Origin of the sequence: Pseudoalteromonas sp. MMG022, from assembly GCF_021654245.1 — a bacterium.
GTDB classification, from domain to species: domain Bacteria; phylum Pseudomonadota; class Gammaproteobacteria; order Enterobacterales; family Alteromonadaceae; genus Pseudoalteromonas; species Pseudoalteromonas amylolytica.
In genome coordinates this window covers 1-44,393 of the sequence record NZ_JAKFZQ010000029.1, presented here as the reverse complement: position 1 = coordinate 44,393, position 44,393 = coordinate 1, and the positions used below count along the sequence as shown (strand labels likewise).

The 44,393-nt window shown below is 44.7% G+C and carries 33 protein-coding genes; 5 read left to right on the top strand and 28 right to left on the bottom strand.

What is annotated here, in order from left to right:
• Window positions 1-948 precede the first annotated feature (948 nt).
• From L1070_RS18960 to L1070_RS18940, 5 genes are all read left to right on the top strand, one after another.
• Window positions 949-2,916, top strand: a complete 1,968-nt coding sequence (locus L1070_RS18960) for an FAD-dependent L-amino acid oxidase (protein ID WP_237126725.1) — start codon at window positions 949-951, stop codon at window positions 2,914-2,916.
• A 59-nt stretch (window positions 2,917-2,975) separates the two neighbouring features.
• Window positions 2,976-4,778: a thiamine pyrophosphate-binding protein gene (locus tag L1070_RS18955; protein ID WP_237126724.1), complete on the top strand. Its 1,803-nt coding sequence runs from the start codon at window positions 2,976-2,978 to the stop codon at window positions 4,776-4,778.
• Window positions 4,779-5,013: 235 nt separating this feature from the next.
• The gene (locus L1070_RS18950) at window positions 5,014-5,313 is read left to right on the top strand and encodes a YciI family protein (RefSeq protein WP_237126723.1); all 300 of its coding nucleotides are present in this window, start codon (window positions 5,014-5,016) and stop codon (window positions 5,311-5,313) included.
• Between the two features lie 80 nt (window positions 5,314-5,393).
• Window positions 5,394-6,539 (top strand): alpha/beta hydrolase-fold protein, encoded by a 1,146-nt coding sequence (locus L1070_RS18945; protein ID WP_237126722.1) that lies wholly within the window; start codon window positions 5,394-5,396, stop codon window positions 6,537-6,539.
• 457 nt (window positions 6,540-6,996) lie between these two features.
• Window positions 6,997-7,620 carry a hypothetical protein gene (locus L1070_RS18940; protein WP_237126721.1) on the top strand — a complete coding sequence of 208 codons (624 nt, stop codon included), beginning with the start codon at window positions 6,997-6,999 and terminating at the stop codon, window positions 7,618-7,620.
• A 62-nt stretch (window positions 7,621-7,682) separates the two neighbouring features.
• Here L1070_RS18940 and L1070_RS18935 read toward each other — a convergent pair whose 3' ends face one another.
• From L1070_RS18935 to L1070_RS18800, 28 genes are all read right to left on the bottom strand, one after another.
• The gene (locus L1070_RS18935; RefSeq protein ID WP_237126720.1) at window positions 7,683-7,838 is read right to left on the bottom strand and encodes a hypothetical protein; all 156 of its coding nucleotides are present in this window, start codon (window positions 7,836-7,838) and stop codon (window positions 7,683-7,685) included.
• 329 nt (window positions 7,839-8,167) lie between these two features.
• Complete coding sequence (gene fos, locus L1070_RS18930; protein WP_237126719.1) at window positions 8,168-8,566, bottom strand: fosfomycin resistance glutathione transferase; 399 nt, start codon at window positions 8,564-8,566, stop codon at window positions 8,168-8,170.
• Between the two features lie 151 nt (window positions 8,567-8,717).
• Window positions 8,718-9,665, bottom strand: coding sequence for a heme-binding protein (locus tag L1070_RS18925; RefSeq protein WP_237126718.1), 948 nt, complete (start codon window positions 9,663-9,665; stop codon window positions 8,718-8,720).
• A gap of 99 nt (window positions 9,666-9,764) precedes the next feature.
• Complete coding sequence (locus L1070_RS18920) at window positions 9,765-11,051, bottom strand: M24 family metallopeptidase (protein WP_237126727.1); 1,287 nt, start codon at window positions 11,049-11,051, stop codon at window positions 9,765-9,767.
• Between the two features lie 324 nt (window positions 11,052-11,375).
• On the bottom strand, window positions 11,376-11,765 hold the full coding sequence (locus tag L1070_RS18915) for an STAS/SEC14 domain-containing protein (RefSeq protein ID WP_237126717.1): 390 nt from the start codon (window positions 11,763-11,765) through the stop codon (window positions 11,376-11,378).
• Window positions 11,766-11,886: 121 nt separating this feature from the next.
• The gene (locus L1070_RS18910; RefSeq protein WP_237126716.1) at window positions 11,887-13,155 is read right to left on the bottom strand and encodes a DUF4157 domain-containing protein; all 1,269 of its coding nucleotides are present in this window, start codon (window positions 13,153-13,155) and stop codon (window positions 11,887-11,889) included.
• 83 nt (window positions 13,156-13,238) lie between these two features.
• Window positions 13,239-14,615, bottom strand: coding sequence for an ATP-binding protein (locus L1070_RS18905; RefSeq protein ID WP_237126715.1), 1,377 nt, complete (start codon window positions 14,613-14,615; stop codon window positions 13,239-13,241).
• Between the two features lie 11 nt (window positions 14,616-14,626).
• Window positions 14,627-15,472, bottom strand: a complete 846-nt coding sequence (locus L1070_RS18900; RefSeq protein ID WP_237126714.1) for a hypothetical protein — start codon at window positions 15,470-15,472, stop codon at window positions 14,627-14,629.
• 76 nt (window positions 15,473-15,548) lie between these two features.
• The gene (locus L1070_RS18895) at window positions 15,549-16,367 is read right to left on the bottom strand and encodes a hypothetical protein (protein WP_237126713.1); all 819 of its coding nucleotides are present in this window, start codon (window positions 16,365-16,367) and stop codon (window positions 15,549-15,551) included.
• Between the two features lie 16 nt (window positions 16,368-16,383).
• On the bottom strand, window positions 16,384-18,144 hold the full coding sequence (locus L1070_RS18890) for a hypothetical protein (protein WP_237126712.1): 1,761 nt from the start codon (window positions 18,142-18,144) through the stop codon (window positions 16,384-16,386).
• A 65-nt stretch (window positions 18,145-18,209) separates the two neighbouring features.
• The gene (locus tag L1070_RS18885; protein ID WP_237126711.1) at window positions 18,210-23,159 is read right to left on the bottom strand and encodes a contractile injection system tape measure protein; all 4,950 of its coding nucleotides are present in this window, start codon (window positions 23,157-23,159) and stop codon (window positions 18,210-18,212) included.
• Window positions 23,146-26,025, bottom strand: coding sequence for a hypothetical protein (locus L1070_RS18880; RefSeq protein ID WP_237126710.1), 2,880 nt, complete (start codon window positions 26,023-26,025; stop codon window positions 23,146-23,148). Before L1070_RS18880 ends, L1070_RS18885 begins: the two co-directional genes overlap by 14 nt.
• A complete protein-coding gene (locus tag L1070_RS18875; RefSeq protein WP_237126709.1) occupies window positions 26,022-30,062 on the bottom strand; it encodes a hypothetical protein in 4,041 nt (1,346 codons plus the stop codon). Before L1070_RS18875 ends, L1070_RS18880 begins: the two co-directional genes overlap by 4 nt.
• A 1-nt stretch (window position 30,063) precedes the next feature.
• Window positions 30,064-30,504 carry a GPW/gp25 family protein gene (locus L1070_RS18870; RefSeq protein ID WP_237126708.1) on the bottom strand — a complete coding sequence of 147 codons (441 nt, stop codon included), beginning with the start codon at window positions 30,502-30,504 and terminating at the stop codon, window positions 30,064-30,066.
• Window positions 30,505-30,507: 3 nt separating this feature from the next.
• Window positions 30,508-30,807 carry a PAAR domain-containing protein gene (locus L1070_RS18865; RefSeq protein WP_237126707.1) on the bottom strand — a complete coding sequence of 100 codons (300 nt, stop codon included), beginning with the start codon at window positions 30,805-30,807 and terminating at the stop codon, window positions 30,508-30,510.
• 12 nt (window positions 30,808-30,819) lie between these two features.
• Complete coding sequence (gene vgrG / locus L1070_RS18860) at window positions 30,820-32,604, bottom strand: type VI secretion system tip protein VgrG (protein ID WP_237126706.1); 1,785 nt, start codon at window positions 32,602-32,604, stop codon at window positions 30,820-30,822.
• The gene (locus tag L1070_RS18855; RefSeq protein ID WP_237126705.1) at window positions 32,601-33,278 is read right to left on the bottom strand and encodes a hypothetical protein; all 678 of its coding nucleotides are present in this window, start codon (window positions 33,276-33,278) and stop codon (window positions 32,601-32,603) included. The genes vgrG and L1070_RS18855 overlap by 4 nt, the downstream gene beginning before the upstream one ends.
• A gap of 28 nt (window positions 33,279-33,306) precedes the next feature.
• On the bottom strand, window positions 33,307-33,477 hold the full coding sequence (locus L1070_RS18850) for a DUF5908 family protein (RefSeq protein ID WP_170829154.1): 171 nt from the start codon (window positions 33,475-33,477) through the stop codon (window positions 33,307-33,309).
• Between the two features lie 37 nt (window positions 33,478-33,514).
• Window positions 33,515-33,991: a phage tail protein gene (locus L1070_RS18845; RefSeq protein ID WP_237126704.1), complete on the bottom strand. Its 477-nt coding sequence runs from the start codon at window positions 33,989-33,991 to the stop codon at window positions 33,515-33,517.
• Window positions 33,981-34,445 (bottom strand): phage tail protein, encoded by a 465-nt coding sequence (locus tag L1070_RS18840; RefSeq protein WP_070986053.1) that lies wholly within the window; start codon window positions 34,443-34,445, stop codon window positions 33,981-33,983. The genes L1070_RS18845 and L1070_RS18840 overlap by 11 nt, the downstream gene beginning before the upstream one ends.
• A gap of 60 nt (window positions 34,446-34,505) precedes the next feature.
• Window positions 34,506-36,083: a phage tail sheath C-terminal domain-containing protein gene (locus L1070_RS18835; protein WP_070986052.1), complete on the bottom strand. Its 1,578-nt coding sequence runs from the start codon at window positions 36,081-36,083 to the stop codon at window positions 34,506-34,508.
• Between the two features lie 227 nt (window positions 36,084-36,310).
• Complete coding sequence (locus L1070_RS18830; protein WP_237126703.1) at window positions 36,311-37,150, bottom strand: hypothetical protein; 840 nt, start codon at window positions 37,148-37,150, stop codon at window positions 36,311-36,313.
• Entirely contained in the window at window positions 37,150-37,719 is a 570-nt protein-coding gene (locus L1070_RS18825) for a Pvc16 family protein (RefSeq protein ID WP_237126702.1), read from the bottom strand. Before L1070_RS18825 ends, L1070_RS18830 begins: the two co-directional genes overlap by 1 nt.
• A 459-nt stretch (window positions 37,720-38,178) precedes the next feature.
• Window positions 38,179-38,730: a GNAT family N-acetyltransferase gene (locus L1070_RS18820; protein WP_237126701.1), complete on the bottom strand. Its 552-nt coding sequence runs from the start codon at window positions 38,728-38,730 to the stop codon at window positions 38,179-38,181.
• Between the two features lie 69 nt (window positions 38,731-38,799).
• Window positions 38,800-40,260 carry a dipeptidase gene (locus L1070_RS18815; RefSeq protein WP_237126726.1) on the bottom strand — a complete coding sequence of 487 codons (1,461 nt, stop codon included), beginning with the start codon at window positions 40,258-40,260 and terminating at the stop codon, window positions 38,800-38,802.
• Window positions 40,261-40,363: 103 nt separating this feature from the next.
• Entirely contained in the window at window positions 40,364-42,247 is a 1,884-nt protein-coding gene (locus L1070_RS18810) for a DUF885 domain-containing protein (protein ID WP_237126700.1), read from the bottom strand.
• 211 nt (window positions 42,248-42,458) lie between these two features.
• On the bottom strand, window positions 42,459-43,112 hold the full coding sequence (locus L1070_RS18805; protein WP_237126699.1) for a beta-propeller fold lactonase family protein: 654 nt from the start codon (window positions 43,110-43,112) through the stop codon (window positions 42,459-42,461).
• On the bottom strand, window positions 43,079-43,648 hold the full coding sequence (locus tag L1070_RS18800; protein ID WP_237126698.1) for a hypothetical protein: 570 nt from the start codon (window positions 43,646-43,648) through the stop codon (window positions 43,079-43,081). The genes L1070_RS18805 and L1070_RS18800 overlap by 34 nt, the downstream gene beginning before the upstream one ends.
• Window positions 43,649-44,393: the final 745 nt, after the last annotated feature.

The window sequence follows — 44,393 nt, the reverse complement described above, 5'->3', positions numbered from 1 at the left end:
ACACAATGATAATACCGCGTATCCGACAAACTGATTTGTCGCTTCCTTGCTAATCCCATCGTTCACTCCTTGAACTTTGAATTTGATCTGAATTTTGAAGAAACTAAAGCTTAGACAAACCACCCCAACATTCCAAGTTGGGGTGGGTGTCCACGTTAATTTAGGTGTTCCAAGTTGGGGTGGGTGTCCACGTTAATTTAGGTGTCCACGTTAATTTTGAAGAAACTAAAGCTTAGACAAACCACCTCAACATTCCAAGTTGGGGTGGGTGTCCACGTTAATTCGCACGTTAATTCGAGATAATTCGAGACACCTGTAAGCTAGAGTTTTCTAATTTTGCTCGGCAAGCTGCGAGTGACAGATCACGGGAAAAATTTTTCACGGACACCCATTTTAAAAAAACCTTCTCAAAACCCAATTAGACAACCCACTAACCTCACTTCGCTTATATTATCAAACCGCATACCTTCGCTATCGATTTCCTGATGTTCGTTTGGAGTGCTGAGACGTTTTGCCTGTGATTTGGCCATGACTCTTTCTGCCCCAAAAATACGCGAATATCGACTTTTAATACCCTATCAATGGGAGTAACAAAGTGGCTGACTTTGCCCTATTGTTACCTCTGTCACTTAAGCACTCATAAAATTTCTTGCTAAGAAACCTCTTTTTTATCAACCAAAAAGCGCGTTTTCATTGGAAAAAATCGATTTGTAATCGGCTGTAACATACATTTATTTACATACCTGCTACATTTATTTAGGTCTACAAGGATTGATGTACTGACGTTGTCGCGTGAAGGACCATGCGTGCTATACATGCTCAGTTTAAATCCATTAACAAGCAAAACGATTTATATCGCTAATCATGCAAGGAAGGCATCTGTTGTTGCCAATGCTTTGTCGCTTACCTGCTTGATTTGTGACGCACAAACATTATCAAGGAACTATCATGACCCATTACAAGTTTGGCAGTGAGATTAAGAACAAATCGATACCTAAAAACGTAAAAGTCGCCATAGTTGGTGCTGGTATGTCAGGCCTTTACAGCGCTTGGCGATTAGAAAATGAAAGTAACATCAACGATTTTGCTATATTTGAGCGCTCAGATCGCACCGGTGGCCGCCTAGATTCAGACCTTATCAACTTCAAAAACCAAAAGTCAGGCCCAAATCAACCAAGCACTATCACGGTAAAAGAAGAACAAGGCGGAATGCGCTTTCTATTCGATGGCATGGACGATTTAATGGCGCTGTTCTTAAAGCTAGATTTGCAAGACCAGATTGTGCCATTCCCAATGAACAGCGGCGGCAATAACCGCCTGTATTTCCGTGGTGCAGGGTTTTCGGTCAGCGAAGCGGCAGACGATGAATATGCGATTTGGTCAGCTCTTTACAATCTAGACCCAGCCGAGCGTGGCATGAACCCAACCGAGATTGTGAATGTCGTGTTCAACCGTATCCTACAAGTCAACCCACACTTTAGCGAACGCCCAAAAGTGAAAGGGCCAGAATTTTGGCAGAAATTCCGCTTAGACTGTCAATGGAATGGTAAACCTTTAAATGAATGGACGCTTTGGGATCTGTACTCTGACATGGGTTATTCTCAAGAGTGTATCACCATGTTGTATCGCGCACTGGGGTTCAACGGTACATTCTTATCAAAAATGAACGCGGGTGTTGCTTATCAACTCTTGGAAGACTTTCCAGCGGATGCGAAATTCCGTACTTTCAAAGATGGTTTTAGCACTTTGCCCAATGCGTTGGTAGATAAAGTCGGCACTGAGCGCATTCACCTACAAACCGAAATCGAAGCCATCGATTATGACGAAGAGTGTAAAGAGTATATTCTACGCTACACCCATATCGATGAACATGACCAAGAGCACCGCGGTCACATCCGAGCTGAAAAAGTCATTTTAGGCCTACCAAGGCTTGCTTTAGAGCGCTTATTTATTGGCTCGAACGCATTTCACCGCTTGCCAAAGCCAGAGTCACAGAAAATCTGGAACACCTTGCAAACAGCCACCAATCAGCCTTTGCTAAAAATCAATTTATATTACGATACGGCTTGGTGGGCAACAGGGATTACAGGTCGTCCTTCGGTTGAATTTGGCCCCAACTTTGCGGATTTACCAACAGGGTCTGTCTATCCATTTTATGCAGTCAATGACACCCTTGCAGCCGCATTGATGTACGAAGAACGTCGTACCAACCCAAGTAAAGAAACCCAAGCTAAACTGGATGAAATCAACGCTGAGAAATACGAGCGTCCAGCGGCATTGACCATCTATTGCGATTATTTGAATATAAACTTTTGGAGCGCGTTGCAAGACAAGGGCGAGCTGTTCCACAATCCAAATCAAGATCGCTACGTGCAAAGCGTACCATCAGACATTTACCCAGCATCTGTGGCTGTGGTTGAACAAGCCACCGCGTTTTTCAAGAAAATCTTCGACACACACTATGTGCCAGAGCCCGTGCTTACCAGCGCTCGCATTTGGGAAGGTAGTGTGGATTTCGATTTACCGCAGAGCCAGCAATTTGGCTATGGTGTGCATCAATGGGCCGTGGGTGCCGATGACCGAGCAGTAATGAAAGAACTGACCGAGCCACTACCTAACCTATTTACCTGTGGTGAAGCATTCTCTGACTATCAGGGCTGGGTTGAAGGTGCGCTACGTTCAACCGACCTTGTACTACAAAAAGGTTTTGGCCTTGCACCACTTAGCGAAGTGTATGAGCAACAAACTGGCGTTCCTCCTTCAATAGCAATCACCGCTGTATACGAAGAAAACGCCTCGAAACTTATCCATGAGTATATTGACCCACAACTGAGTCTCAGTGATGCACCGATTGATCATACCTGCGATAAACGCAGCGTATTGGGTGTAAACCTGACTTACTTCGACAAGATTTAAGAGCGCTCGTAGGAGGTGGCACACACCTCCTACTCAACACACAATCACAGAGAAATATTATGAACAATGTAATCAACGACTACTGTGTTGCTGACTATCTAAAAGCACGTCTGGAAGAAATTGGTGTCGAGCAAATGTTTGGCGTTGCAGGCAATTACACCGCCGCCCTACTTGATACCATACTGGCGGATGATAACTCCCCCATTAACATATCAGGTAACGCCAATGAGATTTGTGCGGGTTTTGCGGCCGATGCGTATGCTAGATTAAAAGGGGTCAGTGCGCTTTACGTTACCTATAGCGTGGGTGCATTTAGCTTGCTCAACACCATCGCGGGCTCATTTGTAGAGCAGGTTCCTGTTATTTTGATCAACGGTGCGCCTACCAATAAAGAAGATCAAATATCTAAACAAGCAGGGCTGCTGTACTCTCACACTACCGGCTATGACTTTGTGGATATTCATATGTTCAAGCCCATCACGGTAGCGGCTGAGCGCATCACCAATGCGCAACAAGCACCGTATCAAATTGATTCAGCCATCACCGCCATGCTGACGCAAAAGCGGCCAATCTATTTTGAAGTGGCCGAAGATGTTTGGCGTACTCCTTGCGCTAAACCTACCGGCAAACTTAGCTCTGGCGCAAAGGCAACCATTACGGTGAGCGAAGCAAGTAATGCAGCGCAAGCCACGGTTGAGCTAATGTTAAGTAAGCCAAACAGTATCTTTTGGGCGGGTATTGAGCTGCAGCGGTATGGCCTGCAGGATAAGTTTTTGACCCTGCTAGATATCCTTAACCGCTCGCATACCTTACCAAATCAGCATATCCACTTTGTTACCACCGCCTTGAGCAAGTCAGTTATTGAAGAGACTCACCCATGGTTTGAAGGCTGTGTAACACTTAAAAATGAAGAAATTGCCGATCTAGTAGGTGAAGACGGTGCCCTAATCGGTATTGGTGCGTGGACAACCGGCAAAGACACCGGCAATGAAGACATTCGCAGTGATAAAACCGTACTTGCTGCACATGGCGGTGTGTTTGTTGGTGCCAACTTCTATCCATCTGTTCAACTGGATCAGTACCTTGATGCGCTGATTGACAAGTTCACAGAGCTTGCCAAAGCCGAACCCGCTAAACTAGCTGGGCTTCGATTAACCAAACAATTAATGAAAACCGCAAGCCTAGCGCCAAACAGTGATAGTACGCTGGGCTATGACAATTTCTTTCACGCTATGAGCCAGTGGATCAGCGAAGATGACGTCATGGTAGTCGATGCGGGATTTCCCCTGATTGGTGCACAAGGGGTTAAGATCCCAAGCCGAAATGGCTTTGTAGCACAAGCCGCTTGGTTGTCTATCGGCTACTCTGTACCTGCAGGTACAGGCGTAAAATGTGCGTTTCCCGATAAACGCTCAATCGTTGTAGTGGGTGACGGTGCTTTTCACGAGACCTGCCAAGCCGTGGCAGACCAACATGCCTACGGGCAAAACACCGTGGTATTTGTTATAGCTAATGGCATTTACGGTATAGAACAGTATTTAGTAAACCCCAACCCATTTAGAACGCCGCCAGTTGATTATGACGACAAGCTACTAGACGATGTTTACGCTTACAACGAGTTACCTAGCTGGAACATTTCTAAATTGACCGACGCTTTTGGTGGAGTTGGCAGAAAAGTGAGTCATATGGGTGAGTTAATGGCGGTGATGGAAGAAATTCGCTGTAACCCAGAGAGTAACTTCTTGGTAGAAGTGGTGATCCCAAAAGAAAACGTGCCACTTTCTATTGCCCAAGAGGCTAGCAGTGCGGTAGGTGAAGATGAAATTGAAAACCCAAATTGGCCACCTGCTGGTAAATTCTAATCTCTCATAGCAATTGCTTTTAGAAGCCCTGTCACATATGTGCGGGCTTCATTTCTCTCCCTAGCGATTGTGCTCCTTTTTACACCCACCTTAACGCAGCCCCTACACCCAAATAGCCTCAGCTTTTAATCATTCTTCATTTGATATACATTATTACCTGTTTTAGAAAACACACTTTAAATCAATTATTTCTAAACTCATTTACTTTGGTCTCGCATTTATATAAGGAAGCACAATGCAATTCATCGTCACAGCCTATGACCACACCGATAGCGACGCACTTAACCGCCGTTTAGCCTGTAGAGAAGCCCACCTTGAAGGCATCAAACGCATGATCAAACAGGGGATTTTTTTAAGTGGTGGTGCCATGTTAGATGATCAGGGAAAAATGATAGGTTCATCCGTTCATTTACAGTTTCCAACCCGAGCCGCGCTTGATGAGTGGCTGGCCCAAGACCCCTATGTGAGTGAAAAAGTATGGGACCGTATTGAAGTTTGCGAGGCTCGCTTAGTACCGCTCGAGCAGTTTAAATAGCGACAAGTTAGCTATTTTCATAGCCAAGCCCTTTGATTTGACTGTGGAAATACTCGCAGTACCCCAATGTAGGAAAGAACATGAAAACATTCATCGCTTTGTTAGCGTTTGTTACCAACATTTGCCAAGCTAATGTAGAGCGCTTTTCAATCACCTCTAAAATCATTGATGAAACCACTACCGTGCGCGTTTCACTCCCCGATACCTATACCCACTCCAGCTCATTTAGTTACCCACTATTGATTGTGCTCGATGGCGCGACCCAGTTTCCACACGTTGCAGCAAGTACACAGTTTTTAAGCACCTATGCAATTTTGCCAGAAATGGTCGTGGTGGGCGTAAGCACCCACAAACGTCTACAATATTTCACCCCAACTGAGCATGAGGAATTTGTAGGGCGCTCTGGCCAAGCTAGCGCATTTAAGGCATACCTGCACAAAGAACTACTCCCAAGCCTAAAATCTAAATATCGGATAGCGCCGTATTATGTGGTCTCAGGACATTCTATGGGCGGACTATTCACCAGCTATTTGGCACTGCAAAACGAGAGTGAGTTTAACGCGCACATCGCAATTAGTCCCAGTCTCTGGTGGGATGAAAAAACACTGATGGATACTTATTTGTCAACCGAGCAACTTACCCAGCCAAAGCGCTGGTTTTTGAGTATGGCCAACGAACCTGGTGAAATGAACGACTCATACGTTGCCATGCTTGATGCCTTAAAGAAGAAGCCAGTCAAAAATTTGTACTGGTTTAGCCAACGCTTTGCTGAAGAAACCCACGACAGCACGCCATTGATTGGCAATGCTCAAGCACTCAAGTCACTATTTCATAATTGGAATGCAGTACCAGAGGTTGACGTGATGTCACTGCAGCAACTACAGGTTTTTTATCAACACATAAGCGGCGAGTACGGTTACAACTTCCCGTTATCAGCACATCAATATAATGTGTATGGCCTCAAAGCGGCCTACGAAGGAAAAACCGCTTGGGGTGTTGAGATTTTAGAACAAGGCGTAAAACACTTTGCTCAATCGGAAATCTTATGGGATAGCTTAGCGACGGCTTACAATCTTGATAGCAAGCCTGTTAAAGCGTTATCAGCCTCAAAGCAAGCGCTGCAACTGGCCAAAACAAATGACTCTATTTACCTTCATGAGATCACAAGCCAGAATAACCAACTGATGTCTAAGGTAGAATCGTTGAATGGCGTAGAATCACTGTAACAATACCAATAGAACAAAGCCTAAGTAACCGATGGTTTACCTATCAGTTTGGGTAAACCACCTACTACTTTTTGCCACAATTTGATAAAAAATTCATCAAATCTAGCTATCTGATCCATGCTTTGTCTAACAGGCTCAGTGGCTACTCATGAAAATTCTGTACTTTCAACTGACTGCCTCTAATTAAAGTGGCAGCAATTATTTCTACTTAACCTGATGATATCGATTTGCCGGTCTATGGCGCTCAAAAGAGTAAACTTAATAAGCCATTTTGCGTGATTACCTCGAACAGTACACTCTCTGTATCCCACCAACTTAAGTTTGTTTGACCATACTTAGCGCGACGCTTTGTGTACAACTCCTCTGTTCGAGCACAACACCTTACAGTGGCAAGTACACGGCGCCGAAAAGGACTCCGTCAAGGAGATTCGTTAACCGGAATAAGGAAAGAGCCGTAATGAAACGCTTATTAGCATGTTGCTTGGCTGCGTGCGCAATATCGAGCACAGCAGTACAAGCACAACTTTACAAACCAACGTTAACTCAAGAAGGTAATCAGTGGATGATCACATTCCACGATGACCGTTCTTCTATTCATGCTCGCTGGGCCACACAAGGCCTATGCTTTTATTTTGTGGGTGTGAGTGGTACACATGAAGTCTATCGTTGGGTTTCAAACACTTACCCCAACTGGAATGGCGTAGCCGAAAAAGAAGGTGATCAGGTCTTTATGTATGGTGACTTCTGGAACGAACGCGGCCATGATGGCATGGAGTGGGAATTAGTTACTCAAGTCAAAGACTCGCGCCCCGAAATCGGTGCTGGCCACTGGCATGAATGGGTGGAAAACTCCGCGTTTGGTAGCCTCTGGTTCTTTGGCAACGCGCATTTTGAACGAAAAGGATATTGCAGTATCAGTCGCCAAGGCGTAACAACGAAAAGTACCAGTGGCGAATCTTATGATGACGATGTAGGGTTACAGTTATCAGAACAAGCGATGGAAAGATATAACACGCTAGAGCCACCAAGAGATGAAAAAGGCAGGTTGCTCTCACCTATGGGGCAAACTGAGCAGCAATAGCGAGTGCAATAAGATAAGCAAACGAGGCAGCCTGTTGGCTGCCTTTTTGGTTATATGTCTGATCAACAGACACCCGGTGATGTATAACATACTGGATAGCTATGTTGGCACATCCAAGGGGCAGTATACCCCCCACCCACCTGCTGAGTTTGTTGATCATTGAGTTGTTTTTTGGTGTTTAAGTCTTTGATAGATTTTTTATTCAGTTTTATTTTCATTGTTTTCTCCTTTGTTGACTAAAAATCAGCCTAATAAATTAAGAAAACATCATAAAGTGAATAAAATTCAAACCGCACCAACCTTAAATAAAATGCCTTTATAGACTTAAATATTATTAATATTCAGAGTCTAAACCACGATATAAAAAACAAAGTAAAACCGAAAAAAGCAAAGCATTATTAATTTTTATACAAAGCTCTGATAAAAATTAAGGCACCAATTAAAACCCATCATGGTGCATTTGCACTAATTCAAGAATCAAAATTGTTTACTCGCCAATTAGAGATGTTAAATATTTGCCAAAATGAAACTTATTCCATTTCTCTCATTACAACCACGTAAGGCCATCATAGGGCTTTTGCTTTAATGTATGAAGGCGGCTTTCTAAATTACCTACATGCAATTCAAGCTTGTGCCCGTCAGGGTCTAAGATATAGAGAGAGTGTCCATCACTTTGATTTTGCTTCCATTGCTTTACATCAGAAGATAAGACGCGACAACTAAAACTTTCAAAATCTGAAGGCGACACAGCAAACGCAATATGAGTGTAATCGTCCCTTGCGCAAGGTTCATCACAACTCAGGCACAGCCAAAGTTCCCCAATAGACAAGTAAGCACCGCCGTGCCATTTAACATGGGCCTTAAACCCCAATACATCCGTATAAAATGCTAATGAACGTGTCAGGCAGCTCACTGCAAGCGTGATATGGTTTAATCCTTGAATCATATTATTTGTATGTTGTAGCGACTGAATTAAAGCGCCATATTGACTAACAGTATTTTTTCAACGGTTCATTGAGGAAAATCATCCAACCAAACATAAATAGAGCTTATTCACTATCAACATACAATTGATAACCAATAAACTCTATTTAGGATCATTTACTTGGTTGCTTTTCTAATGTGTTAATACTCACATGAGGCCATTTGATAAGACCTGGGCCTATTGGGCTATCAAAAAATTCTAACAAAACCGTTTGTGTGTATTGCAGCAGCATTTTTGGTTCACCGTTTGGATGCTTTTCTTTAAGCTCATAAATCCAAAAGATAGAACTCACTTCTGTTGCATTTGCTTGTCGGGTGATAAACGGAATGTTGTTCACGCCGCCACTGGCCAGTGCTGAGTCAACTTTCAACTGCGTCACACTTGCTACTTTGTCTTGCTGGAAGAAAGGTAAAATCGCTTGATTAAGCAACTCGTTGGGCTTTGTTGGGTCAAACACACCTTGGAATAGATGCTCATGGAAGTGCAAATACGGATGCAGGTATGGATTGTCCAAGTCCTGATTGACGCCGATTGGTAACCCACTAATGCTAGGAATGTCGAAGCCGGTATGGTTTTTTTGGCTTTTTCCCAGTGCCATCACAGCATCGCCATGCGGAATGCTAGACAGACGGGCTATATCTAAGTCCCCTGTTGTGTGATCTTTCATGTGCAGCCATAAACCCGGTTCATGGTGGATAGCAAGCCCAGGCTCCCCCGCCAAACCCGATTCTGGAAAATCAGCTGCTGCAATTTGCTCGATTGCTTGGACATAATCCACGGTAAATACTTCTTGATCGCCTCTCATGCCACGATTAGGCACATTTTTGTCGACCAGTTGGAAAGTGAGTGTTTCGTTGTATTGGTTATTGAGTAAACGGTAATCATGATTACCCGATGGAAAAGGTACTGCGATCATGTTCCAACCATGCCCATGAAACTGCCCCGAGTTTTTCCACACGCCAGGTAACTGGCTCAGTGGCCCTAACGCGGGCTCTGGGGTGCATGTGCTCGTAAGTGAACGTTTTGAAACTTTTTGCTCTGTGTGACCTGAATTAGACATATTCCCTCCTACTTTTCAGCTCCGTTGCTACAATTAGCCACTTATGTGTAGTTCAAATAAGTCTGAATTGCTATTACATCTCCTTACAAATAAGGCGCTTTAGCGCGCCTTTATGATATGTAATTGTTTTTGCCTGCCATTTAGATATTTGACACCATCAGCATTAAAAAATGCATCTTCTTCTAGCATGATGCGAATTTGCTTTTGCCACGCTTCTAGATAAACATCATTGCTCAATTCTATTGAGTAGGCCGTATTTAAGTGTAACGGATAGTCCCCGTCACCAGGCTTAACTTGTTGCGCATCCCACATGCCAATTGTGGTGCCTGCCGCATGACCATGCAGACCAAGAGGATGTGTATATATGGTTGGTTTCAGCCCTCTTTCGATTGCTGCTTCGCGTGCCATTTTCAGTACTTCGTTACCTGTTCTTCCTGCCTTAAATTGTTCAACTAACGCGTCCTGAACTTGATTGCCCGAGTGTAACGCTGCTTGAAGATATTCAGGTGGTGACGTTTCGCCTGCTTTTAATACATAAGCGTGCTGCTGTGTATCAGTGTGTAATCTCAGATAAACAATACCAAAATCAACATGCAATAAGTCGCCCGGTTGAATGACATTGTCTCCATCCACGTTGGTAAAACTGGACTCATGGTCAAATTGACGTTTATCAGCGCGCTGAATCGACACGCTAGGGTGAAACCAAGTCTGTAGCTTTAATTCTCTAACGCGTTCGCGCAGCCACCAAACCAAATCATCGGTGGTGGTTTGCCCAGGCTCAATCACCTCGTTAGAAAAGCCTTGCGCAATAATTGCCTGCGCAATGGCAACGGCTTGTTTAAAATAAGGGATTTCTTCATCGATGCGCTGCTCAAGCCAACCAACCGCCAAACGTTCGGCCGAGGTTAGACGCTGCTGATATTTAGCTGGTAATTTGGCCAATAGTTTTTTCTGGTCGCTCACCACCAAGCCATCTGCGTGAGCCCAGTGCTTCGAGGTATTCACACCGATACGCTTAGGCTGGTACTTGTCTATCAAGTCCACCAGTGCCTGCCACTGATCGGGTTGCGTATGTTTATCCCACGCACTTTTGAATACATTACCAATTTTATAAGGGGCAACTGCATAGGCATTGACCTGCCCTTGCTTATCAAGAGCAAAAACCAAAATTGTGGTGCGCCGTGCTGACAGCCACGTGGCTGGCAGCATGGTTTTTAGAACTGGGTCTTCGTTGTATTCACGGCTAATCAAAACCCACATATCCAGATTGGTTTGCTTCATTAGTTTTGGCAGCAAAGTGCTGACCCGCTTGGCGGTCAACTCATCAATCACAGCAGCACGCTCTTTCATAGGCAAGATGCTAGAAAATAGCGCGTCACTTGCCATGCTAAAGCCACTAAAAACAATTAATGTCAGAAACTTGAACGGCAATAATGTGCGATATAAGGATGAAAAAGGTCTACTGCTGGGCATATTCTCACTCCAATTATGAAACATGTACAATTATCAGCCTATGCAAACTACTGACCTGCCACAATCACAATGAGATGAAGCCCCCATATTTACAGTTAGTTGAATTTTTTGGTTTTTTTAGGTACGAAGGTAGACTAGCTAAAAAGCGCTGAGCACATTAAGAGGCGCTGCGTATATCCAACTACTTAATGAAGATAACGCTACGCCTTAATCAATTACACAGTGTGAAAAGCCGTTTTAAGTTCTTTCATTTTCAAATAACCAAGCTTTAGCCTGTGAATACTCACTAAATTGCTCAACTTTTGCACCAATAAACCAACCTGCGATTTTAGCCAACGCGTCCTGCCAAGGTTGTGCGCCAATTAAAGCGACCTTTTCAAAATGAGATCCATATTTTAGTGCCAATTTAAAATCATCCCACGCAGCGTGCAATTCCCACCCTTCTAGGTGGGTCATATCTGCCAACACTTTCACGTGTGGGTGCTTTACCTGTTGAAAGGCGCCTTCAAGCATCGGAGTAATGGTTTTATAGTCTTCATGAGTAAGCGTACCAAATGCCTTCATGTGAATTACAAATTCGTCATTCATGCGACCAATGCCAATCGAAAATCCGTGTTGCTGTGACATACTTAATCTCCAGAGTATCAGTCAGTCCCATAATGAATTTAGCTGTACTTTGTAGACTCTACAAGCCGCAATACAAGCAGCTTTGATCGAACGCATTGTTTAAGGGGATTTTTCATATCACCTACCTGTTATTGTTCCCCGCTGCATCATTCACTTGATCAATTGCACGTGCCTTTTTAGGCAGATTACTCGCCAACGTGGCCCCCCCTAAAATCGTGGAGCTCGTCTTGCCCGAGTTGAGTCCTGTGATTCCTGCCCCCGTGGCAGCAACCAGTTCCAGCACATGTAAACCTGAATTTAACCATTTTAGCGCTTTCATACGTTTTGGATGTTTATGGTTACCCTGTTCATCCTTCACGTTCTGCAGGTAATCTGCATACGCTGTAGTTGCGCTTCGAAACGCTTTGATTGCACCAAACACAATACCAAAGACATTACCAGAGAACGCACCACCGACAATTGCCGAAATGGACTCTAAGGCGCGACATGCATCCATGATTGCCACTGCTGATTTCGATGGTTTGCCTTGACTTGTGTACGTTAAAATACCACGCAATATTTTTGAACCACCCACAATAATGGCTGCAATCGCAGGCACCGACAGAGCAAAATGGCTAGCAATTAAAACCGCCACCCCTGCAGCAAGTGTTAATCCACCCTCAGCAATTAACAGTCCTCCTTTGACCTTATGACCTAGGCCTGCAAGTTGTTTTGTGCCAAGTTCCTTGTCCTGAAATTGCGTAACAATGATGTTTTGTCCATGCTCGCATTTGCCATGTAACTGAGCCGTGGCCTGCTCTGAATGTTGCCACCTTTGATAAGTTTTGCGGCTCATGACGGCGTAGCCAATACCTTCAAGGCCAACGCTATCCATTGATTTAAATTGTGCAAACTCGCTGGTCTTCAAACGCTGCTGTTGTAAGGAAAAATTGGCTCCCGCGTATCTGTCATGGCTTGCACGCTGCAACGCTTTATTGCCCATTACTGTGGCTTCATGCTCAAGCGCAGCATTGTCGTTAACGTTCACGCCGTTAACTTGAGTTGTTGGTTTAACACGCCCTTGCGCCTGTTGGACCACATGTCCCAATTCATGTGGTAAATGATGCGATTGCCCCGGAGCCAGATGAATGTCACTGCCTTGTGCATAAGCATGCGCTTGCACCATAGCGGGCTTACTAGAGTTATAGTGCACTTTTACATGATCCAAGCTCATGCCAGATAACGATTCCATCCCTGACTTTAAATTATCAGGCAGCCCTGTGGTATTGCGCTTTTGTCGCTGCACTGATGCCGGCCGATTATCAGCCAATACGTTTGCTCCTTGCAGCTGAGCCGCTTGTTGGGTGCTCGCTTTTTGTTTTCGTTGGTACTGCCGCTTGTTATCACTCATGTCACTATCCTTACTCTAAAACCAGTGGTTTATATCCGGCCCTGCTATTGCCTTGCGATCATTAGTTGATGCCTACGTCTTATTCAACGTAATGCCTCCATACCAGAGATATTGATTGTCTTATTATCCTTTTGAAACTCTTGACGAATACTCTCTAGTAAGTCGGCCTGATAGACCACACGTTCATCTCTGCGAATGGCCTGTAGAGCACATTGGCGTAAAACATTAATGATTTGTCCCCCAGCCAGCTCAAAGTCCTGAGCAATCCGCTCAAGGTTAACGTCTTCGGCCAGATCACAAACTTGATCAAAGGCGTTTTGCCACAGCTTTAACCGCTCTTGTGGTCCTGGGATGGTAAACTGCACCATATTTTGGAAGCGTCGGGTAAACGCATCATCCATATTGGCACGTAAGTTGGTGGCCAAAATGACCGTCCCCGGAAAATCTTCAATCCGCTGCAATAAATACCCTGTGAGCTGATTGGCGTGGCGATCATTGGATGAGCTCGTTGCGGTCCGTTTGCCAAACAACGAGTCCGCCTCATCAAAGAATAAAATCCAATCTTTGTAGCTGGCGACATCAAATACACGTGACAAGTTTTTCTCGGTTTCACCGATGTACTTTGACACTATCATTGATAGGTCAACACGGTAGATTTCCCGCTCTGTCACTTTTCCAAGCAATGCCGCAGTCATGGTTTTCCCGGTTCCCGGTGGTCCAAAGAATACCGCGCGATAGCCCGGTTTTACTTTTCTGCCAAGCTGCCAGTCCGTCATCAATACATGACCGTATGACAACCATGCTCGAATTTCATCGACTCGTTTCATTACCGCGTAATCAAGCACCAAATCGTGCCACTGATGAGGGCTTTCTAAGGCATGCGCTGGAAAACTGGTACTGAGCTCAGGTTGTACATGATTACCCGTGAGTAAGAAGTTTAACCAGTGTTCAGTGATTTTATACACCCCAGCCCAGTGCGGTAGCGCGGCATCGGCGCTCATCAGCTCAGTCACTTGTTCCGCCATAAAGCGGTGACGGCTCGACAACAGCCTGTCAACGTATACGCGCCATGGCGGATCGTTGCCTGCAATCAAAAAGTTTAGTGTTTGCCCTGTGGGTAAAAAGCCACCAAATGCTTTGTCACTCACCCCACCAAACTCACTAAATCCCCTGTCAATGAGCTGATTGACACCAAACAGAATATCTAACACCTCAGGCTTGATGGCAGGCGCCATAGCCAAAGCCAAAGCTAACCGCTCAAAACTGTCTAGCTCCCATTCGAGCACGAGGTCTTCATATGCGCTCTGTTTCTGTTCAACGGTAGGTGGGGCTAATTCAAACCAATGGTTTTCATGCCCTTCCTGTTTTAGGTAATTACAGATCACTTGATTGACGACAGAATGTAACCAGTCCATTTCTCGATACAGTGCAGCCAAATTCTGTTCCAGTGGATAGCTCATGGTGCAACCTCCTATCGCTGGGTTTGTGTTAACAGCAAAACATCATCCAACGTGGCATCTTGCCATTGGAAAAAGTCCTGACAGGTGTTGATGTTTAATTGCTCGGTTGTCGCCAGACTTAATAAATTTGCATGTAACCAATTGTCGATAGGTAACTGAGGTTTAAAGGTGCCTCTTTTGTACAAATCATATAAATATTCATCAAATTTACGGTCACTAATGGTGAGCTTTTTCGCTTTAAAAAAGTAAATGGGTCGCTCATTATTGTGCTCAAAAAACGCCAACCCACTGCTGTTGGTGATGTTACAGTGTTGCTGCTCAAACAGGCAGCGACTGTGTTCACGCTCTCCTTCCAGCATAAGCTCTGCCCCATCCGTTGCCGCCACAGCCAAGCCCCACTGGTACATCCGAGCCACCGCTGTAACCACATAAGCTTGACGAAAAGTATATTTACTTTGTGTTAGCTTCACGATTAACTCAGGCGCAAGTTGTGACCAATTACGCATGTATGTGGCCGAGGGATCATCTCCATAGAACAGGTAACCGCCCGAGGCACTAAAGCGAAAGGTCTGCTGACGCTTGATAAGCTGCTCTTCTAACTGCTGCTCTACAACGAGACTGTCATCAACCTTTAAACACGCCCGAGCATGACGCCAGTCATCTTGTCTGAGCGCAAAAGGTTCATTGGCGTGAATATGGTTCACTAAATCAAGATCACACCCTGCATTGAGTAGAGTAAGCATGCGCCCTTGATGAATTTGAAACACATCGCCCAGCTCTGCTTGCGTGCCAAACGGATGCACTGGGATCCAGCCACTGTCGTTGTAGCTGTCGAAGAAGAAATCTTTGTATATCATTGCTGACTCCTTGCCAAACCTAGGCTTGGAACTTGTTGTACATCTTACTCAACAAGCCCCTGCCCAGTGCCCATCTTTAAGCTGCAAATGCTGCGGCTTTAGCGGCTTCTAAGCCCGCATTAAGCGATGCTAAGGTAGCTTTTGCTTCAGCCAGTTGTGCTTGTGCATCTTCTAGCTGCGTGTTCGCCATATTACTGGCTGACAGTGCTTGCTTGTAACTGTCTGTTGATGCTTCATATAAATCTTGCAACAAGTTCTGCAAATGAGTCACTTGCTCAGACAAATTATGCGCCTGAGTAGATTGCACTGTGGAAACTTCTGAGGTTTCTGCCACCGGTGTAACGCTGGCATAGCAGCTTTGTAATGCAGTGAGTGTCAACGATACTGCATTATTCGATTCTGCCACCGCATTATTTAAAAATGTGATGAGGTCATCTGGTATCACCTGATTAACTGCCTTTCTTCGATTCACAAAATCAGACAGTTTTTCAATCACATCTACTGAGAAAATCAGCTTGTTGATCAGTTTTGACATGTATTCAGCAGTCTCTGACAGCTTTTGACTTAAAGATCCCGTCATAGTTGGGTCGGCACCAATTTGAGTCGCCACAATGTCTACATACCTGAGCGTTTCAGTAACATCAGAGCTAAGCGTTTTGGCTTGATTGTAATGACTAAGCGATGTTGCTTGTTTGCTACTTGCTAAAGCCAGCAAATTGGCAAAATAGGCTTGCTTATCTGTCAGCGATGCAACCACATTAGATAATTCATTGACCGTAAACTGAGCCTGTGTGACTTGATCCGTTAAAGATTGGATGTCTGAGTTTTTTGATTGGGCAACGCCATAGCTTAACTGGTATCCATGGCCTGCCGAATTAGTTGTATTTTGAGGCATAATGAATTCTCCTTAATTACTCTTGGTCTGTTTCGGCTGATTCGTTGTCACCCGATGCCTTTTTGCTCGCAGTTTTTTTCGCTGAGCTTGATTTTGTTGAGCTTGATTTTGCTAATGCTGAACTTACTGGAGGTGACACAGTATGGTGAGTCCCTGACGGATAAGTTGTGCCATCCAAGGTTAAGTGTGGTATGTAGCTCGTTTGATCTGCCGCATCCGCCGGTAAGCACAGTACAGCCACGTAATAAGTTGTTTCGCCACTCTTATCTAGCGGGTCGCCAAAGTTATCCGTTGTGTCACTGGTAATATCCGCAGTGACAGTGCTACCGTTTACGTCACCTTTAATATAGTTCGCACTCGACACTTGCTGAGCTATCGCTGTATTAAAATAAAATGGCACTGCGCCGTAGCCAGGACAATTTAAAAGCCCACTCTCGTCGGGCTTGTTTTCAGGTAGAAGCATTACTCGACAGTCAAGGTGCACCTCACCCGCATCATGGCAACTTGGCTGATTTAGAGTCACTTCAATGCTATCTGTGTCTACATGAACATGAGATACAGAAGGTAAATTTAAAGTCGGTGAGAATGAGGCTGAAGGACTGCTGATCACATTATTGTACACGCCAATGTAGCGCTGGTAATCTAAATTCAACACAACGTATACATAAGCAATATATTGCTGACCCAACGCAATAGGGTGCCCATCAATATCTACCAAGTTACTATTGTTGCTACCCGCATAGTGTTCGGTTATAGATAGATGCTGCTGACCATCACTCGTTGCCATCAAGTAAAAGCGATTAGCTGGCGTTGTTTGATCAGCATTCCCCCCAGCCCTATAGTATTCACCAAATAAGGTTTCAATCTGCTCAAGTGTTATGCTCGACTGAGTGCTTGCTTTGGCAAAAAATACGAATTGTTGGCTAGTTGCTGATGGAATAGCAGGTAAGTTGGCTGGGTTAGGATTAAATGGCGCTAGATACTCAGCACTACTCACTTCTATTGCCCCATCTTCGGGGGTTAACGTGCAAGTGAGCTCTAAGTTTAGCTTATTATTGGCTGTCGCAATTGAATCTTCGACCCCCAGTAGTTCACTTTTGGCATCTTTGAGTACGCCTTCAGCTTTGCGCTCTGCTTTTTTATCATCGTTTTCTGTCAGCTGATCACTTTCGTATTGTGTGGTCAACTTGGCAACCTCATCGTTCAATTCAGTTAACAAAGCTTCGAGTGCATTTTTTGAAGTCGTCACATTCGCGACCACATCCGAGCTCATTAATTCAGAACTTTTACTAGATGCTTCCATTGCCAGCTGTGAAGTGTACTCAGCTTCGTTTGCTGTCTCTGAAATGAAATGGTTTGCCTGTTGCGTCTTTTTGTAGATATCCGTGTTATAACAAGACGCCAAAGCGATATTTAGCGCACTTCCCACATTGGCTGCTATTTTCGAAATAGAATTTGACGCCGCTTTGATATTGGCTGCCGCCGTTGCCACATTGCTGATTGCAGTTGTGGTATTAGACTGTTGCTCTGTCGCGGTTTCCGCCAAATTAATCACGATATTGTCGCACAGTACCGCTTGTTCATTGACCATTCTGGCCGCTGTTAACTGCTCATGAGTGTGCGCCTTGTGATCTCCACAGCTGATCAGTGCACCTTGGGCATAATATAAGTTATATTCTGCACTGCGCTGGTCAGACTGAATTTTTTGTTCCTCTGCATATAAACCGCCAAGCGTTGAGCTGACCGTTTTCTGCAGGTTTTCGGAGTATGTGTTCATACCTTTCACCTTATCCTTCTTTCATATCAATCAATGTGAATTACATCCTTGGGTTACATCACCAACTAGGTTGGCCAAGTTACGTAAATCGGTTTTTCCATCCAAGGTAACTTGACTATCGAATACGACAACGGTGAACGGCTGATCAAAATGTCATACACGCGCTTTTCGACTATCAAATCCCAATGATCTTGTGCTTCGGTTAGGGTGCCATTGCGCACTAACCAGTTTCCTCTAAATCCGTCTACTGACGTTTTGCCAATTGCTGGCCAATAGTTACACACCGCTTCTATCAAGCTGTGTATAGTGTCTATGTCGCTTTGGCTTAACGATATTCCCGCTTCAACAGGCTGCGTGACGCCATAGCCACACATCAGCTTGTTTAAAATTAAATGATGCTCTTCTGTTGCGCTTTGCCCTGTGGCCAAAAACTGTAAATAATGCACAGCGGCACGCTGTTTTTGCTCACTGACAAACTTGTCGTCACTGACCAAACCTAAACGTTCAAATAAATGAGGTATAAAGCTTTGAATCAGTACCAGTCCAGCGTTGGGCACGCTCATCGGAAATTCGGTGGGCTGCTCAGGTGCGTTATTTTCCTTTTCACATAACACACGCGCTAGCGCCTCATGATGTAATGGGCTGTCAGAATGCCTTTTTGTGCTTTGCTGATAACCAACCAACTGTTTGCGCAGTTCACTCAACGCATTCATTACATGGGGTAAATGTGGTATTGCATTTTGGTCGAGCACCCGAGCTAATTCGTTTGCGCTGCACACTTGGTGCTGTACTAGTTGCCAGCATATTGTTTGTATCAGTGACTCGGCGCTAAGTTCTGCTAACTCATTGTTTGCTATCGCCCGCAATACGCATATCAATATATATTGCTCACGCTCTTGTTCGCTCAGCGCAATTCCTAAACTTGCAAACGCTTTAAGTACTTGGTGTACCTCGTTGAACATAGTGAGTTGTAGCGAAGTCAACTTACCCGCTCGGGTAAGGGTATCAAGCAATGTAAAAAGGTTGATGTGGTTGGCAACACGAGCACGAACATTATCGTCACCAAGCAAGGGAGCAAGCGTATCGCACCAAAGCTTAGGCTTATGCAGTTGTATATCACCTAGCAACTTTGCCCCACTGAACGAGGCGTGTTGGTCGATAAAATGAGGCCGAATACCATGGCAAAGCCAATACTCAAAAATGGCTTTGATGTTACTGCGATTGAGGTATACACCATCAAAATCTTGCCGCCAATCACAGTGGTCTGTGCCATCAAAATGCTGTCGCTTCGACTCACGACTTAACCCATCACCTTTGTGCAAATCAGCTTGCTTTACTCTACTTGCTTGAGCAGACACAACGCTTGTACCATCCGTTAAGCGCTTCGCTGTGTGCTCAGCAGCAGAGCTTTTAGCCGATAAATTTTGTGCAATATCTGTAAAGCTGCCTTGGTTGGTCACACGTTTGAGCTTATTGACAATATTTGTCCATGATGACTGAGGCAGCACAAAGCCTAGTCCCTTGCTTTGCGAATACCGCTCAAGCTGTGCAACACTGAGCGCTAAGTTCAATGAATGTGCCTGAGTCCATCTTAAGATCAATATTGCAATTAACTGAGTTGCTAGCTCTTTGGTGAACATTGCACTGTGCAAAGAACGAGTAGCAGCGTGAAGACAACTATTAAAATGCTGTGTCAACAGTTGCCAAAATAGACTTTTAGCAAGCTTGGCATCATTTTTTTGAAGCATGTGTTGTGTTTTGAAAAGCTGTAGATTGCTCTCATCACCCGCAGCTATCGCATTGCTCAACCATGTATGTATTTGTTGGCACCATTTGTCACATGCAGCCACACCTTGCCATATGTCAGGCAACACGGGGCGCAGCCAAGAACGTAATAAAGGACTTTGCAACAATGACTTAAGTTGTCCGTTAGGAGCGCTCATCACTGCAACTTTTTGCACTATCATGACACCTAAATGCTGTTGCTCATCACGAAGCTGCTTAACCACCATAGCAAACAATTCATCGAAATTAAGCGGCTTTTCAGACGTACTCACTGAACCTTTTTTGCCTGACTCTGAGGCCAAATACAGTCGATACAACCAGCACGCTTTAGTCGCTGTATCAAAAGGGTTTAACAACCAGTTAAGTAGGTCTTTATGATCTGCGACCTTTGTCAGTTCATAAATAAATACATGCTTTGAACCTCGCATATTCAGCAAGCACGTCAACAGTTCAGACACCGATTGGCGGCTCAGCTTGAGGGCATGCTTATAAGCTTGCTGACTAAGCCGTATCCTATTGTTTAGTAAGTTTTCTTGTGCTTGTAGGACAACTACGGTGTTAGTGGGTTTGCTGGTAGATGACAAAGGCGCGATAGATTTGATTTCTGCGGCCTTGGTCGCCACCGAACTGGGTGCCGTCTCACCAACAGAACCACTATTTTTTTCAGTGTACGTATGTGCCTGTCGGCGCGCTTCCATTTGCAAAACTGTTTGACTGATTTGCTTAATCGCAATACGTGACGTTTTGGGTTTTACAAGCGTGGTCATTTTGCCAACCATGGCATCTGTCGCTGACGCATCAGCAGAAACACCCTGCATTTTTTGCATTGAGCGGCGTATTGATGTTGTTCGAGCAAATTGTACAACTAAATAACGACGTAGCGTTGTTGCCGGCAGCAAGAAGTGAGTCGCAAGATGGTTTAAAAAAGATGTGACTTTTTGACCAGGCAACTCGGCAAAGCTTTTTATCTCTTTGTGTAAGCCCCCTTTACAGGCAAATTCAGCGCAAAGCTTTAATACCATCTCCGTAGGTAAATTAAAGCGTAATGCTAATGCTTTAAACGTCTTGATCAGGCTATAACTTAATGGCGCATAGATCACATGCTCTGGTACTCTGTCGTAAGTTGAGGGTAGCGCTAGTAAGTCTGCATTCAAGGCGCCTTTTAAGCTCTGTACCAATGACTTTTCTAATACTTCATGAGGCTGACTTTCCAACTGCATGTTTGACCATATTTGCTGTAGCACAGCACTGTGAGACAAAGAGAACCGTTGCGCTATATGGCCTGTTGTGCGTATAAACCATTGCTCAACACTGTTAACTTCTGGCTGATTCAGCAAACTAAAAGCGATGCTTTCAATTAGCTGCGTTAACGACCAATGCTGAGTAACCTGAGGCATGAGTCCTTGTTGCTGCCAGTTGTGTAGGGCGCTGATAAGCTGTATCGATTCAGATGCATAATTGGGCGATAAAGCGTGTATTAATTGCTTAACGTCACTCCACAGTAGCAGTCCAGATGACGTCATTGCCGCCACCAGCTTTTGCGCAAGCTGATAACGCTGCGAGACACCCAAGTGATGGCGCTTTAGTAGACTATACAAGGAGCGAGGGCTGCCTACGGGGCGCACCATGATCATCCCTCGCAGTGCATGCTGCCAACTTAAAGTGTTTAACTGCCCGAACATAAGGGAGGGATAGTCAGAGCTGTGTTGCACTTGCTTATCAATCAGCGCCCCGTACTGTTTCAACCAAAACGTATCATTGTGCTGCACTTGCTTGGCTTGGCGTTGTTGTAAGTCTGCCAAGATGGTGAATAATTCGTATTGTTGGCCTGCTTTACTGGGCAGACTATTAGTTTGCTGTAGTAACAACAAAACTAAGTGGTAATCTACACCAAAGTGCTGGCTGACTTGCGAGAGGGTAGTATGCACAAACTGTCTGCGATTGAAATAGCTGCCCCTATTCACAAATAGATAAGCAAGCAATACACGCCAAATTACTTCAGGGTCTAAATGCTGCGCTTTAAGCAAGGTTTGCGTATGTGACACATGTGCCAAAATAAATGACGTATCGTGGGGTGCAACCACATCCACTATATGCGCCAGTTGTTGTTCATTAAATTGCTTAACGATGTGTACTCGAACCGCTTCGGCTTGGCCTTCTTGCTTCAGTGCAAGTGCCATCTTACTCGGCTCAATCTGCGCCAATCGAGTAAACAACTCCGTCAAATGGTAGGTATGACCATATTCTTGAATACTTGTTTGTTTGTCATGTAGTAGCCCTGAGAATATTGACCATAAATCGGTTTGTACATCGACTTTGGAAGCATCTTTGAGTTGCTGTTGTTCACTTCGTTGAATATCTATCAGCACCTGCAAAAATTGCGGCGCGACCAGCCCTGTCTCCTGCATGCGTTTTGCCACCTCACTCATCTGCTCAAGCAGGTCATGAAATGAGAGTTGATAGTGCTGTGCCATTTGCCAAAGCGTGGCACGCACAAATTGCGAAGTGTTAAACAGAGTACCTCGGTCTACCAGCAAATGGGTTAAAACCCAGTACCAAAGATGCGTTTGCAGGTTGCTGTCTTTGGGGATACGGCTCTGTGGCTGTTGCTGTGCTAACAAAATGTTGTCTGCATAACTACAAATAAACTGTGCATTCCATGGTTCAAGAATTTGTACCGTTTTACGAGTTCTCGCTTCTCCCCATTGCCAAACAATGCGCCGTCGCACCGCATCTCTGTGGCCAACATCACGAATAAGCGAGGCTAGCGCATTGGGCTGTTGGCTCATTTGTGCGTCAACAACATGCAACGGGCTATTGTTGCCCACCACCCACCACGGCGATACGCCATAGAGCAAAAACCAGCGCAATAAAGCCAACTCAGACTCATCTTGCCCCACGATGGTCATCTTATTGCCGCTGCCACTTTGTGAGTCAGCCCCATAGCGCTGTAACATTTTCAGTAGCGCTTGTTCGAGTGCTGCCGCCACTTTTATGGGTAATTGAGTATCTAGCTCACTGAGTGCCAACGTGCCCAAATCAATATGTAGCTGCTCAATGCGCCATGTTTGGGCGGCTGGGCAATAGCGCTCAAACACACTATTGAGCACACTTGGCAATATTTGGTTACTCCACTGGCTTAGCGCATCTTGTAACTGGGTAACGTTAGTTTGATCATCAAAACTGGTCTGCCACTGGCACTGGCCAATCATATGTTTAGACATCATCATCGACGACCTCCTGCAATTGCTGGAGTTTATCTTTTAGCCCATCTGATAATGCTTGTTGTGCCCCTTGTGAGCTCTGAATAGGATGGCGCTCAATAAGGCGTTGCTGGTTAAACCATTGGCAATAATTACTGACCAACTCACTGAACTGGCTGACATTGGCCGTTAATAACGTCAGTGTAACGTGGCTTGGCCAATGCAACTGTTGAATCGCTCGAATGCAATAAATAAATTTCGGCTGATGGACCAAACTCACATAATCTGGCAATACGAGTGACGACGCTAGATAGTACCAATCATCACTATCCGCTGTTTGTAATGCGACTTGAACCGCAGCGCTTTGCAACAGCGTATGCTCAATCAGCAGCATGCCTTTGCGGTATCCACTCAACCAAGCTAGCTGATCAATATATTGCTGTATGTTTGTGACCTGCCAAGACGACTCGGGATTCACAAGTGCCATAACCTGCTGACCACTGATACTGATGTTCAAAGCATCAACATCACGTGTGGCAACGATATCATCAATGTTAAAAGATGTAGGTTGCGTACTGTCACTGTCTGTAACCGTCGTCACTTGTTCCAACCAAGCAACAAAGTCGGGGTCGTTGATAAGCGTTACTAAAGCCGCAGCCAAGGTACGTAAATGCGCAGCAAATCCCATGAGTAAATCTAACTTGAGCTCAAATACCGAAAAGTTGGCAAAGTCTTGGCTTGTCAGCTTGCCATACGCATCAAGCGCCTGTGCATCATACTGACCATCTAACATTAAGCGTTGTTGAACGTTTTCAAGCAGCTGTTGGTTACCATCTATCAGAGGAATGGAAGAGGCCAGCGCACGGCTTTGTTTTACCACTTTACTGGTATCGATTTTACCGTCTTTGCCCTTACTTTTTGCGTGCTTCGCTAATTGCTTCATTAACAAGGAGGCGATGGCGCGAGCCAGCTGACCTTTATCGGGGAAAGCTTGTTGGTAAACGCCACTGATGATTTTACCAAAGCCAGGACTCTTACTGGCTATGAGCTGCTTGTACTGATTAAAGCTCAAGCGGTAGCGCCCAGGGGGTGGCAACACCTGCGCCAACGCAAATTGTAATGCCTGCACGCGACGGTAGCTCAGTTGCTGTAAGTTTTGTAACCAGATAGATTTAACAATAATACGCGTTTGTAGCTTGCTGCCATACCACTGAGATGCATCAATAATATCGTTGTATAAATCAGCAGGCTCTCCTTGTCGCGCAAGCAAATGACTCAGCATGCTATCACGACGCTGCTGTGCCTCTTGTTGATTTTCTACTATCTGGCTCAAGCCATGATTGTATTGATTAAATGGGTCGTCTTTGAAGCGCTGCCAAGCCAGCTCATTTCTTTGCGCGGTGTCACTTGGGTCATCGGGATAGAAAAATTGATATTGTTGCTGGCCTTTGAGTAACGCTTGTACATCGGGCACCTCATACAAAGGCTGATAAAAGTAGCTTCGAATAAAGCTTTGACTAGGAATAGCAGGCGTTTGAGATGATTTATCTCCATGACTTTGTAGATAGAACGGCTGCTGGGAGGTCGGAACAATATCAAAACCAAAGGTAAACAAGTTACTTAAATTGGCCAATTGCGAGAATTGATTTGCCAGCACTTGATCAAACAGCAACAGGTAGCCTTTTAACTGTCGTGATTGAGCAACCCGGTGCTCGCTGGCATCTGACTCCAGTGAATTAACCCCTACCGCGTAAATGTCGGGAAAGGTGTTTTGGATTGAGTAGTAGCTTTCAATGTCACGATAGCGTCCAGTTGGCTTTTTCGGCGTTAAATCAACCTGCGCTGCAATACTTTGATTTTGGCAATGCAACTCAATTTGCGACAGTAAATTGGTCTGCTGCCAAGGCTGCATGTTCAGTGGTGCTTGATGTTGTATCAAGGTAAAGCCCGCGCCTAGTTCCAGCAGCGCTATGCTATCTGGTGCTATTGTCACCGAGTTCACGTCAGTTTGGCCATTTAATGTGAACGACTCAACAGCTGTTACCCCACTGACTTGGCTTATCAAGGTGATTAACTCAACCTTTTGAACAACGCTTCGTTTACTTCCCAATGGGTTACTGCCTAGCATCCAGCCATTTTGCAATTTTGGTCCATCAAAAATTTGATCTGCCGACTCTCCCGAAGTGCACGCCTGTTGATAGCCAACCCGCTTCACTTGTGGGCTAACATAATCGGCCAGCGCTTGTGCGATATCCACATACACCTGCTCGGGGTTGGCATCTTGTGTCAGCAACACTTCACCACTGAGGGTGATGCTTTGTTGATGTAACACTTGTGGCATTAAAAAGTATTCACCCACATTACGGTTTTTGTTCAACAGCTGATACACCGCAGTGCATAGCGCTTGTTGCGCCACAGTTGCACCTTCTTGTAGGGTGAATAATTGGTGAGCATAAAGCCAAACTTGATATAAACCTGTGAGCTGCCCATCCACTCTCAGCGGCTGCAAATATACATTGTCAATGTCATCTAGGGTATCAACCACCAGCTTTCTGTAATCGCTTGCGCTCACAGGGCCGGTAGTTAAAATCTCATCAATGGCATAAAACTGCTGCTGATAGTCAATACTGCCATCAGGTTGGGTTAATACATCAGCGATATCAAAGGTATTCACATAACCCAGTTCGGTTAATGCAAACACAATTTGTTCTAAAATCGTAACGCCAGGGTCGCTGTCGTTGTAATTACTCCACTGTGAGCCAGATAATGCTTTAAGGGTGTTAATGCCTGTGTTCTTTAAAAGCGTAAACTGTAAGGCTTCGGGTAAAGGTCCCTTACTAATACTATTTTTCTGAACTAAGGTGTCTAGCGACATGGCTGCGGACTCACTCATACTCCCGCCTCCAATAACGTATTTACTGGCAATGAAACTGCTTGCGCTGAACTATTATCTCCTTCAGGAATCTGCTCACTGCCCGCTCTTAAAAACGTAAAGTTATGGTCGCTTGCTGGCACAAAAATAGCGTTATCACCACTTGGTGTCATGGTGTCAACTTGGCCGCTAGAGTGTTCATTTGCGGGTTTGTTCTGTGCACTCAACGGTGGTGTGAATGAGATTGGCGCAGGTGACACTGCCAACTGTTGAATTGCTTCTACTTGTTTAAAACTGGCAATATATGCTGCCAGGCCCGCCTTGCTCAAGCCACTGTTTAGGCAGTACTGGGGCTGTTCCGCCTTTATCCAAGGTGCTAAATAAACATTCACTCCCAAGGTTAAGGCTAAGTTCAAATCGTTAATATTGGTATCTTTGCTGACCACTAACTCAGCACTAACGACGATGATTTCATGCGCTAAGTTACATACCTCGACTTGGGTCATCGCCGAGACTCGACTCGACAAATAATCGCTGATTTGTAACTGATATGCTTTGGGCATAACTGGCACAAACGCATTGGCTTGCGCGGGCGAAGTGTACTGCTGCACAACTCCAAGCCTTACCGTGCCTGCATGTGTACAAGTCAGCCGCTTCACGTAGAAAACCCCACTGTAGGCCTGTTTTGCCAGCAAGCAGTAATCCCAGTCGCTGCTAGCGCGATTTTTTGTTTTCAACCGCTGACTGACCCGCTGCTCAAACTGGCTAGTGTTCTGTGCGGCGCGCCCTACCATAGACGCAAAAGGCTGAACGAGCTTACTGATTGCGGGCGTTTTCAAAGCGGGCGCTTTAACTTGTTCAGCCGCTAGGCTGGGCACTGTTCCCAATGGTAATGAGATGGGTGCACAACGCTGAACTTTCACCGCTTGAGTGTTGCAATACACACATTGTACTTGGCGTGGCTTTTCCTGTGTCAGCATCAACCAAGCAGTATTAACTTCTTTACCCTGAGGTTTTGGCCAAATCGGCGAGTCCAGCGCAACATCTTGCGCTAAATCCAACTCAATAATACCAGAACGAGTCAATGCACGAGTTTCATCCGCCAGAATGTTAACCGCCTGCCAGCCACTGTTACTCCAATAAAATATGTCGACGAGATTTGTGTGGTGATCGCCACTGATGTCCTGCGCCAGCTCTACAAAAATACTCAGTCGGCACGGTGGACTAACCTGCTCAAGCTGCATATATAAACTCAATGCAGGCTTGCTAACCCCTTGATATAGCGCCAAGCCAATATTTTCTTTGGGCTGCGCAGCAGATTGCATCATGGGAGCTGCAGGAGCAATGGGTTGCAACTGTAAGTGACGTTCATCCACACTGGGGACCTGCTGACCTGCTTGCTGATAAAAATACAGATAATTTTGCCATGGGCCGATGTGTTGTAGCGCAAACCCTTGGTGCAATGTTGCCATGGGTGAAGTAAATTGAATCGTTTGCTCCGCTTCATAGCTCATAGCAACGCGCTTGGCTTGCAACTGTAACGGGGCGTTAGGCATCGGTTTGAGCTTACCTTTGTCCGAGCCAAACAACTGTGCGGTTTTGTTGACCACTTTAGTTAAAATGGCGAACAACCCCGAACCCGCAATCAGCGTTTGCGCATTTTGCAAACTGACATTATTCACAACAGCGCCATAGAGTTGCTCTCCAAAGCCTTGTGAGGGTGCGGTCAGTGTCATACGTATACTTGGGTTTTTGTTACTTGCCGTGTCGGTTGCTTTAACGTTTGCGCATTGCAATGCGCTGGGGAGCGTAAAAACAAACTCACTCGACTTAGCATTAATGTTTTGCCCCGACGCATCTTTGTGCTGTGCGAATAACCCATTGTTTATTTGTTTTATTGGGGTGTCAGTGTTGTTATGAGTATCACCGCCGCTATCAGACGTAGTCGAAGTGCTATCGGTGGTTGACAGTGCCTCGGACTCACTTGCAAACGAGGCGTTGCTATCTTCAGAGCTAACGCCCAAAGTAGGCTCAATGCGGTTGCTTAAGTCCGCCAGTTCACTGACGTCGCGGTCTTTGAAGTCATGCTGGGAGCCTGCCTGTGATGCCTTTAGCTCAGCCGGCAGCGTCAGCGCTACTTGTGCATCTTGCCACCCTGATGGCTGTACAACGCTCCACGCCACTGTAAACACATCATTGCTGTAGGCAATCGCATCGCCTACTTGTGCTTTGTTATCACCAATATAGTCATTGTAGGCGTCATAATAGACACTGAAATCCTCGGGTACATTATCCCAGTCTACTCGAACTTTAAGCGACGTCACTGGTTTGGCGAAGGCTTCTGGATAACTCAGATAGAAATGACTATCAACCTGAGGACGCGTACCAAGCAAGTACATGGCCTTGTTGTTGGTTAGCAAGCCGTTGTCATTGCTTAGCGCCACTAACTCGCTATCCTCAACCAACACATGCAACTTAACGCTCAATAAACGAGGCTGGGATTGCAAGTTAACCGAATTGGGTAACATCACTTTGCAATAAGGCATTTGCAACGGAAAGTCTGCATTGGGTTTTGAAAATGTCGTGATCGCCTCAAAGCTGCTGGAAAACTTCAAGGTCAGTTGTAGCTGTTTAGTATTTGAAGCAGACCATACAGCTGAGCTGACAGGTTTAGGTCCAGAACCGACAGCCTTTGGCAAAATATCTACCCAGCCCTTTGCGCACGACACTGCAACCTGCGCATTTTGATAATGGGTAACTTCCATGTCGTGCGAAAAAGTAAGCGTCAAGGTAACAGTGCGATTGCCTGCATTTAAAAACAGCATATCACTTGCCAGTGCAAAGCCTTGTTGTACTTGCTCTCCTTGATTGCTGGCAAACCAATCACTAGAAAGCACCCGTCCCGTTTGGCTTTTCCTGACCTTGGTACTATCAGCAAATGTTTGCAAATACTGTTGCATATCATTACCGGCATCAGAGCTTGGCACGTAGCTCACACCGTACATACGTACAAACGATGCGTGATTAAGCTCTGTTTGCTCAGTGCTTGCAAATAACACGGGAGATTTGTCAGGGTAAGCGCCCGCCGTAAATTGGGTGCCTTGTGGCATTTCATAGCTTGATACTGACTTGTTCAAGGTTAAACACAGATACGTATAGTCTGGCTGTGCTGAGGCTGGTGTTTGCTTTAATAACGTCTTGTAGTAAAAATCCAAGTGCTTTTGCGAGTATTGATTAAATTGCTGCTGTGAATATGTAAGCAACTGGTTTGCAACAATAATAAGACTGGTATCAGGAAAGTCATTCTGCTGTACCACCATATCATAAAAGGCAGGTTTGGCGCTTTGGATCACCTGTACAAAAAAGCGATAAACCTGCTGATAAATGTTCTCCAACCCTTGAAGTGCATCGAATGCATTCTCTACATGGGTATTATTTTTAGTGCGTTTATTAGTAAACCAGTTTGGATTAAAGTCACTAAAACGTGCCTCACTCGGCTTGGGTACGCACTCGCTTAGCTGGCCCGATAAATAGTCTTGTAATGCCAAACGTTGCCAAAGCTGTTTACCAATCGATCCGGTGATCTGCTGTAAAATATAATCCCGTAGGTCAAAGTCTACGGTACTTAGTTCTAGATTTTCTACCCAGCTATTGATGGTTTCAAATAGCTGATCAAGTAACAGCAGTAGCTGGGAGATACAATGATTATTCAGGCTAGGAGGTAGCACCAGTGCTTGTGCATCTTGCGGCTCCTTCTGTTGGCTCAACCAATGTTTTATATGCGCTAACGGTCCTGTTATTTGATTAAACCTAAAGTACATGCTCTGATAAGCAGTTTTGCTTATCACCGCCAGCAAGATCACTGGATCTTTGAGCACCACACCGCGCCAATCTCCAGCGATTTGGTTTTGTTCATCATAAAATAGGATCAGCTCTGACAAAGATGCAACAAATGCAAGGCGATCACGAATATCACGTCCATCCAACGCAATAGAGTTCGTATCTAAGCGAGCATTTAGCTGCGCCTGCATGGTTACAAAGTCGAGCCTGTTATGCACCTTATGCCCTCACTGCCAAGTTGGTGCCTTCCAAAATTGAGAAAGGGAATACGTGGTTATGGCGGGTGTTAGTTTGTTTGATGGTGTATACAATACTGATCACCACTTTTGAGTCTGTGCCTGTGGTATAACTGACAACCACATCCTCTACTGAGATCCGAGGTTCATCATTGAGCAAGGTATAACGCACCGACTTTGCAATTTCTTCCTTGAGGGTGGCATCTTGAGCACGAAACAAGAAACTGCTGAGCTGACTGCCGTAATACGGCAACAGGCTGCGCTCCCCACGCCGGGTTTGCAAAATTAAGTCTATCGACTGATTGATGTTTATTTCACCTTCGTTCATCGCAACCTGATTAGAGACACTGGAAAAGGTTGGTGGAAACTGCCAGCCACGCCCTAAAAACTGACTCTGCTGTGCGGATGTCGATTTCTCTGCCATAAATTACCCGCCTATCATCACGGTAAAATCACCCAGTACAATCGAGCCACCATGCGCGGTGTTATCGCCAATGCGCGCCGCTGGCATACCGCCAATCAATACGGTTGCCGAACCTTTGATAATGCTATCTGGTGGGCCCACGCACACCAACATGTCTCCGACTCTGGCTGCTGGTAGCTTACCAATCAGCACGGTTGGACACCCAGGCCCCGTGATTGGCCCACCCACATGAGGCACAGGTGGTACACCCGGCGTAACCATCGGACATTCATGAAAATCTGTTAGTCTGGCTGCTGGAGGCATAATGTTTTCCTATTAATTAATCATCACTATGGCGCCTTTGAGTGTAAGCTCTGCGCCCCCTTCGACTTGCGCTGACGCTGATCCTTTGGCACTGAGCTGTACGTCCGCTTCAGCGTTTACATTAAGCCCAGATACTTTCACATCACCAGACTCAGCCTGCACATTTACCCCCATCGCACCTTTGATATTGACCGACTGGTCGGCCTGAATATTGATGCTTTTTGGGCTTTTCATATCAATGCCGGATTCGCTCATTAGGATGCTGTTTTCGCTCTGATCGGATATCTTGATCTGTTTATTTTTGTCATCCAGTACAATAGTATTGTTGGCATCTGTGGTGATGGTGAGAATGCTTTCTTTATCATCAAAAATGATCCGCAAGTTGCTTTTGGTCACGATGGCTTTTTTGCTGTTGTCAGAGTCGGGGGTCAACTCACTGTATGGTTTGCGATTTTCACTGTAGACACTACCAACAATAATGGGAAAACGTGGGTCCTGATTGAGAAAACCCACAATTACTTCATCGCCAATTTCAGGCAAAAAGAATGCACCGCAGCCACTGCTGGAATAAAAGTTGGTTAGTCTGGCCCATACGCCTTTGCCTTCATCGTTATAAAGCGGTAAGTCGACTAAAATTCGATACGCATTGTCAGGGTCTTCATCTATTTTTTTTACCGTGCCGTTATATAACCCACCTATTCCTGGTAAAAGTCCTGCGGCCTCGGGAGCGGTAACATCATGCTCTTGGACAAACCACACAGGCGATAACCCCAGTTCTACCGTGGTAAACCAGTTACCATCGGAAAAGTCATGTTCAACACTGGAAATGAAATGCTCCCCATTGAAGCGATCTCCCATGCCCGCAATGGTGATATATTTGCCCACCTGGGCTTTTGCGTTGCCTTGAAAACGGGCATCGCCCATAATTTTTGACAGCTCACTTTTGAGCATTTGTCCTTTGGCCCATTGCGTCAGGTTATCGCTACTGACCGCTGCGGTAGTTTGCAACTCAAACTCAGATAACCCGACCACTTCAGCGAGTTTTTTACTGCTTAAATTACCAGGACCGGCAAGCGAGTTACTCGCCGTCGCCGAAATTATGGCTTGTGATTTAGCATCCCAAGCACTTGATTTTACTTCACTTAACTGAGTTACACTGTTGAGCTGAGCATTAATATGGTAAAGGTCTTCACCGTAAGTCACCGTCATTACAGAGCTGGTATCATCCGTTGGCGAAAATACCGACACCTTAGAATTGATTGTACTGACCACCATACTGTTTACCTCAGCTCGACTGAGCAAAAAATCCCAATCTGAGGTGTAATATTGCACTAACTCAGGTAGCTCAACGGAAGTACTCGACACATCGGCGCTGAGGCTATACTGACCAATCAGCGTGCTGATAACATCACTGTCTTTTGTATTCTGATAGGCCGAATTTTTTCTCCCAACGGTCATTTTTATTGCTTTGTCGCGACACTCAACATTCAATAAAGGCCCGCTACCTGGGTTAACCTGCACCATTTGTTTGGTCACAATACCTGTAAATACGGTGCTGTTGGTTCCGTCATAACCCATAGCAATGCTGATTTCATTGCCCGGTACGAAGGTGCTCGAACTGCTCACGGCAAAGCCTTCTTCTGAAGGATTTCCGTCTAATATTTCTATGGTGGCGCTGGCGATTCGATTGATATCCTGTCTGATCACCACACTGTGTACCTGCACCGTATCTGGAATGGTTGAGCCTTGCGATTTAATTTCCAGCGTGGCTACGCCACCGTTACTGTTATTACTCATGCTTGCTCACCCTGACTGCGCAATGGCGGTGCGCTTAACACACTACCCGCTTTTATATTTCTTAGCTTATTCAATTGATTAAATGCACCAAGTTGCACGTATAGGTCAGGATCTTGATAAATCTGCTGACTGATTTGTGGCAAACTGTCTCCCTCTACCACCGCGATGCGGTGCGTCAGATCAGGTGATTTTTTATCTTCTTCTTTGGCCGCGGTAGATGGGTCTAGATAAGAAGTAAAGCGCAATGAAACCTTGGCACGTAATGCGGTGCCATCTGGTTTGAAAAAGGTATAATTCGTATCAAATGCAGTCAGTACCCCCTGAAACGACAACCCCTGCCCCCAATACACTGTAACGTAGTTGGGCCGATGTATATCGCCATTGTAGGTGTACACCACTTTCTGTAATTGATTTAATTCAGTGGGTAAGTCGGTTCGTGTTGAGTCAACCACCCCCGTGCAATCCACCACTAAATCAAAACTCAACTTTTCGCCAGGCGTGGAACGATATTTAGAAGACAGCTTTCCCGAGTCGGGGGCTTGCTCTTCATTATAGTTAATACTTCGGTCTAGCTTAATTTGCTCAGGGTTGAGCATGACCACATACTCATCCACCTTAGAAGTAAATTTTTCATCGCTGTATGCGACTATGCGCATTTTCTTTAAACTACCCACGCCACTATCTCCGTGCTTAATCTATGCCTTAGCGCTCGAATATTTTTTGCCTTTGTTTAAGGCCAAGCTGCTTCACACATTCTTGTACAATTTGCTGTTTAAGCTGCTGTACTTGTTGCTCTGTAAGTTCATGCCCCGGTGTTTCTTGGTGACTTTGGATGGCGGTTTTTATCACCAACTCTCTGATTTCAACGGCCATGCTCTGACTCCTCTAGTAAAGTGAGACCTAATCCAAACTACGCGTACAAGTCCATCTGTGGTGAGCGACTGTCTTCAACTTCAAAATATCGGTAGGAAAACTCGAGGGTTTCTATAAAAACCTCGCCATCTTGCGACTTCAGGTCGCTCGCTGACCATTTCACAGGGTAGGCTGCGATAAAATCCCACTGCATACTGACATTGCCCTTCTCATCCAATAGCCGAACTTTAATATCTTTGGTTTGAATGGGATTCGCTAAGCCATCGTCCAACGTGTCTTTTACCCAAGCGATTAATGACGACTCATCCGTGGTGACGCCCCGCTTGAGCACAAGGTTTGAGAAGGTTGTCATGGTGGGTAAACGGTATTTAAAACGGTTTTCTCCACCACACACCACATCCTCGCTCCCAAGCTCTTTGCTCAATCCCAGTACTTCCTGAAAAGCAGCATCACTGCTGCCCATCCCTGAGATTGAAACGCTGAAGTAAAAGCTAGTTTGTAGATTATGATCCATTGGTCACAATCAACTGTTCATGCGCTATTTCTAACGTATCAACGGCCACTTCATTACCATCCGACTTCAGATCCGTACCAGTGATTTTGGTCGGCCAAGCATTGTTAAGCTGCCATTGCATGGTGGTTTTGCCATCCTGATCGAGCAATTTGATTAACACCGTGCGACGCTTAATGGTGTTCATTTCAATCTCATCCATCCATTTCCAGAAATTGTTATCGTTAACAAAAATGCCACGCTTCATGGTGATATTGCCGTACTTAGCAATTCCCGGCATTTTGATTGTGGAGAACAACGTGCTGTTACTGTGACGGTACTCGATCACCTGAACTTCTTTGTCCATCCCTGAGACTTCCTGAAAAGCCACTTTTTGCAGTTCCGTTCCAAGGTCAACCTCGAAACGGAACTTGGGCATTGGCCACGTGCTGCCTTCTTTGCTGCCGTCATCTGCCATGGTATTTCCCCTTATATTTTTCTATAAATTGGTTAAACATAACTTCCTCAGCGCTGCGTGTTAGCCTGACTTAGCCATTTCCTGTTCGAATGAGATCACAATAAATTCGGCTGGGTGAACAATCGCAACTTTTACCGATACTTTCATAAACCCGTTGAGAATATCGTCGCTGGTCATGGTGGTACCTAAACCACACTCAACCTGAAACGCGTCTGACGCTTTGGCGCCTTGCAGGCCACCTTCTTTCCAGATACTCATTAAGAAACTGCCGATTTCACTCTTAACCGCACCCCAAGTGTTGGCATCATTTGCCGCAAACACGTATGCACGCGCGGCCAATTTGCAAGATTGCTCCAAGAAGGTCATGGTGCGGCGCACTGACACATAGCGCCAATCTTGTGAGTTACCGTCTAGCGTACGTGCCCCCCACACCAAAATGCCCTGTCCGTTGAAAAAGCGGATCGCGTTGATTGATTTACCAGACACCGCATCAACATTCAGACCTGCCTGCTGCGTATCATTCAAACGAATAGGCAATGAAGATGCACCAACAATACTGGTATTTGCAGGCGCGCCCCAGACACCTTTAACATTGTCATTAACGGTGTAAACACCGGCCATACCACCACTTGGCGGCAACAAATTGGCGTCGCTCAAAACATGATTAACGATTTGAGAATAAGTTTGAGATGCGTTTAATAGCGCGGCATTGAGTTGTGAGGTGGTCATCGAACCATCATTCGCTTCTATCATAGAAATGATTTTTGAAGCTGTAGGATTTGGCGCAGATGCAGGGTTCAACAGAGGCTCTAACTGTTTAACATCACCACCGAACAAGTTGGTGTAGTTAATCTCCGACGATTGCATAATAGTGGTGCCAATAAACGGGTAATACGCAACGCCGTAGTTCAAGCTGTTTGAACCAGTATTGTTTCTAAAGGTTTCTATGTCGTTGGTGTAGGTGATTGGGTCGGGCGTATTACCACCAATAACATCAAACATGCATACAGCCGTTTGCATAGAACCCGCTTGCAACAGCATTTCCTGCATCAAAGTACCGTTATCTGCAACCGATAATAGCGTCGCCTCTGGGCAGATATAAATTGTTGGCTCCTGCTCGTATTGCAACAGGTCAAGGCCACTTTTTAAGTCGCTCAACTTAACATTGGGGTTAACAATCTGCGCGCCCACATCGCCCGGCTTACCTGAAGCCGCACCATAAGTGCCCACTGACACAATGTATGCGTCTCCCCCACCATTTTGATAAAACAAACGCACACTGTTGTACAGGTAATAAATGCTATTTGGGTCTGGCACTATCGAATAATAACTGCCGCCGATCATCATGTAGTCGCCAGTAGTTGGCTTATCTTTTTGCTCTACTAAGTAATATTCAGGGCTATACTGGGTGGCTGGATCTGCCGGTGGTGGCGGATTACCGTTCATATAAATAGACTGAAACTCAGCGAAAGAGGTAATTTTTTGTGCCTTGTTGAAGTAAGACTTGCCCTGATACTCAGCCGTTGGTGTATAACCAATGAACGCTGGTACCGCCGTTGCAACGGGGACCACTGAGTTGGGGAAGGCATTGACTTCATCAATGTACACGCCGGGTGTTTTAATGTTGGAAGTTACCATAGCATCGTTTGCCTTTTGTTCCTATTTGACTAATTTCGTTTTCCTTCGACCTGTAAAGTGAAGTGAAAACCCTGCTTTGTCGTTACAGCTAGGCGTGAGTCACCACTGTATCGACTAGTTGTTTTACGGTATTTCACATGCCATTTTTTTGAGTAAAACCCGTCAGATGGATTAACCCTAATCAAGCCATTGAGCTTGATACTAGTGTCACTCAATGGCTAAGCAACCTAGAAATAAACATACATATGAGACTGCACGCGCATCGAGCTCATCTCATTAAAGTCTTGCTGTGTTCCTAGGAACAATTGGTCGCACCTTGGCGCAGGTAACGCACTGATCACAGTACGTTTAATATAGTGTTCGCCTACCTTGTCTAAATGTTGAGTATCGACCAGTTCAAAACGAGGCTCTGGCACTTGCTTCAAGGGCAAGTTGAACTCTTTGCTGTCACTGAGCCAAGCAACCTCTCCGTCTTGAGTGGTATATGCATGGGGTTTTGAAAATGAAACCTCATTTAGCTTGTCGATTAACTGCGGATGAGATAAGCGCGTCTGTCCGCGCTGGATAAAGTGATATACCCACTGAGTTGAACGTGCCAATAAGCTTAAGCGATAGTGCTCAGTACGCATTAAATCACTAATATTGAAAACAACCTTTGCGATGGCCTGCTTGACAAAGCCCCCTTGCAAAGCGCCTTGTGATGCGCTACTGGTCAATAAAACCGCCTCTTGTCCATCAGATGAGGGGGCTGTTTTGCTACTGTCAAGTAGCAGTATGCCTTTCCAATCCATTGGCAAATCAGTAAAAGTTACAAACTCGCTCAGCGGCTGCAATATCCAAAACTCCAGTGCCGCTACCTCTTGGTTGTGGCTCAAGTAGTGCAAAAAGTCATCTTTAGAGGTGTTTTGGTTGCCATACAAACACCACGAGGAGTCTTCTTGGTGCAATGACATTTGATAACGGTTCAACCAGTGCTGGGTCGAAGGAGACGCCTGAAGTTGTGCATTTCGCCATTGATTATCAGCAAAATAGCTGTGCTCAAGAGTTAGACGAAAAAGCGTAAACATTACAGTGATGCCTCACTAGCTACATCCGTTACAGCACCCACACTGCCAGTCACTTGCAATGACTGCACCGCCACATGACGTATTTTATAGATGATCGATGGTTGATATTTCGCCCCCAACGCACTCCATAAATTATGCGTTTGCGTATAAGGCGAGTTTTCAATTTCAAACTGCAGTTGAACCAAATCCGACGGCATATTCGGAAAATCTTTTTTCGTCAAAGTGGGGTAGGCTTGGAAGAAAGCGACTGAGGCGCTTAAAAATTTCAACGCTTCATTGTATGAGTCAAAATGAGCCGTCAATAATATATCCAAGTTGAATCGTGTTGTTGGCTGTAGCTGCTTGATCTGCTTGGATTGCACGGCTTGCTGACCGCCATAAAACTGTTTATTCGTTTCATGTTCCAAATTGATTAACGTGATAACCAATTTGTTTTGATTGGCAAGCGGCGGTGTACCATTTGACTCGACCAAATGGTTCATAATCACGATGTCACTATCGAGGGCAAACTTTGTTCGTAATGTTTGGTTAAGTTGTTGCTCGACAAAACGTAAGGCTAAATCAATCACAAGGTCCTTCCAGCAAGAATCGCTCATCCATGTGGTTACGAATAAACAGCGTTTTAAAGTAAAAATAGTGTAACTAGAATGTTCAACAAAACAATTACACGTTATTACACGCTTTATGAATTTTTTCATAACCTACTGATTGACTGTAGAAAACACTTTGAAAACAACAAGAAAAATAATAATTTTTCACTATCTTAGGTTACAAAGATAGTTATTTAGCACTTTATTACCACCTCTAAAAACACCCCAAATAAGTGCACAAATAGCAACAATTAAGATGCTACTTTTGAGTTTAAATAGCCCATGTTGTTATAAAAGAAGGTTAAAAATTTAGGTAAACATATTGAGACGAGCTTGGTTGTTATTCATTTTGAGATAATGAGACACACCATCATCTGAAATTCTTGTAATGTGCTAATCGAATGCATAAGTATGTGAGGGAAAAGGGAGTGAACTCCCCTAGTCTATTGAGTTACTTACTAATTTTTTTCTCATTGGTACAAACTGAATACTTTCACCATTGTCCAGCGGGTAAGTAATCTCGCCACCGGTAACAAATCCATGGCGCTTGTATAACGGTATACCCGGTAATGTCGCCATCAACTCCAGAGCACGAAACCCTCTTGCTTTTACTTCACTTTCACAAGCGCTCATAATCATGGAAGCTATGCCTTTGCGAGCGAAGTCGGGTTTAACAAAAAATGCCCTGATCTTAGCAGCATCAAACTCTGGGTTTAGCACTTCTGCGCTTCTATTTTGTTCCTTATCGGTGCCAAATAGCGTTTTTCGGTAACTCCAGCCGCCACATGCAACCAATATCTGGCCACATTCCACAACAAAGTAGGTGCAATCAATAATAAGTTGAGAGTCTACTCCCCATGCATTTTTTAGCGCGCCTTCAATCTGTGCTTTGCTATACTTCTCGCATGCCAACTTACGCGCTGATTCCTCAATCAGCGCGCTTATTTGTGCAATATCGCTGTGCTTTGCTTTACGTATTTTAAATTCCATATATGCCTCGTAAAAGCGACATATGAATGCGACAATCGTGCTGCCGCATTCATAACTTACTGATAAACTTTACATGTTACCCAGTTCAATCATCATTGCTGTATACATACGTAAATTCAGTTCAAGCTGATCTACAGTGATATATTCATGTTCAGAGTGGCCGGTATACTTTTTACCAGGCATGGATGGGCCAAAACTGACTGCATTGTCAAATAACTTAGCATTAGTCCCCCCACCGATTGACACAAAACTCGCACTCTGATCGTTGGTATAGTGTTTAAAGATATCCAACAGTTTTTGAGCATGTGGCGCGTTGTCCAATAGCATAGGTTCACCTAACTCAACCTCAACATTGTGCAACGTCACTTGGTTGGTTTGCTGCCAATTATCAATGGCTTGGTTAATTTGCTGCTTCAGCAATTGCGCTTGCTTGCCCACCGGTCGACGTAAATTAACAGATAAGACAATGTCATTGCCTTGACGTGTCAGCAGTGTCGGTGCAACCGTCATGGGACCCATAAACTCGTGGCTATAAGCTATTTCACCAAATTGTTGGCCATACAAGCCAGTCCCAATAAGCTGATTGATAAAGGTGACAGCCTGACCATCTGCGTTCGCTTCGAGGTTCACGCCACTGAACAATTGAGCAAGGTGAGCAATTGCGTTAACACCCGCTTCAGGCTCAGACGAGTGGGCTGATATACCTTTGACAGTCACCTTGACACCCTGAGTTTGTGGTGTAAAAGACACTTTAACCTCGCTCAAAGATTCGGCCTGTGCCTGCAACTGCTCGATAAGTGCCGCCGGTGCATTATGCACGATTACGCTTGCGTCTTCAGGGATCTGGCTCTTAAATGCGCCGCCAGTCAACTCACTTACATATACGCCCGTACGTGCCGATTCACCTCTAAATGTGGGTTCGACCAAGCTCCAACCTTTTTCGGCAACCACAACGGGGTAACTGGCATCAATGGTTATGGCATACTTTGGCTGCTCATAGCTTTTCATGAATGCTTTTAGCGGTTCCCAGTCTGACTCTTCGGCCAAATAGATCATTAGTTCTATGCGATTGTTAAGCTCAACACCTTGATCTTTAATTGCTTTCATTGCGTAAAGCGCGGTTGCTATCGGACCCTTATCATCTTCAGTCCCACGCGCTATCAGCTTGCCAGGCTCCGTTGTTGAATCTAAGTGAAATGGACTTTTTTGCCATTTTTTAGGGTCCGCAGGCTGTACATCTCCGTGCGTTACGACCGTAACCTTTTGCGCTTGCTTGCCCAAGCCAATCAGTACCGTATGGCCTTCGTCTTGATAGTCCAAACCAAGCTGTGCAGCTTTCATCTTAAGCAGTTGTTTAAACCCGATAAAGTCTGGGTTGTCAGGAGTTTCTATGCCATCTTTATTTACCGTAGGAAACGACACCAGATTAGCAAGCGTATGGATCTGCGCTTGATGGTAATTATTAACTGCATACTCGGCGGTTTTCACACTGGTATCAGCTACATTAGCGTGAACGCTAGCTGCAAGCATCGTCGCTGCCATAAATACAAAACGATTCATGTTTATTTCCTTGATTCAATACACAACAAAGGGGGCTTGCGCCCCCTAATATAAAATTGGTGAAACGCCGCAATTAAGCTTGTTTTTGCTTCTCAATCCAGCGTTTAACATCTTCTTCAACCAGTGCGAGTGGACGCGCACCCTTTAGCAAAATTAGATCATGGAACGCTTTTATATCAAATTTATCGCCTAGTGCATCTTTAGCCATGCTACGCAATTCAACGAGCTTTAACATACCCAATTTATAGCCCAATGCTTGTCCCGGCCATGCTATATAGCGATCAATCGCTGCAGTCACGTCACTCATAGCGGTGCCCGTAGCCTCAGCAAAGTATTCTATGGCCTGCTGACGTGTCCATTTTTTATGATGTAGTCCCGTATCCACAACCAAACGTGCAGCGCGGTATACTTCTGCTTGCAAGCGGCCTAAATCGCCAAATGGGTCATTTTCATACATGCCCATTTCATAGGCAACCAGCTCTGAGTACAGTGCCCAGCCTTCAATGTAGCCATTGAATGACGCATTTTGACGCATCAGACCAATATCCGTTTGCAACATATTCAACGCAATTTGAAAATGATGCCCAGGAACCGCCTCATGGTAGGTCAAAGTTTTCATTGCAAAACTCGGCACAGCTTTCATATCTTTTAAGTTAATTGCAAATATCCCAGGACGACTACCATCGAGTGATGGACCGTTGTAGTAACCACCTGGTGCACCTGCTTCAACGGCTTTTGGAATACGTTTTACTTCCACTTTTTGCGGTGGTAGCGTAGAAAATAACTCAGGTGCTCTTTTGTTAATGGTTTCAATTTCACCACGTAAGAAGGTCAGCAACTTTTCACGCCCTTCATCACTGTCTTCATATAAAAAGCGCGCTTCTTCATTAAGCTGCTTCATTCTATCGCCAACAGAACCTTCATTGTAGCCATTGGCTTTTAGGATCTCATCCATACGTTGTGTAATACGCTCAACTTCTTGTAAACCAACATTGTGGATTTGCTCAGCGCTCATGTCAGAATCAGCAAGATAGGTAATCGCGTGTTGATAATAGGCCTCGCCGTTTGGCTGTGCCCAGATCCCTACCTTTTCGGGCGCTTTACTCTCTAGCACCAGCATATCCTCGGTCACTCTCGCAAATGCTGGGTAAATTTTGTCGTTCACAATAGCCGTTGCTTGTTCGACCAAAGCCAGCTTAGCTTCTTGGGACAGCTCTGCAACTGCATCCAACTTGTCAGCAAACGACACTACCAGTGGGTGCTTTGGCGCATCCAGTGCGGTAAAGTTGTTTAAATAACCTAACGTATTCGCAAACAAAGGTTTAGGTAAAATAACTCCTTTTTTTGCATCAGCATTCGCTTTTGAGCGCACTTGTTCTACCACTTTAGCAAAGGCATCGAGTCGGGCTATATAATCTTTAGCATCTTGCTCTGATTCAACCCCATGCTGATCTTTGAGGATATTAGGAAGATCCACTAACGGGCCAGACAACTGATTAATGATATATGGTAAATGGCCACCCCACGTGTCAATATAGCCAGCTGAGAATTGACTGTGACCGGCATAATATCTCGCCAATACCTCATTCACTTTCACATGCAACATTTCATCTTCATTCAGCGGTAGACTCTGCAATTGTTTTAACTGCTTTGCCGCCTTGTTCATGTCAATTTGTAGCGCTTGCATACCCGCTAAAGAGTAATTAGGTAATCTAGAGGCATATTCACCATATTGCTCAGGTGAAAGTTTTAGCGATGTTGCTAAAGCAGGTTGATGAGTGATGAAAGTTTTTGTGTATTGGTCCACTACTTCGTTAACCGCATCGGTGCTCAATGTGTTGGCAACTTCAGTTGTGCTTTGGGCGACAGTTGAACCGGAACTAGTTTGGGCACTTTCTGATGAGCACCCAGCAAGGGCAAAAAGTACGGCTAAGCTTACTAAGCTCGCTTTTTTCATGACAAACTCCATTGGTAACGGGAAAAAGGCAACCCATTTAGTGTAATAGGTATCTGGTTTTTTATTATTATTAATACAAGCTCAATACCATTTTTTGCTTACAATATACAGTGTAATACGTTGAACGACGCTTAATTGAGTCGTTTAACCAATTTTACCAACGTCGCTGCTGTACAATATCAAGGGTGTGTAAAACTGCTAACTTGTGGCGTCATTGCTTTGGCAACTCAACAACATGTAGCGCATCTGCCTTGGCTGAAACCATTACCAGTAACTTATCGTTCAACAGTTCCACCATTGAAGAAACGCTGTGAATAGTCTGCTCTTTTGAATTATAACGGTTTGCAAAGTGCAACGAGCCATCCGGCTCAACATTAAACTGGACAAAACCAGTATCTTGCTCACCTGCTGCATAGAGTCGTTTACCATCGTGAGACAGCAATAAGCTGCCAGCTCCATTTAAGTCTTCATGAAAGACCGATTGAATAAAGGTATACGCATCATTTTTAAGAGAAAAAACTGAAATTGATGACCCCGCGGAATTGGCAACATAGACCATTTTTGCATCTGCCGATAACAGTAACTTTTGCGGTTTATTGAACAACCTTGGTTGTGTTGGCGTGTTTTCCAGCTGCTGTTTGAATGTCAGCTGACCATGCGTGTCTTTATGGTAGACGATGAGAATATTTCCCTCATATCCAAGTATAAACACCCTATCGTTTGCATTTGACACAGCAATGCCAACGGGATTGCCCAACCCCTTTGGTTGTTTTGCCAACTTATGCACTTTATGGGCGAACTTAACCCCATCACTGGTGATGTTAAAAATCGCTATCGCGTCACTTTTGTAACTGGCAACAAACAACTGTTTTCATCGCGGCTTTTTGCTATATCCCACGCACCCAATAAACCAAAGTTATCTTTGTCTGCCAAGGAGTCTGTACTTTTAAAAACTAGCGTTGGCGCTAAGTGGTCGCTGATCACTGTTAAAGGTGTTAATGGCTGGATGTCATTTTGCGCAAATAATGTGAGTGCGCCATTATAAAAACTGACCACAGCCAAACGGTTACTATCATCCAACACCGCTAAGCTCGAAGCGCCTTCTAAGTAAATACCCGCTTGTTTGTTACTTTTAACAAGGTAACTTTGTGATAGCGCTTGCTTGTGGTTAATGTTAAATACCGACAACGCATTATCGTCTCCGCTTAGCACATAAGCTGTGTTTCTATCTTTCGATAATTTGATTTGTCTGGGGTTGTCCAACCCATCATACTTACCTACCCCATCTTTTATAGTTTGAACAATTGTCACAGGTGTTATGGATTGCGCTGATTTTGCAGGTAAAGAGACAGTAAAAATCAATGATAAGCAGAGACTGAAAAACACTTTATACAACGACATATACAAATACTAAGCAATTATTAATTAAGAATAAATTACAGCATAACACAAGAAAATACACAGAGTATTAAGAGAATAGCCCCTCATAAACTAAAGAACTGAAATTAGGTTTCAAAGAGAGTGATAGTGCCCCTCACTATTCAAGTGGTGAGTTCAGCGCTTTAACAAAAATAATTTTTATAACTTTATTAGTCCGCCCTTTCATATTCCATCGGCATTTTAAACAACACATAGTGCCTACCACTCATTGAAATGGTCATAGGTACAGGTTATAAATAATTTTATACTCAGCGCGTTTGACCTACGCAGAATAACCGAGAACTGTTTTTATAAAAATAACAATGATAATACGACTGCTCACTTAGCGCTGTCACTTTAGGTCACTGAACATGTTATCTTTATCAAGCTGTAGCCACAAAAAGTAAGTGTTTGAAAAAACAAAATAAACAAAAATGCAACCACCAATAGCTAGAAATGTTTGGGGGGTCATTAGCGAAAGGTAAAAAATGAAAATAACTGTTGAACAATAAGAAACAAACTGATAAAAAGTATATAACTAATTAAAGGGAATTATTAGCTTGATTAAACTACTCGTTAGGATGACAGAGACTTGCGTTTTTAACCTGAACACCTCTTTTCTATTCTTAGTCAAAAAATTGGCTACAACTTTTTATTTCTCCAAAAATAAAAACTTTAAAAGCTAGAGAAATAAATAGACTCCCGAAATTTACATCAAAAGTAACTT

What these genes read in the sequence shown, in the direction of transcription:
- L1070_RS18835 (WP_070986052.1), bottom strand. Translation starts at nt 36,083, where the DNA reads ATGGTAACTTCCAACATTAAAACACCCGGCGTGTACATTGATGAAGTC.
- L1070_RS18895 (WP_237126713.1), bottom strand. Translation starts at nt 16,367, where the DNA reads ATGCCTCAAAATACAACTAATTCGGCAGGCCATGGATACCAGTTAAGC.
- L1070_RS18925 (WP_237126718.1), bottom strand. Translation starts at nt 9,665, where the DNA reads ATGTCTAATTCAGGTCACACAGAGCAAAAAGTTTCAAAACGTTCACTT.
- L1070_RS18885 (WP_237126711.1), bottom strand. Translation starts at nt 23,159, where the DNA reads ATGATGATGTCTAAACATATGATTGGCCAGTGCCAGTGGCAGACCAGT.
- L1070_RS18800 (WP_237126698.1), bottom strand. Translation starts at nt 43,648, where the DNA reads ATGTCGTTGTATAAAGTGTTTTTCAGTCTCTGCTTATCATTGATTTTT.
- L1070_RS18920 (WP_237126727.1), bottom strand. Translation starts at nt 11,051, where the DNA reads ATGGCAAGTGACGCGCTATTTTCTAGCATCTTGCCTATGAAAGAGCGT.
- L1070_RS18955 (WP_237126724.1), top strand. Translation starts at nt 2,976, where the DNA reads ATGAACAATGTAATCAACGACTACTGTGTTGCTGACTATCTAAAAGCA.
- L1070_RS18950 (WP_237126723.1), top strand. Translation starts at nt 5,014, where the DNA reads ATGCAATTCATCGTCACAGCCTATGACCACACCGATAGCGACGCACTT.
- L1070_RS18945 (WP_237126722.1), top strand. Translation starts at nt 5,394, where the DNA reads ATGAAAACATTCATCGCTTTGTTAGCGTTTGTTACCAACATTTGCCAA.
- L1070_RS18900 (WP_237126714.1), bottom strand. Translation starts at nt 15,472, where the DNA reads ATGATATACAAAGATTTCTTCTTCGACAGCTACAACGACAGTGGCTGG.
- L1070_RS18815 (WP_237126726.1), bottom strand. Translation starts at nt 40,260, where the DNA reads ATGCTTGCAGCTAGCGTTCACGCTAATGTAGCTGATACCAGTGTGAAA.
- L1070_RS18910 (WP_237126716.1), bottom strand. Translation starts at nt 13,155, where the DNA reads ATGAGTGATAACAAGCGGCAGTACCAACGAAAACAAAAAGCGAGCACC.
- L1070_RS18890 (WP_237126712.1), bottom strand. Translation starts at nt 18,144, where the DNA reads ATGAACACATACTCCGAAAACCTGCAGAAAACGGTCAGCTCAACGCTT.
- L1070_RS18810 (WP_237126700.1), bottom strand. Translation starts at nt 42,247, where the DNA reads ATGAAAAAAGCGAGCTTAGTAAGCTTAGCCGTACTTTTTGCCCTTGCT.
- L1070_RS18870 (WP_237126708.1), bottom strand. Translation starts at nt 30,504, where the DNA reads ATGGCAGAGAAATCGACATCCGCACAGCAGAGTCAGTTTTTAGGGCGT.
- L1070_RS18915 (WP_237126717.1), bottom strand. Translation starts at nt 11,765, where the DNA reads ATGTCACAGCAACACGGATTTTCGATTGGCATTGGTCGCATGAATGAC.
- L1070_RS18935 (WP_237126720.1), bottom strand. Translation starts at nt 7,838, where the DNA reads ATGAAAATAAAACTGAATAAAAAATCTATCAAAGACTTAAACACCAAA.
- L1070_RS18905 (WP_237126715.1), bottom strand. Translation starts at nt 14,615, where the DNA reads ATGAGCTATCCACTGGAACAGAATTTGGCTGCACTGTATCGAGAAATG.
- vgrG (WP_237126706.1), bottom strand. Translation starts at nt 32,604, where the DNA reads ATGAGTAATAACAGTAACGGTGGCGTAGCCACGCTGGAAATTAAATCG.
- L1070_RS18940 (WP_237126721.1), top strand. Translation starts at nt 6,997, where the DNA reads ATGAAACGCTTATTAGCATGTTGCTTGGCTGCGTGCGCAATATCGAGC.
- L1070_RS18830 (WP_237126703.1), bottom strand. Translation starts at nt 37,150, where the DNA reads ATGTTTACGCTTTTTCGTCTAACTCTTGAGCACAGCTATTTTGCTGAT.
- L1070_RS18850 (WP_170829154.1), bottom strand. Translation starts at nt 33,477, where the DNA reads ATGGCCGTTGAAATCAGAGAGTTGGTGATAAAAACCGCCATCCAAAGT.
- L1070_RS18880 (WP_237126710.1), bottom strand. Translation starts at nt 26,025, where the DNA reads ATGAGTGAGTCCGCAGCCATGTCGCTAGACACCTTAGTTCAGAAAAAT.
- fos (WP_237126719.1), bottom strand. Translation starts at nt 8,566, where the DNA reads ATGATTCAAGGATTAAACCATATCACGCTTGCAGTGAGCTGCCTGACA.
- L1070_RS18845 (WP_237126704.1), bottom strand. Translation starts at nt 33,991, where the DNA reads ATGGATCATAATCTACAAACTAGCTTTTACTTCAGCGTTTCAATCTCA.
- L1070_RS18865 (WP_237126707.1), bottom strand. Translation starts at nt 30,807, where the DNA reads ATGCCTCCAGCAGCCAGACTAACAGATTTTCATGAATGTCCGATGGTT.
- L1070_RS18960 (WP_237126725.1), top strand. Translation starts at nt 949, where the DNA reads ATGACCCATTACAAGTTTGGCAGTGAGATTAAGAACAAATCGATACCT.
- L1070_RS18820 (WP_237126701.1), bottom strand. Translation starts at nt 38,730, where the DNA reads ATGGAATTTAAAATACGTAAAGCAAAGCACAGCGATATTGCACAAATA.
- L1070_RS18840 (WP_070986053.1), bottom strand. Translation starts at nt 34,445, where the DNA reads ATGGCAGATGACGGCAGCAAAGAAGGCAGCACGTGGCCAATGCCCAAG.